The sequence below is a fragment of the Mucilaginibacter sp. P2_D11 genome (genome assembly GCF_056404435.1).
The window spans coordinates 1-53,615 of record NZ_JBFUEA010000027.1 but is presented as its reverse complement, the minus strand read 5'-3'; the positions used below and the strand labels follow the sequence as shown (position 1 = coordinate 53,615).

General features: G+C 47.3%; 45 protein-coding genes and 1 pseudogene. 28 read left to right on the top strand and 18 right to left on the bottom strand.

Annotated features, from left to right (window positions below; genetic code table 11):
- Positions 1-199: pseudogene (locus tag AC1DXC_RS26100) on the bottom strand (hypothetical protein); the annotation flags it as partial.
- Positions 200-407: 208 nt separating this feature from the next.
- Positions 408-2,264 carry a Fe-S protein assembly chaperone HscA gene (gene hscA / locus AC1DXC_RS26095; RefSeq protein ID WP_477462119.1) on the bottom strand — a complete coding sequence of 619 codons (1,857 nt, stop codon included), beginning with the start codon at positions 2,262-2,264 and terminating at the stop codon, positions 408-410.
- Between the two features lie 331 nt (positions 2,265-2,595).
- Here hscA and AC1DXC_RS26090 point away from each other — a divergent pair, with 331 nt between their 5' ends.
- Complete coding sequence (locus AC1DXC_RS26090; protein WP_477462118.1) at positions 2,596-5,415, top strand: TolB family protein; 2,820 nt, start codon at positions 2,596-2,598, stop codon at positions 5,413-5,415.
- Between the two features lie 203 nt (positions 5,416-5,618).
- Here AC1DXC_RS26090 and AC1DXC_RS26085 read toward each other — a convergent pair whose 3' ends face one another.
- The 3 genes from AC1DXC_RS26085 to AC1DXC_RS26075 form a co-directional block, all read right to left on the bottom strand.
- Positions 5,619-6,362: a copper homeostasis protein CutC gene (locus AC1DXC_RS26085; RefSeq protein ID WP_477462117.1), complete on the bottom strand. Its 744-nt coding sequence runs from the start codon at positions 6,360-6,362 to the stop codon at positions 5,619-5,621.
- 114 nt (positions 6,363-6,476) lie between these two features.
- Positions 6,477-7,511, bottom strand: coding sequence for a glycosylasparaginase (locus tag AC1DXC_RS26080; protein WP_477462116.1), 1,035 nt, complete (start codon positions 7,509-7,511; stop codon positions 6,477-6,479).
- 222 nt (positions 7,512-7,733) lie between these two features.
- Positions 7,734-7,976, bottom strand: a complete 243-nt coding sequence (locus AC1DXC_RS26075) for a putative signal transducing protein (RefSeq protein ID WP_477462115.1) — start codon at positions 7,974-7,976, stop codon at positions 7,734-7,736.
- A 53-nt stretch (positions 7,977-8,029) separates the two neighbouring features.
- Here AC1DXC_RS26075 and AC1DXC_RS26070 point away from each other — a divergent pair, with 53 nt between their 5' ends.
- A complete protein-coding gene (locus AC1DXC_RS26070) occupies positions 8,030-8,971 on the top strand; it encodes a helix-turn-helix transcriptional regulator (protein ID WP_477462114.1) in 942 nt (313 codons plus the stop codon).
- Positions 8,972-9,234: 263 nt separating this feature from the next.
- Positions 9,235-9,696, top strand: a complete 462-nt coding sequence (locus AC1DXC_RS26065) for a GyrI-like domain-containing protein (RefSeq protein WP_477462113.1) — start codon at positions 9,235-9,237, stop codon at positions 9,694-9,696.
- A gap of 17 nt (positions 9,697-9,713) precedes the next feature.
- Here the strand turns inward: AC1DXC_RS26065 and AC1DXC_RS26060 are convergent, their stop codons facing one another.
- Positions 9,714-9,839, bottom strand: coding sequence for a hypothetical protein (locus AC1DXC_RS26060; RefSeq protein ID WP_477462112.1), 126 nt, complete (start codon positions 9,837-9,839; stop codon positions 9,714-9,716).
- Between the two features lie 96 nt (positions 9,840-9,935).
- Between AC1DXC_RS26060 and AC1DXC_RS26055 the strand changes: the two genes are divergently transcribed.
- From AC1DXC_RS26055 to AC1DXC_RS26035, 5 genes are all read left to right on the top strand, one after another.
- Positions 9,936-12,254, top strand: a complete 2,319-nt coding sequence (locus AC1DXC_RS26055) for a PSD1 and planctomycete cytochrome C domain-containing protein (RefSeq protein WP_477462111.1) — start codon at positions 9,936-9,938, stop codon at positions 12,252-12,254.
- A gap of 1 nt (position 12,255) precedes the next feature.
- Positions 12,256-13,713 carry a DUF1501 domain-containing protein gene (locus tag AC1DXC_RS26050; RefSeq protein WP_477462110.1) on the top strand — a complete coding sequence of 486 codons (1,458 nt, stop codon included), beginning with the start codon at positions 12,256-12,258 and terminating at the stop codon, positions 13,711-13,713.
- Between the two features lie 174 nt (positions 13,714-13,887).
- Positions 13,888-14,913, top strand: a complete 1,026-nt coding sequence (locus AC1DXC_RS26045; protein WP_477462109.1) for an NHL repeat-containing protein — start codon at positions 13,888-13,890, stop codon at positions 14,911-14,913.
- Positions 14,914-14,938: 25 nt separating this feature from the next.
- The gene (locus AC1DXC_RS26040; RefSeq protein ID WP_477462108.1) at positions 14,939-17,095 is read left to right on the top strand and encodes a c-type cytochrome domain-containing protein; all 2,157 of its coding nucleotides are present in this window, start codon (positions 14,939-14,941) and stop codon (positions 17,093-17,095) included.
- Positions 17,096-17,149: 54 nt separating this feature from the next.
- Positions 17,150-17,344 carry a hypothetical protein gene (locus AC1DXC_RS26035; RefSeq protein WP_477462107.1) on the top strand — a complete coding sequence of 65 codons (195 nt, stop codon included), beginning with the start codon at positions 17,150-17,152 and terminating at the stop codon, positions 17,342-17,344.
- 41 nt (positions 17,345-17,385) lie between these two features.
- On the opposite strand, the gene AC1DXC_RS26030 is transcribed toward AC1DXC_RS26035, so the two are convergent.
- Together AC1DXC_RS26030 and AC1DXC_RS26025 are read right to left on the bottom strand one after the other, a co-directional pair.
- Positions 17,386-18,720 (bottom strand): dihydroorotase, encoded by a 1,335-nt coding sequence (locus tag AC1DXC_RS26030; protein WP_477462106.1) that lies wholly within the window; start codon positions 18,718-18,720, stop codon positions 17,386-17,388.
- Positions 18,721-18,821: 101 nt separating this feature from the next.
- On the bottom strand, positions 18,822-19,463 hold the full coding sequence (locus AC1DXC_RS26025) for a hypothetical protein (RefSeq protein ID WP_477462105.1): 642 nt from the start codon (positions 19,461-19,463) through the stop codon (positions 18,822-18,824).
- Positions 19,464-19,629: 166 nt separating this feature from the next.
- On the opposite strand from AC1DXC_RS26025, the gene AC1DXC_RS26020 reads away from it, so the two are divergent.
- The 8 genes from AC1DXC_RS26020 to AC1DXC_RS25985 all read left to right on the top strand — a co-directional run bounded on the left by AC1DXC_RS26020 (position 19,630) and on the right by AC1DXC_RS25985 (position 28,949).
- Positions 19,630-20,991 (top strand): DEAD/DEAH box helicase, encoded by a 1,362-nt coding sequence (locus tag AC1DXC_RS26020; protein WP_477462104.1) that lies wholly within the window; start codon positions 19,630-19,632, stop codon positions 20,989-20,991.
- Positions 20,957-21,265, top strand: a complete 309-nt coding sequence (locus AC1DXC_RS26015; protein WP_477462103.1) for a hypothetical protein — start codon at positions 20,957-20,959, stop codon at positions 21,263-21,265. Before AC1DXC_RS26020 ends, AC1DXC_RS26015 begins: the two co-directional genes overlap by 35 nt.
- 6 nt (positions 21,266-21,271) lie before the next feature.
- On the top strand, positions 21,272-21,601 hold the full coding sequence (gldC, locus tag AC1DXC_RS26010; RefSeq protein WP_477462102.1) for a gliding motility protein GldC: 330 nt from the start codon (positions 21,272-21,274) through the stop codon (positions 21,599-21,601).
- 8 nt (positions 21,602-21,609) lie between these two features.
- Positions 21,610-22,032, top strand: a complete 423-nt coding sequence (locus AC1DXC_RS26005; protein ID WP_477462101.1) for a hypothetical protein — start codon at positions 21,610-21,612, stop codon at positions 22,030-22,032.
- A gap of 99 nt (positions 22,033-22,131) precedes the next feature.
- Positions 22,132-25,572 (top strand): response regulator, encoded by a 3,441-nt coding sequence (locus tag AC1DXC_RS26000; protein ID WP_477462100.1) that lies wholly within the window; start codon positions 22,132-22,134, stop codon positions 25,570-25,572.
- A gap of 1 nt (position 25,573) precedes the next feature.
- Positions 25,574-26,416 carry a CheR family methyltransferase gene (locus AC1DXC_RS25995; protein ID WP_477462099.1) on the top strand — a complete coding sequence of 281 codons (843 nt, stop codon included), beginning with the start codon at positions 25,574-25,576 and terminating at the stop codon, positions 26,414-26,416.
- Complete coding sequence (locus tag AC1DXC_RS25990) at positions 26,406-26,999, top strand: chemotaxis protein CheB (protein ID WP_477462098.1); 594 nt, start codon at positions 26,406-26,408, stop codon at positions 26,997-26,999. Before AC1DXC_RS25995 ends, AC1DXC_RS25990 begins: the two co-directional genes overlap by 11 nt.
- A 15-nt stretch (positions 27,000-27,014) precedes the next feature.
- Positions 27,015-28,949 (top strand): response regulator, encoded by a 1,935-nt coding sequence (locus AC1DXC_RS25985; RefSeq protein ID WP_477462097.1) that lies wholly within the window; start codon positions 27,015-27,017, stop codon positions 28,947-28,949.
- Here AC1DXC_RS25985 and AC1DXC_RS25980 read toward each other — a convergent pair.
- Complete coding sequence (locus AC1DXC_RS25980) at positions 28,933-29,418, bottom strand: methylated-DNA--[protein]-cysteine S-methyltransferase (protein WP_477462096.1); 486 nt, start codon at positions 29,416-29,418, stop codon at positions 28,933-28,935. The two genes, AC1DXC_RS25985 and AC1DXC_RS25980, sit on opposite strands and share 17 nt — an antisense overlap.
- 4 nt (positions 29,419-29,422) lie before the next feature.
- Positions 29,423-30,232 (bottom strand): SDR family NAD(P)-dependent oxidoreductase, encoded by an 810-nt coding sequence (locus tag AC1DXC_RS25975; RefSeq protein WP_477462095.1) that lies wholly within the window; start codon positions 30,230-30,232, stop codon positions 29,423-29,425.
- 219 nt (positions 30,233-30,451) lie between these two features.
- Here AC1DXC_RS25975 and AC1DXC_RS25970 point away from each other — a divergent pair, with 219 nt between their 5' ends.
- The 5 genes from AC1DXC_RS25970 to AC1DXC_RS25950 all read left to right on the top strand — a co-directional run bounded on the left by AC1DXC_RS25970 (position 30,452) and on the right by AC1DXC_RS25950 (position 34,842).
- The gene (locus AC1DXC_RS25970; protein ID WP_477462094.1) at positions 30,452-31,429 is read left to right on the top strand and encodes a cation diffusion facilitator family transporter; all 978 of its coding nucleotides are present in this window, start codon (positions 30,452-30,454) and stop codon (positions 31,427-31,429) included.
- A complete protein-coding gene (locus tag AC1DXC_RS25965) occupies positions 31,419-31,868 on the top strand; it encodes an NUDIX domain-containing protein (protein ID WP_477462093.1) in 450 nt (149 codons plus the stop codon). The genes AC1DXC_RS25970 and AC1DXC_RS25965 overlap by 11 nt, the downstream gene beginning before the upstream one ends.
- Positions 31,865-33,130: an adenosylmethionine--8-amino-7-oxononanoate transaminase gene (gene bioA / locus AC1DXC_RS25960; RefSeq protein ID WP_477462092.1), complete on the top strand. Its 1,266-nt coding sequence runs from the start codon at positions 31,865-31,867 to the stop codon at positions 33,128-33,130. Before AC1DXC_RS25965 ends, bioA begins: the two co-directional genes overlap by 4 nt.
- Positions 33,131-33,133: 3 nt before the next feature.
- Positions 33,134-33,739, top strand: coding sequence for a hypothetical protein (locus tag AC1DXC_RS25955; RefSeq protein WP_477462091.1), 606 nt, complete (start codon positions 33,134-33,136; stop codon positions 33,737-33,739).
- A gap of 113 nt (positions 33,740-33,852) precedes the next feature.
- The gene (locus AC1DXC_RS25950; protein ID WP_477462090.1) at positions 33,853-34,842 is read left to right on the top strand and encodes a 3-keto-disaccharide hydrolase; all 990 of its coding nucleotides are present in this window, start codon (positions 33,853-33,855) and stop codon (positions 34,840-34,842) included.
- A gap of 399 nt (positions 34,843-35,241) precedes the next feature.
- On the opposite strand, the gene ung is transcribed toward AC1DXC_RS25950, so the two are convergent.
- On the bottom strand, positions 35,242-35,922 hold the full coding sequence (gene ung / locus AC1DXC_RS25945; RefSeq protein WP_477462089.1) for a uracil-DNA glycosylase: 681 nt from the start codon (positions 35,920-35,922) through the stop codon (positions 35,242-35,244).
- A gap of 71 nt (positions 35,923-35,993) precedes the next feature.
- Here ung and AC1DXC_RS25940 point away from each other — a divergent pair, with 71 nt between their 5' ends.
- Positions 35,994-36,551: a DUF2892 domain-containing protein gene (locus AC1DXC_RS25940; RefSeq protein ID WP_477462088.1), complete on the top strand. Its 558-nt coding sequence runs from the start codon at positions 35,994-35,996 to the stop codon at positions 36,549-36,551.
- Between the two features lie 34 nt (positions 36,552-36,585).
- Here AC1DXC_RS25940 and AC1DXC_RS25935 read toward each other — a convergent pair whose 3' ends face one another.
- Positions 36,586-36,801 (bottom strand): hypothetical protein, encoded by a 216-nt coding sequence (locus AC1DXC_RS25935; RefSeq protein ID WP_477462087.1) that lies wholly within the window; start codon positions 36,799-36,801, stop codon positions 36,586-36,588.
- A 215-nt stretch (positions 36,802-37,016) separates the two neighbouring features.
- On the opposite strand from AC1DXC_RS25935, the gene AC1DXC_RS25930 reads away from it, so the two are divergent.
- Together AC1DXC_RS25930 and AC1DXC_RS25925 are read left to right on the top strand one after the other, a co-directional pair.
- Positions 37,017-38,969, top strand: a complete 1,953-nt coding sequence (locus tag AC1DXC_RS25930) for a sialate O-acetylesterase (protein WP_477462086.1) — start codon at positions 37,017-37,019, stop codon at positions 38,967-38,969.
- An 8-nt stretch (positions 38,970-38,977) separates the two neighbouring features.
- A complete protein-coding gene (locus tag AC1DXC_RS25925) occupies positions 38,978-39,574 on the top strand; it encodes a hypothetical protein (protein ID WP_477462085.1) in 597 nt (198 codons plus the stop codon).
- Between the two features lie 5 nt (positions 39,575-39,579).
- On the opposite strand, the gene lysS is transcribed toward AC1DXC_RS25925, so the two are convergent.
- On the bottom strand, positions 39,580-41,301 hold the full coding sequence (gene lysS, locus AC1DXC_RS25920) for a lysine--tRNA ligase (protein WP_477462084.1): 1,722 nt from the start codon (positions 41,299-41,301) through the stop codon (positions 39,580-39,582).
- A gap of 163 nt (positions 41,302-41,464) precedes the next feature.
- Here lysS and AC1DXC_RS25915 point away from each other — a divergent pair, with 163 nt between their 5' ends.
- The 3 genes from AC1DXC_RS25915 (at position 41,465) to AC1DXC_RS25905 (ending at position 43,878) form a co-directional block, all read left to right on the top strand.
- Positions 41,465-42,148: an HAD family hydrolase gene (locus AC1DXC_RS25915; RefSeq protein WP_477462083.1), complete on the top strand. Its 684-nt coding sequence runs from the start codon at positions 41,465-41,467 to the stop codon at positions 42,146-42,148.
- Position 42,149: 1 nt separating this feature from the next.
- Positions 42,150-42,773, top strand: a complete 624-nt coding sequence (locus tag AC1DXC_RS25910) for a CatA-like O-acetyltransferase (protein WP_477462082.1) — start codon at positions 42,150-42,152, stop codon at positions 42,771-42,773.
- 97 nt (positions 42,774-42,870) lie between these two features.
- Positions 42,871-43,878, top strand: a complete 1,008-nt coding sequence (locus AC1DXC_RS25905) for a Kelch repeat-containing protein (RefSeq protein ID WP_477462081.1) — start codon at positions 42,871-42,873, stop codon at positions 43,876-43,878.
- 121 nt (positions 43,879-43,999) lie between these two features.
- On the opposite strand, the gene AC1DXC_RS25900 is transcribed toward AC1DXC_RS25905, so the two are convergent.
- Positions 44,000-44,701, bottom strand: a complete 702-nt coding sequence (locus tag AC1DXC_RS25900; protein ID WP_477462080.1) for a DUF4253 domain-containing protein — start codon at positions 44,699-44,701, stop codon at positions 44,000-44,002.
- A 137-nt stretch (positions 44,702-44,838) separates the two neighbouring features.
- The gene (locus AC1DXC_RS25895) at positions 44,839-46,752 is read right to left on the bottom strand and encodes an AMP-dependent synthetase/ligase (protein WP_477462079.1); all 1,914 of its coding nucleotides are present in this window, start codon (positions 46,750-46,752) and stop codon (positions 44,839-44,841) included.
- A 152-nt stretch (positions 46,753-46,904) separates the two neighbouring features.
- Here AC1DXC_RS25895 and AC1DXC_RS25890 point away from each other — a divergent pair, with 152 nt between their 5' ends.
- Positions 46,905-48,590 carry a GH39 family glycosyl hydrolase gene (locus AC1DXC_RS25890; protein ID WP_477462078.1) on the top strand — a complete coding sequence of 562 codons (1,686 nt, stop codon included), beginning with the start codon at positions 46,905-46,907 and terminating at the stop codon, positions 48,588-48,590.
- Between the two features lie 54 nt (positions 48,591-48,644).
- On the opposite strand, the gene AC1DXC_RS25885 is transcribed toward AC1DXC_RS25890, so the two are convergent.
- From AC1DXC_RS25885 to AC1DXC_RS25875, 3 genes are all read right to left on the bottom strand, one after another.
- Positions 48,645-49,388: a DUF2625 domain-containing protein gene (locus AC1DXC_RS25885; RefSeq protein WP_477462077.1), complete on the bottom strand. Its 744-nt coding sequence runs from the start codon at positions 49,386-49,388 to the stop codon at positions 48,645-48,647.
- 83 nt (positions 49,389-49,471) lie between these two features.
- Positions 49,472-52,741 carry a S41 family peptidase gene (locus AC1DXC_RS25880; RefSeq protein WP_477462076.1) on the bottom strand — a complete coding sequence of 1,090 codons (3,270 nt, stop codon included), beginning with the start codon at positions 52,739-52,741 and terminating at the stop codon, positions 49,472-49,474.
- Between the two features lie 107 nt (positions 52,742-52,848).
- Complete coding sequence (locus tag AC1DXC_RS25875) at positions 52,849-53,277, bottom strand: DUF1579 family protein (protein ID WP_477462075.1); 429 nt, start codon at positions 53,275-53,277, stop codon at positions 52,849-52,851.
- Positions 53,278-53,615: the final 338 nt, after the last annotated feature.

The following is a 53,615-nucleotide window of genomic DNA, read 5'->3' as shown; positions in this document are numbered from 1 at the left end:
ACTTTATGTCGTCTGGTAAGGCTAACTCTTCCACTACCTCCGCTTTGATTACTGCCGGTTTTTTCTGCTTCCTTTGCTTTGACATCACCATCCGGTGGATTTGAGTTCGGGATATTCCATACTTCTTTGCTAAAGTACGATAACTTAAACCCCCTACATTATGGTCTTCAAGAATCAATGAGGCTACTTTCTCTTCCATATTTGTTTACTTAATGTGTAAACCTATTTCAGGACGAGACACACTCATTCTTGTGGTATTTATTAACCGGTTAATAATAAGGCTGTTGCGTGCCTTACCTAAAGTTTAGGGGCGTTCCAATGTGTTCCACAAAAAACTGCAACCATTTGATAATCAGCACTAATTTAAAAATAAGCGTTCCACATTTAAAGTGGAACACCTACGCAATTTACTCCACGCTCTTCCCCCTCATCGCCGTGCCAACGGCTATATCCATCACGCGTTCGGCAAAGGGGCGGGTGAAGTTGTTCAGCTCGTCGATCTTGGCGTGTATCAGGTCTTTATCTTCGGTTCCTAATGCTACCTGCAGGTTAGTAAGGTATTGTTTGGTTTGAGTAATCTCTGCTTCATCCAGCAAGCTGCCGTTCTTTTCTAAGAAGCGCTCCACCTGGTACACCATTTGCTCGCCTTCGGTTTTGGCTTCTATCAGCATGCGGGCAGCAACGTCATCTTTAGCGTTAGTGATGCTGTCTATCAGCATTTTCTCTACCAATTCGTCGTTAATGCCGTAGGCGGGTTTCACTTCTACTTCCTGCTTTACGCCGCTACGCAGTTCGATGGCCTGCACTTTCAATATACCATCGGCATTCAAAATAAAGTTGATATCCACCTTGGGGAAACCTGCCGGCATGGCGGGTATGCCTTTCAGCTCGAATTCGGCCAGTTTGCGGTTCTCTTTTATCAAATCCCGCTCACCCTGATAAACGGCAATCTTCATGTTCACCTGTCCATCTTTGCTGGTGGTGTATTGCCTGCCTGCTTTAGTGGGTATTTTGCTGTTGCGGGGGATGATGGTATCCATCAAACCGCCCATGGTTTCTATACCCAACGACAGCGGGGTAACATCCAGCAGTAAGATATCGCTTCGGTTGCCGGCCAAAACGTCGGCTTGTATCGCGGCGCCAAGTGCGACCACCTCATCCGGGTTCACATCATCGTGCACCGGGCGACCAAAAAACTCGGCGACCATTTTCTTCACCAAAGCGGTACGGGTACTGCCGCCCACCATAATTACCTCATCAATATCAGCAACCGTAAGTTTGGCATCGTTCAATGCATTCTGGCAGGCGGTGATGGTTTGCTGCACTTTCGGTAATATCAATTCCTCGAAGGTATTGCGGTCGATAGTGCACCATATGTCGCCGATTTTCTCATTAAACAAACTTTGGTACGCAAATGCTTTCTTGGCTTCCTCGGCTTTCAGGCGGAGTTGTTGGGTAAGCTCGCGGTTATTGGCAAGTTCGGCTTTATCTATATTGTTCTTTTCAATCCAGTAATCGGCAATGGCCCGGTCAAAATCGTCGCCGCCTAAAAAGGTATCGCCATTGGTAGATAGCACCTCGAAGATGCCGTTCTGTATCTGCAGTATCGATACGTCGAAAGTGCCACCGCCTAAATCGTAAACGGCAACGGTTTTGGTTTCTTCGGGGTTAAGGCCGATGCCGTAGGCAAGGCTGGCTGCGGTTGGTTCGTTCACGATGCGCAAGACATCAAGCCCGGCCAGTTTGCCTGCATCCCTTGTTGCCTGTCGTTGCGAATCGTTAAAGTAGGCTGGCACGGTAATTACAGCGCGGTTTACCGGCGTTTTCAGCGCGTGCTCGGCGCGCGCCTTCAGTTCTTTCAGTATAAGGCCCGATAGTTCGATAGGGGTGTAGAATTTATCGCCCACCTTTATTTTTACCAGGCTTTCAGTATCATCGTCGATAATTTTGTACGAGAAGAAGTTTTGATAATTCTTTACATCCGCGTAGGAGCGGCCTAAAAGGCGCTTTACCGAAAATACGGTGTTCTGCGGGTCGGTTATCAGATATTCTTTGGCTTCGTTGCCTACTGTAATATCGCCTGTTTGGCCAAAATGCACTACCGAGGGCACCAAAACGCCCTTGCCGGTATCGTTGATTACTTTCGGGTTCTTGTCCGGGTCGATAAAGGCTACCAGCGAGTTGGTGGTACCCAGGTCAATCCCTACGATGATATCTTCTTTTTGTATAGAGCCTGTTGCCAGGTTGATAGAAACTTTAGCCATGATGTATCGGTAACAAAGGGCAAATGTACGTGGTTTTGAGGCAGGAAATGTCATTTGGATTTCGGATTTGCATACAACCGCGTCCTTGCGAGCGATAGCGTGGCAATCCTCGGCAAGCAGAGCCACTTTGCTAATCCGACCTGCTTGCCGATGATTATTAATGTGTTTCATCGTTTTTTAAAGGAATTAATGAGCTCCCTTCGGTCGGTTGTCCGCGTCGCCCTACTTCTCAGTGCTGCCCTTCGCTCCTCGCAAGGACGATGTGGCGAGCTTTGTCAAAAAAAGCTTCTCCTAACATCACCATCACACAATTTTTCCTACTTTCACCCCAATGATAAACCGCTTCTGCCAAACCCTGCTACTGCTACTCATCACTGCTACTTCCGCAATGGCCCAGCAGTTCGGGGGCAACCCGCCATCTATCAAATGGAAGCAGGTAAATACCCCGGCAACAAAAGTAATCTTTCCCGAAGGGATGGATTCGGCGGCTATGCAGGTGGCCAATATCATCCAATACATCAACCCGAAGATAAAACCCAGCATCGGTTTCAGGCAGAAGCAAATCAGCATCGTGCTGCAAAATCAAACTACCATATCAAACGCATACGTTGGCTTAGCGCCCTTCCGCAGCGAATTTTACCTGATGCCTTCACAGAACAGCTTCGAGATAGGCAGTTTGTATTGGCCGGGGCAGCTGGCCATCCACGAATTCAGGCATGTGCAGCAATACAATAATTTCAATGTGGGGCTTTCGCATGCGCTGCGCATGGTTTTCGGCGAGGGGGGGCAGGCCCTGGGGAATGATTTGGCTATACCCAACTGGTTTTTTGAGGGCGATGCTGTTTATAACGAAACCCTGGTAAGCCCGCAGGGCAGGGGCCGGCTCCCTTATTTTTACAATGGCTTCCGCGCGCTATGGGCAGCCGGCAAGGATTACAGCTGGATGAAGCTGCGCAACGGATCCTACGTAGATTTCGTGCCCGACCATTACCCCCTTGGCTATATGATGGTGGCCTATGGCCGCGAGACGTACGGCAGCGATTTCTGGGGAAAGGTTACGCATGATGCTGCGGCGTTTAAAACAGGGTTTTATCCTTTTCAGAATGCTATAAAAAAATACTCGGGGAAAAACTATAAGGTCTTCAGAGAAAACGCGTTTGCTCAATTTAAGAAACAATTCGCCAACGAAGTCATAGCCAGCGATCATGGCGAAGACGGGCATTTTATCGCTAACGAAGAATATCCAGCATTTGTGAACGATAGTACGCTTATTTATCTCAAAACTACCTATAATCATATTCCGGAGTTTGTTATCCGTTCAAAATATAACGAGCGGACCATTGCCAAGCAGTCAATTAATACCGACAGCTATTTTACTTATCATGATGGGAAAGTAGTTTACGCTGCCTACCGCCCCGATCTGCGCTGGGGTTACCGTAACTATAATGAGTTGGTGGTGCTGGATATTAATACGGGTAAAGAGCAGCGGATAACCCGCAAAACCAAGTATTTTTCTCCTGCATTTAGTAACGATGGCAAAACCATTGTAGCTGTTGATGTACAGCCATCAGGTAAGAGCGACTTACATTTATTAGATGCATCAACAGGAAAAGTACTTTCGGTAATTCCGAATCCTGATAACCTGTTTTACACCTATCCTGAATTTTTTGCTAATGATAAGATCGTTTCCGCAGTAAGAAATGGAAAAGGGCAGATGGCTCTGGCGTCGATTGATATTAAAAACGGCGCAGTTAGATATCTTACGTCATTTAGCTTTGAGCCCATAGGCTTTATTGCAGTGGCGGACGACCGGATTGTCTTCAGCAAAACGACCGGGTTGTACGACAAATTATTTGTATTGTATCTTAAAAGCGGTAAGGTGTATTTGAAGCATACCAATATGAGGAGTTTGGCCTCTGAAATAGGTGCTTATCAACCGACCGTATTGGGTTCTAAAATGGCTTGGGTTGGCTTTAGACCCAGCGGCTATTATATCCATAAAGCCGACAAGGATCTTAAGGAAACGCTGTTAAGCGAAACTGATTCTTTATCCAACTTTGGCATCAACAAATTAGTCCAGGATTCCGCCGCCAACCTCCTTACGTCCGTCCCCAACACGCCGCTTACCGTCACCAGATACAGCAAGGCGCACGGACTGTTCAATTTCCACAGTATCTTCCCTAATTTGAACGACCCCAACTATTCGCTGGAGCTGGCGGGAGAGAATGTGCTGAATACCTTCCAGTCGCGCCTCTCCTTCAACTATAACCGCGACGAAGGTTACAAACGCATTGGCTACACCGGCATTTACGGTGCGCTGTTCCCATACATCTCGGCGGGTGCCAATTATACCTTCGACAGGCGGGGCTTCTATAAAGGCAATAGCATTTATTTCAACGAAACCGACCTGCACGCCGGACTGGAAGTGCCGCTCGATTTCACGGCCGGCAAAACATCCACTTTCCTGGATTTCGGCAGCGATGTGTACTACAGCCAGCGCCGTTTCCAGGAAGCGTTCCGCAGCCAGTTTGCAGATAGGCACTACACCTATTTGAATAACTACATCAGCTTTAGCAACCAGATACAGCAGGCCAAACAACAAATAAACCCACGCCTGGCGCAAAGCATCAGCCTTAATTATAAAACCGCCATAGCGGGGCTTAGCGCAACGCAGTTTTTGGGTACAGGTTCCTTTTATTTCCCTGGTTTTTCGGTTACCCATAGCCTGGTTATCAGTGGCGCTTATCAGCAAAAGGGAAAAGATAATAGTATCGGTTTCTCTAATGATTTCCCGTTCTCCAAAGGATATACCGCCGAAAGTTTGGATAAAATGCAAAAGTACGGTTTGAGCTACCATTTCCCTATTGCATACCCTGATGCGGGTTTCGGTAACCTCGCTTACCTACTCCGCGTACGCGGATACCTGTTTTACGACCATACCCACGCCACCGACGGCAGTTTCCTGCTCAATGGCAAACCGTTCAACGCCAATTTTCGCTCTGCAGGCGCGGCCTTGTTTTTCGATGGGAAGATATTTAACCAGGCAGCCATATCATTTGGCATCAGGTATAGCTATTTATTGGATGACGACCTGTTTGGTGGAAACGGCAAAAACAGGATAGAGCTGGTGTTGCCGGTGAGTATATTTTAGGGAGTAATCACCACCTCGTCCTTGCGAGCGATAGCGTGGCAATCATCGGCTGGAAGAGCCGTATGCAAATCCGACTTGCCCGCCAGGTATTACTAATGTATTTTTTTGTTTTTCAAAGGAATTAATGAGTTCCCCTCGGTCGGTTGTCCACGTCGCCTCCGTGCGTATGCCAGCGTTGCTCCTAAAGCAATCACGGTTCCTTATCAACTATTCGCCGCAGTAATAATGCTTTTTACTACTTCTACACCGGTCACATCTATACCGTATTCATCTTTCAAGCCGTTGCTTAGCAGGATGTGGTCGTTATGGTATTCCATTTTGCCTGGCACGTGGATACGGGCGGAAGAATGCACTTCGGTAACGTTGGTAAAGTGCACCAAATCGGCAACGTTATTTGGGTTAACCCCGCTTCCGGCCATAATGGCTATACGGCCCGTGGCTTTCTCTACCAGGTGATTGAGCATATTAGCACCCTCCATGGCCGTGCTTTTGCCACCCGAGGTAAGTATGCGGTCGCAGCCCAGTTCTATTATGTCTTCCAGCGACTGATAAAGATCGGCACACATATCGAAAGCCCGGTGGAAGGTTACGCCCAGCCCGAATTGCTTAGCCATGCGCACCAGTTCCAGGCAGCGGGGTTTATCTATGGTGCCATCGGCGTTCAGGATGCCAATCACGATGCCGTCGGCTCCAGCTTCTATGCAGTTGCGCACATCGGCTTTTATCACTTCGTATTCCAGGTCCGAATATAGGAAATCTCCGCTTCGGGGGCGTATCAGCACAAAAAGTTGGATATGCAGGAGTTTGCGGGCCAATAGTAACTGCCCGTACGATGGGGTAGTGCCGCCTTCAGCAAGGTTCTCGCAAAGCTCCACCCGCACTGCGCCGCCTTCCTGCGCCGCCAATGCCGATGTTACCGAATTGGAGCAAACTTCAAGTTGGATCATAGTTAATGGTTCATGGTTCATAGCTACGTTAGTAGGCAATGGCCCGTAGTTCATCGTAGCTTAGCAAAGGTAAAACTTCGGCTATGAACTATCAACTATGATCCATGAACCAAATCACTTCTTCTCGTCTTTATAAAAACTTTTGCCGGGGATGAGCAAATCTTGTTTATCGGCGTTGCATACCGCGAAAGAGAAACCCTCCTGTATAGCATATGCGCCGTACTCGCCTTTTTTATTGATGGCCAAAAAGCCAACCTGTATCTTCTTTGCAGTCTCTGGTTTTTTACGGATGATGCGATTTACTGCCTCCTTACAAGCATCCTCGGGCGATAGGCCCTGGCGCATCAGTTCTACCACCAGAAAGCTGCCCACGTTGCGTATTACTTCCTCGCCAACGCCGGTTGAGGTTGCGCCGCCCACTTCGTTATCTACATATAAGCCCGCGCCAATGATGGGGCTGTCGCCTACGCGGCCGTGCAGTTTAAAGGCCATGCCGCTGGTGGTGCAGGCCCCGCTTATGTTTCCTTTGACATCTAAAGCCAGCATACCGATGGTATCGTGATTGTATTTGCCGCCCGGGCGGTGCGAGCCGTTCTCTATGTTTATCTGGGGTGAATACTCGGCCTTTATCAGCCATTTCTTCCATTCCTTTTCCGACTCCGGGGTGAGCAATTTCTCGCGTTTGAATCCCTGTTCTACCGCAAACTGACTTGCGCCATCGCCAACCAGCATTACGTGCGGAGTTTTTTCCATCACCAAACGCGCTACCGAAATAGGGTGGGCAATATCCTCCATGGCGGCCACCGAGCCGCAGTTGCCGAATTCGTCCATAATGCAGGCATCTAAGGTAACGTACCCGTCGCGGTCGGGGTAGCCGGCGCGACCTACGGTATGGTTCTTCATGTCGGCCTCGGGTATCTTTACGCCGGCTTCTACGGCATCAAGCGCGCGGCCGCCCGCTGCAAGGGTTTTCCAGGCTTCTTTGTTAGCCGCGATACCAAAATCCCAGGTAGAAATTACAACAGGAAAGCCACCGCCTGCGGCTTCGCTTGCCTTATTAATTGCGGGCTTTGCTAAACTGTATTGAGATATAGCTGCTAATGAAGCACTTGCGGCGGTTGCTTTAATGAATTTACGGCGATCGATCATAAGGCTAATATATAATAATCAGGTAAAAATACCTGCTTTTGTATCAGGTTTGATACAATTGGGAGGTGGGGTAGTAAGAAAGTCCGGAAGTCGGAAAGTCCGGAAGAAAGATGCTGAGTAAGCGATAACACAATATTTGCGATCATGTCATAACTTCCTTAAATTTCCAATATTGTCGTTATCCTCCGTCTTTCTGACTTTCGGACTTCCCGACTTCTAACTTTACTCCTCAATCTCATTATCATCAGCCAATATTTGGCGGGCGCGTTCCAAATCGCGCTCGAATATCTTTATCTTGATGCCGCCGGTTGCCTGGTTATAAAATGGCTGGGCTGCGAGGATGTTCTCATCGGCAATAAAACAGGAGATGCCGCTGTCTTCCAGTCGTGTTTGGATGATGTGGGCCAGCATGGGGTCGTAGTAGCTTTCGAAAGTGATGATTTTATCGTTGTCGTTTGCGCTCATAATTATTAAACTCTGTTTGGCGCAAATTAGTTTAATTTTGTTTATTTTGAGGTATGAACCGCATCGACCGCATCTCCGCAATACTCATCCAACTGCAATCGCGCAGGGTGGTGAAGGCCAGCGATATTGCGGAACGGTTCGGCATCAGCCTGCGTACGGTTTACCGTGATGTGCGCTCGCTGGAAGAAGCCGGCATCCCGGTTATCGGCGAGGCCGGGGTGGGGTACTCCCTGGTAGATGGTTACCGCCTGCCGCCCATTATGTTTACCCGCGAGGAGGCCACCGCTTTTCTGACGGCCGAAAAATTTGTGGAGAAGATGACCGATGCTTCTACCGCAGCGCAGCATAAATCGGCCATGTATAAAGTGCGGGCCATCCTCAAAACAGCAGAAAAAGACCTGCTGGAAAGCATGGATGCCAGCATAGAAGTACTTAAAAGCCAAACCCAACGGCGCATTAACAATAACGACCACCTGCAGCCCATCCTTGGCGCTATTGCCAATAAGAAGGTGCTTTACATAGATTACATGGCCGGCTACAGTCAGGAAAAAACCAAGCGCGAGGTGGAGCCGGTAGGCATATTTTACCTGAACGGTTATTGGCACCTCATTGCCTTTTGCCGCATGCGGCAGGATTACCGCGACTTCCGTGCAGACCGTATCCGTTCCCTTGCCGAAACCGAACATACCTTTGAGGGTAAGCATCCCACACTGAAAAGCTATATCGCCCAAACAGCGTCAGAACATAAGCTGGAAACTATCGTAATGCGGGTAGACAATGAAATGGTGCGATACCTGTCTGATCAGAAATACTACAACGGCTTCGTGTCTGAAGTTCAGCTGGAGAACCAGGTGGAGATGACCTTCCTCACCATGTCGGTAGAGGGTTTCGTGCGCTGGTTTATGACCTACGGCGACCAGTCCGAAATCGTGAGCCCGGATTTCGTGAAGGCCAGGATAAAGGCGATAGCAGCTGAAATAGTAGCGCGGAATTGAATTTATTATGCCGTATGCGTTTTTTATGATCTTACGTCCTGGACTATCACCGTATGGGAATCGGATGCGGCAATGAAGATTTTCAGAGGTATTGGGGCGTATAAAAAAGTGATGCGCAACCTCCCAAACTGGTGCTACGAAGCCCGAGTTTAGGAATGTACCTCGGCCTGTTAAATATTTAAATAGATTATTAATATAAATGATATAATAATCTGTTAATTAGTGTAATTATAAATCAATATAACAAATAGTGATATAACCAAATGGACTTTAAAACAATAGAATTACCCTTGTTTTTCGTAGCGGGCATCTCAGTGCGTACTATTAATAAAGCGGGCCGTGCCGATAAAGATATTGGTAGCCTTTGGCAGCGCTTTACCCAGGAGAACCTGGCCGATAAACTGGAAGACAAGGAAGGCAGCGAACTCTATTGTGTATATACCGATTATGAATCGGATCATACCGATTACTATACCGCTATTCTCGGTTGCAAAGTGAGTTCCATCGAATACCTTCCCGAGGGATTTACAGGCAAAGCTATTGCGCCGGGCAAGTACAACGTTTACACGCCCGAAGGAAAATTCCCGGCAAACATTGCCGCCACCTGGCAGCACATTTGGGCCGCTGCGGAAGGCCGCATCTACACTGCCGATTTTGATGTTTACGATGTGGCCGGTAAAAATTTTGAGGACATCCAATCGAAGGTTTACGTGGCGGTAGATTAACAAAAAACGGCACTGCTTTATTTTTCTGAACCATCGTAACCCAAGCGCAGCATTTCCGGGTCGAATTTCTTTAGCTTATCCGGTAGCCTTTCGCCAGCCGGGTAAATTGCCGTGTTATCTATTATCTCCAAATTAAACTTCAATTACGTTGTTTAATGGTTGATTTTTTTAGGTCGAAAATGTTTTGGTTTTCGCTACATTTGATGAACGACCCCGATTGTAAAACCAACATTAAACTGATGTTCCCAAGATTGAATCACGCATGGCTTTTGATAGCCGGTTGCATTTTGTGTGCTTTGCAAGCCTGCAATTCAACAGGTCAAACGGATGATGAGCAGGTACCCGATACGATCAGTTATAATTTCAACATCCGCCCTATACTTTCTGATAAGTGTTTTAAATGCCATGGCCCCGATGCCGGGCATCGCGAAGCTGATTTGCGGCTGGATATTCCGGAGATAGCCTACGCTGCGCTTAAAGATAATCCAACTGCGCATGCATTGGTTCCCGGTGATCCGTCTTTATCTGAAGTTTACCGCCGCATAACTACTAAGGATACAGCGGAACAAATGCCGCCGGCATCTTCTAACCTGAAGAAACTGACGCCGTTTGAAACAGACCTTATAAAAGCCTGGATAAAGCAGGGCGCCAAATATGAAAAGCACTGGGCCTTCGTTGCCCCGCGGGCCCACGCTATACCTGCAGTAAAGAATAACGCCTGGGTGAGAAACCCCATAGATAATTTTGTCCTTCAAAAACTGGAGCAGAAGGGCTTTGAGCCCAATGCCGAAGCCGATAAAGAACGCCTGCTGAAAAGGCTATCGCTTGATTTGACAGGATTGCCGCCTACCCTGAAAATGATGGATGATTTTTTGGCCGACAAAAGCCCCGATGCTTATCAAAAAATGGTTGATCGCTTAATGGCCGCCCCGCAATACGGAGAAAAAATGGCTTTGCACTGGCTGGACGTTTCGCGTTATGCCGATTCACATGGATATCAGGACGATAACTACCGTACCCAGTGGCCATGGCGCGATTGGGTAATACACGCCTTTAACGAGAATTTGCCTTACGATAAATTTATCACATGGCAGTTGGCCGGCGACCAAATACCCAATGCAACTAAAGAACAGTTGCTGGCAACCGGCTTTAACCGAAACCACAAAATTACCGAAGAGGGCGGTGTAATTGACGAAGAATACCGCGTAAGCTACGTAACCGACCGCACCAACACGTTCGGCAAGGCCTTGCTTGGCGTAACCCTGGAGTGCGCCCACTGCCACGACCATAAGTACGACCCCTTTTCTCAAAAAGAATATTACCAGGTGTTCGCCTTTTTCAATAGCGTAAAAGAGGCAGGGCTGCAATCTACGGTAGGTGGCCCCGAAACCTATGCCAAGCGCCCGATGATGCAAATAAGCAATCAGGACGTAAAAGATGTGTTGAAATTCATCAACAAGCAGGATACTGATAAACTCATCGTATCCATTATGGCCGACAGCGAATACGTGCGCCCTACGTACATCCTGAAACGGGGGAATTACGATGCACATGGCGACCAGGTTGCGGCCGGCACGCCCAAATCGATACTGCCATTTACCGCGAATTATCCAAAAAACAGGCTGGGCTTATCTGAATGGCTTTTCAACAAAAACAACCCGCTTACGGCAAGAGTGTTTGTAAACCAGGTTTGGCAGGAGTTTTTTGGCAAGGGGATTGTAAAAAGTTCGGGCGATTTTGGCATGCAGGGCGATTTGCCTACCCATCCTGAGTTGTTGGACTGGCTTGCTGTAGACTTTATGAACCACGGCTGGGATATGAAACGGTTGGTGAAACAAGTGGTAATGTCGGCCACGTACCGGCAATCGGCAGTGGTTAGCCCCGATAAACTCAAAGCAGACCCCGATAATATTTACCTCGCGCGTGGCCCGCGTAACCGTTTACCTGCCGAGTTTGTGCGCGATTTGGTTTTAGCAAGCAGTGGGTTGCTAAAACCTAAAATAGGAGGCCCAAGCGTAAATCCCTATCAGCCACCCGGCCTTTGGGAAAATGCCACATCGGGCAGGGGGCAATTGGCCACTTATAAGCAAGTACACGGCCCCGACTTGTACCGCAGGGGAATGTACACGCTTATCAAACGTACGGTGCCGCCGGCATCGCTGGCGATATTTGACGCCAGCAACCGCGATCAGTGCGAGGTGAAACGCCTGCGTACCAATACGCCGCTGCAGGCGCTGGTGATGCTGAACGACCCCACGGTGCTGGAAAGTGCAAGGGTATTGGCAGCCAAATTATTGCAGGATAATAGTCAATCAAAGGATAAGATCATCAAAGCATTCCGGCTCATTATGTGCCGGCATCCTCAGTATAAAGAACTGGCGATATTGACGGCGTACTACAATGAGGAACTAAAGAGCATGACCAAAGCCGATGCCGACAAACTATTGAAAGTAGGCGAGTACCCCGTACCGGCCAATGCAGACAAGTTGAAACTGGCCGCGATGATGAAAGTGGTTGACGCAATGTATAATTTAGAAGAGGCGATAACAAAAACCTGATATGGAAAAAGACTTTTTAGAAAGCAGGCTAAATATCAACCGGCGCAGGTTCCTTTCGAGGTTGAGCCTGGGTATCGGCAGCGCTGCGTTGGGTTCGTTGCTGATACCCGATCTGTTTAGCGGTAAGGGCGACGAGGCCGAGGCGGACTTTATTGCGGGCATCCCCAACTTTGCGCCAAAGGCCAAAAGGGTCATCTACCTGTTTCAGGATGGTGCGCCATCGCAACTGGAATCTTTCGATTACAAACCCAAGCTGCGCCAGATGATGGGGCAGGAGCTGCCACCGTCCGTCCGCGGTAACCAAATATTGACGGGGATGACCGCCAAGCAGGCATCATTTCCGCTGGTGGGTTCTTTTTACGATTTTAAGCAATACGGCGAATCACGGGCGTGGATAAGCGACCTGTTTCCGCATATTGGTAAAATAGCCGACGATATTTGCATCATACGCTCGATGAACACAGATGCCATTAATCACGACCCTGCGCTTACTTTTTTCCAAACGGGGGCACAGCAGGGTAACCGCCCCAGCATGGGCTCCTGGGTGAGCTATGGGCTCGGCAGCGAGAATAAAAACCTGCCGGCCTTTACGGTGCTGCTATCAAAAGGCAAAGGCAACGGGCAGGGCGTTTACTCCAAGCTTTGGAGCAATGGCTTTTTAGATTCGATACACCAGGGAGTGCAGTTTAGCAGCGGCGAGGACCCAATCCTTTACCTCAACGATCCCGAAGGTTTGAGCCGCCACGAACGCCGTAAAATGCTGGATAATTTGGCTGCGTTGAACGATATTAACTACAAAGAATTTGGTGACCCTGAGATAAATACCAAGATACAGCAATACGAAATGGCCTACCGGATGCAAACTGCGGTGCCGGAGATAATGGATGTATCGAAAGAATCGGACGATATTGTAAAAATGTACGGCCCGGAGTGTTTGGTCCCCGGCACCTACGCGGCCAATTGTTTATTAGCAAGGAAGCTGTCTGAAAACGGCGTTCGCTTCGTGCAGCTTTACCACCAGGGATGGGATCAACACAATAACCTGCCGCAGGAAATGGCGGGGCAGGCCAAGGATGTTGACCAGGCCTCTGCAGCATTGGTTACCGATTTGAAACAACGTGGCCTGCTTGACGAAACACTGGTGATTTGGGGCGGCGAGTTTGGGCGAACCAATTATAGCCAGGGCAAGCTGGATGTGGCTAATTACGGCCGCGACCATCACCCGCGCTGCTTCAGTGTTTGGATGGCCGGCGGCGGCATTAAGCCGGGGATGGTTTACGGCGAATCGGACGAGTTTGGGTACAACATTGTGAAGGACCCCGTACATGTACACGATTTCCACGCAACCATCCTAAATCAGTTAGGCATCGACCATAAAAAATTAACCTTTAAAAGCCAGGGTCGCCGCTACCGTTTAACTGATGTGGCGGGTAACGTGGTGAAGGGGATAATAACGTAGTAGCACACTCGCCACTGCGTCATTGCGAGGCACGAAGCAATCTCTACGCGGGCAGGGCCGCTATGCAAGTCTGCTCTGCTTACCGACGGTTGCCGCGCTTCGCTCGCAATGACGCGGTGGAGCGTACATCGGTGAAATCAAAAAAATCAGTGTAATCGGCGAAAACCAAATAATATGGAAAGAAAAGAATTTATAAAGCGTACCGCAGTCCTCTCGGCAGGGCTTATCATCACTAAAAACCTGTTTGCTAAAAGTGATGGGCCAATCTACGGTCACGGCAACATGCGCTACCGCATGGATAAAGATTGGAGCAAGGCCGATTCGCAGAAGAACCCGGTGAACGATTGCCACGAGATGGTGCAGGATAGCAAAGGCCGCATTTTGTTGCTCACCAACGAGACAAAAAACAACGTGCTTATCTACAATAAATCGGGCAAGCTGCTGACTACCTGGGGGCACGATTTTCCCGGAGCGCACGGGCTTACTTTGTTCAATGAGAACGGTACTGAATTTTTGTTTATCACCGATACCGCAAAACACCAGGTTTATAAAACCACGCTGGATGGCAAATTACTGCTGACCATGGATGTGCCGCTGGAAACCGGCGTTTACAAAAAAGCCGAAGAGTTTGTACCGACAGAAACCGCCATAGATACCAACGGCGATATTTATATTGCCGACGGCTATGGAGCGCAGTACATTACGCATTATGACAAGGATGGCAAACTGAAAGGCTTTTTCGGCGGCAAAGGTGAGGGCGACGAGCATTTGGATAATGCCCACGGTATCGTTATCGACAGACGTAAGGGGGCGCCAACATTGCTCATCACCGATCGTACGCGCAACTGCTTCAAGCGGTTTAGTATGGATGGCAAACTGCTGGAAATTACCAAACTTCCCGGTGCCTGTGTATGCCGCCCGGTTATTAAAGGCGATCATTTGTATGCCGCCGTACTTCGCTCGCCCGATTTGGGTAAGGAGAACTCCGGCTTTACCACCATCCTCGATAAAAATAATAAAGTAGTGTCTAACCTTGGTGGTACCGAACCGGTTTACGTAGATGGCGTATTACAGCCCATGGCTCAAGCTGAAAAAATCTTTCTGAACCCACATGATGTATGCGTGGATAACGACGAGAACCTGTATGTAGCGCAATGGGCATCTGGTAAGGTTTACCCTTATAAATTTACACGCGTTTAAATCCTTGCAGCACCACTTTTGATATATGAAGAGCAGCCATAAAGGTTTTGCGGATGCGGCGCTTTTTGCGCTGAATGTTTTTATTTTGGTTTTACTGGTGGCAGGGAATAGCCTGGTGGTGCCCCAATGGGTGCAACCTGCGGGCAGGATGCACCCGCTTATTCTCCATTTCCCTATCGTGATATTGATGCTGGCCATGCTGCTGGAGTATTTTCGCTTTCGGCCGGAGTTTGTTGGCGAAAAATTGTACCAGTCTTTTACTAATTATTTGTTGGTGCTGGGCGCTCTGTTTGCTTCGGTAACCGTAGTTATGGGGTTGTTGCTATCGCACGAACCGGGTTACGAGGGTAGCAATTTGCAATGGCATAAATGGTTTGGGGTAGGCGTAGCATTTGTGGGCTATGGTGTTTACCTCATCCGCAACCGCGAGCGGTACACCGCAACTATAGCCAAAACAGGTGCAATAGTTACCGTTTTTTGTTTGATAATGGCGGGACACTTCGGCGGTAATATTACCCATGGTGATGATTTTGTTTTTGGCCCGGTGATGGATAACAGCAAAAAACTGGTGCCGATAAACGAGGCGCTGGTTTACCGGGATGTGATAGCGCCCATCTTCGAGGCCAAATGCCAGAGCTGCCATAATGCCGATAAAATTAAGGGTGGCCTGAATCTTACCGAGGAGCAATCTATACTAAAAGGCGGCAAAAAAGGCAAGTTGTTTATAGCTGGCAACCCGCAAATGAGCCTGCTGTTGCAGCGTGTCCATCTCCCCGAAACCGAAAAGAAACACATGCCGCCTATTGGCAAGCCACAACTAACCGAAGAAGAGCAATTGCTGCTTTATTTTTGGGTAAAGAACAACGCCGATTTTAAAAAGAAAGTTATCGACCTGCCCGCTACCGATTCTCTGCGCATAATTGCCTCCTCGTTTTTAAAACCTGCGGAGAGTGCCGAAGAAACCTATGATTTTTCTGCAGCTAGCGAAGATGATATCAAAAAACTCAACAATAACTACCGGGTGGTTTACCCCTTGGCTGCCGAGTCGCCGGCTTTGGCGGTGAATATTTATAATAAAAGCACTTTTAATGTAAAGGCATTAGAGGAATTAAGCCCCATCAGCAAGCAGGTGGTTTCGCTCGACCTGAATAAAATGCCCGTAAAGGATGCCGACCTGAAAGCCATCGCCAAACTGCCAAACTTGCGCCGCCTGGTGCTCAATTTTAGCGATGTGACTGGGAAGGGGCTACAAGAGCTAAGCGCTTTGAAAAGACTGCACAGCCTTTCATTGGCAGGGGTGAAGCTAACTGTAGCCGATATCAAACAATTAGCGGCCATAAAAAGCCTTACCGAATTGGCTGTATGGGATACCGGCCTTAATCCTGCCGATTTTATATCCCTGCAGGCAAGCAACAAACAGTTGAAGGTATTAACCGGCTATAAAGATGATGGTAAGCCGGTTAAGCTTACCAACCCGCAGTTGAAAAATACTGCTGTGATATTTAGCGAGAGCTACGCGCTGCAGTTGGTTAACCCTATCAAAGGGGTTGATATACGTTACACCACAGACGGCACCGCACCGGATAGTAACCGCTCCCTGCTGTATAAACCGGGTACTGTTCTCACCCAAAGTACAGTAATAAAAGCCCGTGCTTTTAAACAGGGTTGGATTGGCAGCGATACGGTTCAGTTTAATGTTTACAAATGCCGGTACACACCCGATAGTGTAACGTTCATTACCCGCCCCGATGATAAGTATAAAGGCGACGGTGCCAAAACTATTGTTGATAAAGACCTTGGCGGTACAGGTTTCGGCAATGGGAAGTGGTTAGGGTCGCAAAAGGACCTGGAGATGATGATGTGGTTTAATAAACCTATCGAAATGCATTCCTTAGAACTCAATACCATGCGCAATATTGGTTCCCAGATATTTTTAGCAGCCGGGGTAGAAGTATGGGGTGGGCCGGATAAGAATCACTTGAAATTATTAAGCACTATAAAAACCGCCGCACCGCAGAAGGATGATCCTTTTGGACTAGTGCCTTTAACCTGTAAGCTCAAAACGGCGCAAATGGTATCGTGTATTAAGCTTGTTGCCAAACCTATCAAATCGGTACCCGATTGGCACCCCGCAAAAGGTAAATCAGGTTGGGTATTTATGGATGAGGTGTTTATAAATTAATATTAAAATGGTAATATTGTTTAAAACTTAGTCGTTTTCAGATGGATATCCGATATGAAAAAGATTGCTAAAATTGGATTTGTTATTGTCTTTGCGATAACCTGTATATTTGAACCGTCTGCATTGGAAATTATTGGTAGCGACAACGCAAAGCTTTCAGCAATAGCCAGGCGATTTTTTATATTAATAGGAATTGTATTGGTTATAGCGCTATTAGCTTGGTATTTAGGTGCCGGGACCAAGAAATAACATTAATGAGCCATCTGCGTAGGCGAGTAGTTTAAAGGATATTACCTCACAAAACTCATCCTTTGCCCGTAAATATCATCTATCACCTTACCACCTTCATAAGCCAGGTTCCCGCTCACAATGGTATGCGTAACACTTGATGCAAACTGCTGCCCCTCAAAAGGTGACCAGCCGCATTTGTATAAAATATTGCTTTTCTCAACTTCCCATTGTTTGTTCAAATCAACTAATACCAGATCTGCCCAGTAGCCTTGGCGTATGTAGCCGCGTTTCTCAATTTGGAAGCAGCGGGCCACGTTGTGTGCCATTTTTTCTGCAATTTGCACAAGCGTGATTTTGCCTTGTTTGTACAACTCCAGCATGGCGACTAATGCGTGCTGCACCAAGGGTCCGCCGCTTGGGGCCTGCAGGTATGCTTGGGCCTTTTCTTCGATGGTATGGGGTGCGTGGTCGGTCGCTATTACGTCTATGCGGCCATCAAGCACGGCGGCTAAAATGCCGTCGCGGTCAGTAGCGGTTTTAACCGCGGGGTTCCATTTAATGAGGTTGCCTTTGGTTTCGTAATCGGCATCGCTAAACCATAAATGGTGGATGCAGGCCTCGGCGGTTATGCGCTTGTCTTCCAGTTGGATATCATTGCTGAATAGATGCGTTTCTTTCTCTGTAGAGATATGCAGGATGTGCAGGCGGGTGTTGTGCTTTTTTGCCAGCTCTACTGCCATGCTGGATGACAGGTAACATGCTTCCGCGCTCCTTATTTTAGGGTGGAGTTGTATCGGAATGTTCTCGCCCAGTAACTGTTTGAAATGTTCGAGGTTGCTTTTAATGGTTGCCTCATCCTCGCAATGCGTAGCGATAAGCATAGGGGAGTTGGCGAACAAATTCTCCAGCGTGGTAGGGTTATCTACCAGCATATTGCCCGTCGAGGAGCCCATAAAAACTTTTATGCCGCATACATTTTTGGTATCGGTGCGTAGCACCTCATCCAAATTATCATTGCTGGCACCCATGTAAAAGGAATAGTTGGCCGGCGAGTTTTGCGCCGCTATGGCATATTTATCTTCGAGCAATTCGCGGGTGAGCGTATTGGGTACAGTATTGGGCATCTCCATAAAAGAGGTTATGCCCCCCGCCACAGCAGCGCGCGATTCGGTATAGATATTGCCCTTATGCGTAAGCCCCGGCTCGCGGAAATGCACCTGGTCGTCTATACAACCCGGCAAGAGGTAAAGCCCTTCGGCGTTGATTTCCCTATCGGCTTGTGCTTTGATGGAGCTATCGATACGTTCGATATAGCCGTCTTTAATGAATACATCGGCAACGAATTGTTTGCCTTCGTTTACTATGGTGGCGGCTTTAATGAGGATGGTTGGCATAGGGCAAAGATAGTTTTTAGAGTCAAGAATTAAGATACAAGAATCAAGATAGGAGGGTTAGTACGTCGCTGGTCGTGTCTCTTGATTCTAATCTCTTGAATCTAATTCTTGCCACCCCAATAATAATTCAACCCAAAGCTAAAGTTGTTGTTTAAGGCCAGGTTTACCGTGCTACCGTTAGTTTGGTAATTGTAATTATAGTTGAAATTGCCGAAACCCATGTTGATGCCCAGCTTTTGGGTGGGGAAGAAGACCACATTCGGTCCCCCGCCTACGTTTAATGAGCCGACTAAAAAGTTATTCAGCACATGGTTACTGCTGATACCCATCTGGGGGTAAATGCCGAATTTGTCGCTCAGCATCCAGTAATAACGCATGTTAATGGCCAGCCCGATGATATCGGTATGGTATTTACGCGTATAACTGTAGTTATCCGCAGCGTTGGTGGCAGAGTAATAGTTATTGGTTTCGGTGCCCGAAGTACGCGCATAGCCGGGTTGTATGCCAATCGTCCAATGTTTGTTCAGGAAGAAACCAAACTCGGGGCTGATGTTTAAGTTTAATATGCCCGTATTGAAATATTGCGTATTGCCCTGCGGATAGCTTACATAGCTGGAATATCCGGCTTCATCGTAATTAAGGTTGAAACTGCCGCCTATGTATTTGGCACCCTTGCCAATTTGGGCCGTAGACGCACCTGCGAAAAGTAGTATCGTAAAGGCGGTAAGTAGGTGTTTTTTCATGTGTGTGAATATAGCTGCGAAGATAATTGTTTAGATGCAATGACGGCTAAACAACCTGGTATGTTACAGGATGGTTAATGATTGCTATTAACTTAATATTCTGTCTCAAATCTCTAATCTCACATCTCAAATCTAGCAACCGCACAAAAAGCCTATCTTTGCGGCTATGGGCATACCCTTTGAAGATTTTAAATTTAACCGGCAGATATTGAATGCAATTGCCGATGCCGGTTATACCGAGGCTACGCCGATACAGGAGAAAGCAATCCCGCCGATAATGAACGGGCAGGATGTAATGGGTATTGCCCAAACGGGTACGGGCAAAACCGCGGCCTACGTGCTACCGATATTGATGAAGCTGAAATACGCCCAAGGTGATAGCCCGCGTGCGCTCATCGTATCGCCAACGCGCGAGTTGGCCATGCAGATAGAAGAAAACATCAAAGCCTTCGCCGCCAACACCGACTTAAGAGTTGTAGTACTTTACGGCGGCCTCGGCCCAAAAACACAGATAGAGCAAATCAATAAAGGTGTCGATATCATTGTGGCTACTCCCGGCCGCTTGCTGGATATTTATCTTGCGGGGCATATCGTTACCAAAACCCTGCAGGTGCTGGTGCTTGATGAGGCCGACAAGATGATGGATATGGGCTTTATGCCGCAGATAAACCGAATATTAGAGATAGTACCGGTTAAGCGGCAGAATCTGCTGTTCTCGGCCACTATGTCTGATAAGATACAGGAGCTATCATACAACTTCCTGGAGTTCCCCACCATAATAGAGGTAACCCCGCAGGCTACCACTGCCGAAACGGTTAGCCAGCAACTATACCATGTGCCTAATAATAAGACCAAGATAAACCTATTGAAAGCCCTGATGGATAAAGAGGGCGACATTAAAAAGCTCATGGTGTTCTGCAAAACCCGTGTGGCGGCAGAAGATGTTTACAAATTCCTGTTACGCAAATATGGCGAAACAGGCGTAAAGGTGCTGCACGCCAACAAAGGGCAAAATACCCGTATCAACTCCATCAACTCCTTTAAAAACGATTTGGTGAAGATACTGGTGGCTACGGATGTAGCTTCGCGAGGCATCGATGTAAGCGATGTTAGCCACGTGATAAATTACGATGTGCCGGTGGTAATAGAAGATTACGTACACCGCATAGGCCGTACCGGCAGGGCGTATAACTCGGGTGTGGCCATAACTTTCGCGGTACCTTCAGAAGAGTATTACGTAAACAAAATACAGAAACTTATCAGGCAAACTATACCGGTATTCGATATCCCGGAAGGGGTGTTCATCGAAGAAACGCCTTACGAAGAACGCCAGGAGCAAGCCAAAGAGATAGACCTGCAAAAGCGCAAGGAAGATCCTGACTTTAAAGGAGCCTTTCACGAGAAGAAATCGCTGGCGCAGATAAAGAAATTTGAAGCCGCCAAAGCCAAAAAGAACCCTAATCACCCAAGCAATAAGAAACCCGATAAAAAATATGGAAGCCAAAAGCGATCTGGCAAAAAACGCTGATCAGCCACGTAAATTCAGGATAAGCCCCTTAAACTTCGCAACTGCCGGCTTTTTTATACTGGCTGGTTATATTTGGATCAACGGTGCCAAAATCACAGGCAACCCTTACGAGCACTGGAGCGGTACCATTACCTGGATATTCGTGCTGTTTGGGGTGGTTGTGTCATTACTGGATATAATTTTCCGTAATTTCTTCGCCGAAACTAAAAAACTATGGATTGTAGAGCTAAGCTTTATAACTTTGGTGGCTATTATATTTTTAATTGTTAAATAGAACTTGATGAAGACCGCTGAAATAAAGCTGACTGTACAACTCGACGATAATAACATCCCCGAAAGAATACTGTGGGAATCTACCGATTCGCAAAATAAAGAAGCTTTGCCTGTACAGGCGTTCATGCTGTCGTTATGGGATCAGAGCTACAAAAATACGCTGAAGATAGACCTGTGGACCAAAGATATGCCGGTTGATGAGATGAAACGCTTCTTCTACGAAACCCTGCAAACCATGGGCGATACCTTTTTGCGCGCCACCGGCGAAAAGAACATCGTTGAGGACCTGCGCGACTATTGCGCCCACTTTGCCGATAAAATGGATATCCGAAAATAAATAACTTTATGCGCCTGCCTTCACTATTATCACTTATCGGCTTTATAGTACTTATAGCCGCTACCTATTGCCCCATGCTTAGTGCATTCGGCATGGTTACTATGAACGTGTATAAAATGAATCAGCCTTTTGGCCTGTTGTTGCTACTCGTGGGCATCATTGGTATATTGTGCACGTTTTTTAACCAAACCAAGGTTACGCGCTTTACGGCCTATATTTCCCTGTGCCTGGTAGCACTGCTGCTGGTGGCAGCCGTGTTGAAAGTGAACACCACCTTTAGTTTCATCCCTTTCAAAAGCATCAATGCATTTCTCACCAGGCAACTCAAATTTAAATGGGGCTGGTATGTTTTGTTTGCCGGGCCGGCATTAGCTGTTTTGGGTGCGTTTTTCTCAAAAAACAAGCTACAGGTGCCTCCGCAGCAGGCATAGGTACTTCCTGCGTGTTTAACACTTAGTTTCGTTGTAATTTATTTAGTTAACAAGCGTTTTTTTGAACATATTTGTAGCTAATTAAACCACATTTTACCAATGTTAAAGCTTTCTTTCCGTAGCCAGGTATTAGCAGGTTTTGCTACTTCTATCGTATTGGTGCTTTTTGTTGGCATACTTTCGTTTAAAAGCATCAAGCAGTTAGAAGACGATACCGTATTGGTAGACCATACCCAAAAAGTAATAAAAACCACCAATAATTTACTACAGTTATTAATTGACGGCGAAACCGGCATGCGCGGTTATGGCGCAACCAACAATAAGATTTTTTTAGACCCCTACAATGTTGCAGTTCCGCGCATCAACGAAAGTTTAAAGCAGCTAAGCGTCCTTATAGCCGATAACCCTTTACAGGTAAAACGGGTAGATTCCCTTAAAGAACTTGTTGCCCACCAAATGGCCATTTTAAAAACTAATATCGATGCACGCGATGCCAAGGGGCTTGATTACATGGTGGCCAACCAAATGTTTTTGGCTGGTAAAGGCGATATGGACAGTATCCGTAGTTTAAGGGAACGCGTGATCGAAACCGAAAATCGACTGTTGGCACAGCGCAAGGCGGCATCAGACGATGCATCCAACAAAGCAATTAAGGTTATCATTTTTGGGTCATTGGCCTTCCTTGGGATTGTTATTATCATGTTCTTCTACATACAGGCAACATTCGCCAGGCAGAAGAAGATAGAGGAAGAAGTAAAAATAGCCAATATACAACTGGAGAAAGTACTCGCTGAAAACGAGGCCAAAAACTGGCTGCTTACCGGTACCGGTACCCTGAATGATAAAATGCAGGGCCAGCAAAGTGAGAAAGAACTGGCGGAAAATATATTGGCCGAAGTAAGCCATTACGCAGGCGCACTTACCGGTACGTTTTATCTGTTTAACGAGGCCGAAGAACGCCTTGATCTTTATGCATCCTACGCCTACAATGATCCGGCATCGCTCAAAAAACACATCCGCATATCCGAAGGCTGGATTGGGCAGGCCGCTAAAGACGAGCGCGCCGCCGTGGTAAAAGGCAAGCTGAACGATAAGATAGAGCTTGGTTCATCTATCATTAGCGAGGAAATCATAGAAAGCTTTGTAGTGCCCTTCTTCTTTGATAAAAAACTGAAAGGCGTAATGGAAATCGGTTTCCGCGGCGAACTTCTGGAGCATATTAAAGATTATATACTAATGGTTGCCAATGATATTGGTATTGCTGTAAATACTGCCCAGGCCCGTACCATTATGCACGACCTTTTTGAGGAAACGCAGCAACAAGCCGAAGAACTGGGAGCTCAGCAGGAAGAAATGCGCGTTACCAACGAAGAACTGCTGAACAAAACCGAAATGTTGCAGGCATCGGAAGAGGAATTACGTGTGCAGCAGGAAGAGCTACGCACCATAAACGCCGAGTTGGAAGAAAAAGCCAGCCTGCTGGAAGAAAAGAACCAGGCCATTGAGGAAGCCCGCCAAAACATCACCCAAAAAGCAAACGAGCTGGAGGTGACCGGTAAATACAAATCGGAGTTTTTGGCCAATATGAGCCACGAGTTGCGCACGCCACTGAACAGTATTTTGGTGCTTGCGCGGATTTTGAAGGATAATAAGCCCCTCAACCTTTCTGAGGATCAGATAAAATACGCCAGCGTAATATTTAATGCCGGCAACGATCTGCTCACGCTGATAAACGATATCCTCGACCTCTCGAAGATAGAATCGGGCAAGCTGGATATGCAGAACGATGATGTGCGCATCTCCGAGATACTGAGCGATGTGCAATCGTTGTTTGCAGAAATGGCGATGAACAAAAACATCACCTTCAAAACAACCTCCCTGGGTGTACCTGCAACCCTGTACACCGATAAGCAAAGGACCGAGCAGGTAATCAAGAACCTGCTATCCAACGCGTTTAAGTTTACGCCGGAGGGTGGCTCTATCACGGTTACGGCAAAACCGGGCAGGTTGCCAAAAACAATCAGCTTCAGCATAAAAGACACCGGTATAGGCATACCTGCAGATAAACAGAAGGTAATCTTCGAGGCGTTCCAGCAGGCCGATGGTTCTACCAGCCGCAGGTATGGCGGCACAGGTTTGGGCCTCTCTATCAGCCGCGAACTGGCAAGCTTGCTCGGCGGCCACATCAGTCTTACCAGCGAACCCGGCGAAGGCAGCGATTTTGTGCTAACCTTGCCTCTTGAAGCTCGACAGACCTTACAGCAAGAGCCGCAGGCGCCAACTATAGAATCGTTTAAACCGGCAGAGAATTTCCTGAGCACCGTACCACATAAAGCCGACCCAAACAGCGAGCCTACGGTGGTGATTGTAGAGGACGATAAGAACTTCGCTTCTATTTTACAGGATTACGCCCGCGATCATGGCTACCGCGCCATTATGGTACACGAAGGCACGCATGCCTTTGAAACCATTAAAGAGAAGCATCCGGATGCTGTTATACTGGATATTATGCTGCCTGGCAAAGATGGCTGGCAGATATTGAAAGAGCTAAAGAACGACCCTGAAACATTAGGCATACCGGTGCACCTGATGTCGGCAGGCGAGGCGGCGGCAAACCGCGTGCGCAAGGAGGGTGCCATAAGCTTCCTTAAAAAGCCGGTGAATACCGAAACGCTAGATAAGTTGTTTACCGATATTATGACCAACAGCGGCATGCGCTTTAAGCAGATATTGCTGGTAGAAGATCATAAAGCCCAAAGCCAGGCCCTGCGCGATCTGATGCAAAGCCAGGGTATAACAGTAGATCAGGCTTACGACGGCGAATCGGCCTTCCGCATGCTGCACGAGAATGAATACCAGTGCGTGATTCTGGACCTGAACCTGCCGGATATATCGGGCCTGGATTTGTTGGATAAGATAAAAGAAATAGACCGTTTTGCGGCCCTTCCGGTCATCATCAACACGGCTATGGAACTGGATAAATCATCGGTAAACAGGTTGATGCATTATGCCAACGCTATGGTGGTGAAAACCAGCAAATCGAGCGACCGGCTTATTGATGAGGTGAACCTGTTCCTGAACAAAATAAGCGAATCTGCAGGCTCTGCACCGCAGGCATCTTCGCCAATATCTCCTAAGAGGCCTATCACTGCCAATAAAGACAGCCTGAAAGGCAAGAAAGTGTTGGTGGTAGATGACGATATGCGCAACATCTTCGCGCTGAGCAGCGCGCTGGAAAGCTATGACCTTAACGTGGTAATAGCTAACGATGGCGAGGAAGCCATAGCCAGGCTTGAGGAAATGGCTGATATTGATATTGTGCTGATGGATATCATGATGCCTAAAATGGATGGTTACGAGGCTACGCGCCATATACGCAAGCAAAACAAATGGGCCAAGTTGCCCGTTATTGCCCTGACCGCCAAAGCCATGAAGGATGATCGCGAAAAATGTATAGCCGCAGGCGCAAACGATTACATTACTAAGCCGGTTGATATAGACAGGCTTATTGCCCTGATGCAACTCTGGTTGGATAGCTAATATGATAGACGACACGACAGGTAAGGACAATAACATAACAAATCCGCAGCTTACGGAGTTGATAGACCTTGTAAAAAAGATACATGGCTTCGATTTCGGCGATTATACCAAGGCATCCTTAAAGCGGAGGCTGGCGCGTATAATGATGCTGAAAAAGCTGAGCTTTTACGATCTGAAGCATATATTGGTGAACGACCCCGATTTTTTCCAGGAGTTTTTGGAAGAAATAACCGTGAACGTTACCGAGATGTTTCGCGATCCTGCGTTTTATAAAGCCCTCAATAGCCAGGTGCTGCCTTATCTTTCTACCTACCAGCACGTAAAGGTATGGTGTGCGGGCTGTTCATCGGGCGAGGAAGCCTATTCGCTGGCTATCCTGATGAAAGAGGAGGGGCTGGCCAAAAAATCGTTCATCTACGGTACCGATATCAATACCGAAGTATTGAAAGAGGCCCGTAAAGGCATATATAGCCTGCGCAAGATTAAAAGCTACGCCGAGAATTACCTGTTTACCGGGCTGCCCGGATCCATAACCGACCATTTTACCGTGATGTACGATGCCGCGGCGGTACATAGCGAACTTAAGCAGAATACGCTTTTCTCGGTGCACAACCTTATATCCGATACCGTTTTCAACGAGTTCCAGATGATCAGTTGCCGCAACGTTTTCATCTATTTCGAAACGGAATTGCAGGAGCGCATCCTGGATTTGTTTTATAAAAGCCTTTGTCCGTTAGGGTATCTTTGCTTAGGTAATAAAGAAACCATCCGCAGCGATAATTTCCGCAAGAAGTTTAAGGCCATCAATCAAAAAGAAAACATATACCAAAAAATTGGCGCTTGATAGCACATTAGTACAGCGGTTCAAAGAATCGAAGCTGCTGCTTTTAGGCGGTTCGGCGGGCTCGTTTAAATTGTTGTTTGCGCTGGTTAAAGCATTCCCGCACGATTTCAATAAAACGGTCATCATCGTTATCCATCGTAAAAAGAACTTTTATAGCGAAATAGAAAAACTGTTTGCCGAAAACAGCCGTATGTTGCTGCGGGAAATTAGCGATAAAGAGCCGCTTGATAGTAATACAATATATATAGCGCCTGCGAATTACCATACATTGATAGAGAAAAAAGGCTATTTTTGCCTTGATGTTTCAGAAGCGGTTTGGTACTCAAAGCCTTCTATAGACGTTACCTTTGAAAGTGCCGCATACGCATATGATAAAAATTGCACAGCCGTACTGTTCTCAGGGGCAAACCAGGATGGGGCGGAAGGCCTGCTAAAACTCCGTAACAGCGGGGCTTTAACTATAGCTCAACACCCTGAGGATGCCGAAATGGCGGAAATGCCCAACGCTGCTATTCAAATTGGTGCCGCTGAGTACATATTACATACAGCAGAAATATTCAAGCTTTTACAGAACGATACTTAATACCCCCATTATTGTATGACCCCCATTAACATCCTTATCGTAGACGACAGGGAAGAAAACATAATTGCACTTGAAGCATTGCTGCAACGGAAAGATATAAAGCTGTTTACCACTACTTCGCCGAACGAAGCCCTTAAGATTGCCTGGGAAAACCAGATAGCTATAGCCTTGGTAGATGTGCAGATGCCTGAGATGGACGGCTTTGAATTGGTGGATATGCTTAAATCGAACCCGCGCACCAAAGATATCATGGTGATTTTCGTTACTGCTATCTCTAAGGAAAGTAAGTACGCTGTAAAGGGCTTTGGTGCGGGCGCAATAGATTACCTGTACAAACCGCTAGATCCATACATCACTTCGGCCAAAGTAGATTCGTTTGTACAGCTGGCCCGATATCAGGATCAAATAAAAGCAAAAAATGCAGAGCTGGAAGATTACGCTACCGTGGTGAGGAACAGTGCCGATATGATTTGCTCTGTTGATGCTACCACCCTGAGGGTAAAAACCATAAACCCTGCTGTAGAAAAAATTTTAGGCTACAAGCCTGCCGAAGTACTGGGCCGACACATCATAGACCTGGCGATAGCAGACGACCGCGACGAGTTTAAGAAGAAACTAGGCGAAATCATCAGGGATAACCTGCAGTTCGCTACATTTGAGTTCCAGTTTGCCACTTTCGACAAAAGTTCTATCTGGGCAGATTGCCGCGTATCGTACCGTAACCGGGTGTTGTTTATGAACATCAGCGATTGCACGCCCCAGAAGAGTTACCAACAGCAATTAATAAAATCAAAGGAAGCGGCAGAGTACGGCAAAAAGGTAAAGGAAAACTTTTTGGCCAACATGAGCCACGAACTGCGTACGCCTGTAAACGGCATCATAGGTCTGAGCAATCTGTTGCGCAAAACCGGCGTTACCGATAAGCAAGGCAACCTGCTGGATATGCTGGAAACCTCCTCGCGTTCGCTTTTGGGTGTTATAAACGATGTGCTGGACATCTCTAAGATAGAGGCCGGCAAATTCAACATCGTGCGTGCTTCGGGCAATATCCGCAACGTTATCGAATCGGTACATGGGCTGCTGAAGTTCAGTGCCGACGAGAAGGATGTAGAGTTTGCGCTGGAGATAGATAACGACGTGCCGGACGACCTGATGATGGATTCGTTACGCATTAACCAGATTCTGATGAACCTGATAAGCAATGCCATCAAGTTTACGGATAGGGGCATGGTAAAAGTAAAAGTATCGGTACTGCAAAAGAGCCAGGGCAAAATAAAACTGAAGTTCAGCGTAGAAGACAGCGGCATAGGTATCCCTGCGGACAAACTCACGCGGATATTCGAATCCTTCGAACAGGCTGATGAGGATACAGCCAGCAAATATGGCGGCACGGGCCTGGGCCTGGCCATCGTAAAGAAACTGGTAGAATTGAAGGGCGGCGAGCTCACCGTGAGCAGCCAAGTGGGTAAAGGCAGCGTATTCAATTTTATCAATTGGTTCGATATATCGCAGGTGCCGCAGCAAAGGCCGGTAAAGGCAAAAGAACTGGAACCCTTTGCAGGCCTTAACGTTTTGGTAGCCGAGGATAATATGATAAACCAGTTTATGCTGGTAAAGATGTTAAAAGATTGGAACGTAAACGTATCAGTGGCTGATAATGGCAATACGGCCCTGGAACGCCTTAAAGAGGAAGACTTTGATTTGGTATTAATGGATACCCACATGCCTGGTCTAAACGGCTACCAGACTGCACGTTCCATCCGTATGGATTTTGACGAGCCTAAACGCAGTGTGCATATCATATCCCTTTCGGCTGCTGCTTATGAGCATGAGCATAAGGAGGCCTTAGCGTCTGGCATGAATGATGTATTGTCCAAGCCGTTCGAGCCGCACGAACTGCATAGCAAAATAGTGAAATTGCTTAACGGCAAAGCTAAAAAGGCAACTTAGTTTGGCCTATGCCCATTACGCGGGCCTCATGTTCTAAAAGCCACTGCTTGCGCCATAGGCCGCCCGCGTAGCCGGTTAGGCTGCCGTTGCTGCCTATTACACGATGGCAGGGCACAACTATCCAAAGCATGTTTTTGCCGTTCGATGCAGCTATAGCCCGTATTGCCAGCGGATTATTCATTTGGTTAGCCAACTGCAGGTAACTCATGGTGCTGCCATATTTTACGGTAAGCAGGTTCTTCCACACTTCTTTTTGGAAATCGGTACCCGGTTGGTTTATCGGCAGATCGAACTCTTTGCGCGTGCCGGCAAAATACTCGTCTAATTGTTTTATTGCAAGGATTATAGCAGGGGATGGCGACGGCGTTTCCACGTATTCCTCATCCCTGATGCTGATGGAAGTAATAAACTCCTCGTCGGCTCTTATGCGCACGAAGCCCACAGGTGTTTTATGGAATGCCTCGTACATACAGCTATGAGTTTTCGGCTTTTAGCAGAGCTTTGTAATATACTTTGCCCATGTTTTTAGTGATGAATTTGCGCGGCATAAAACTCATGAACACGTTGCCAACCCGGTTCAGGAAGCCAGGTATATGCACATGTCTGCGTTTGATGAATGCATCAAGCCCTTCGGCAGCGGCCTGACCAACAGGCATCAGCCAGCTTTTAAGGTCGTTGAAGTTTTTGCCTTCGGTCATTTCTGTAGCTATGCCGCCGGGGGCGTACACGGTTAGGGAGAGTGCCGGGTTCCTTATTTCTACCGATAAAGCGTTGGCAAACGCCATAATGAACGCCTTGGTTGCCGAGTACACCGCCTGGTAAGGCACCGGGAAAAACGCCGCCATGCTGGATACGATCATCACGCCGCCTTCAATACCTGCTTTCTCGAAATGGCCGATAAGCCTGCTGGTCATGTAAACCACGCTGTTTACATTGGTCTTCATGATGTTTTCGGTTTGTTCCCAGGGCAAATCGCTGTGGCGGCCAAAGTAGGTAACGCCTGCATTAAGTATCGCCCCGTAAAGCTCATCTCCGGCAAGGCTTTGGTCTATCATACGCACTACATCATCGTGCACGGATAAGTCGGCAACGATTACTTTTACCTGCACGCCTGCGGCGGCTTCCAGCTCGGTTTTTAACTGGTCAAGCTTGTCTTTCCGGCGGGCGGCTATGATGAGGTTTGCGCGGTGCTTAATGGCTAACTGCCGGGCCATTTCCTGCCCCAGGCCCGATGACGCGCCGGTAACCAGCACCCATTTATCAGCTAATTCGAGTTTCTTCATAATCACAAGCAGTAAAACTAAGGAAATATCGGGAAACAATAGCCGCCTTATCTGCGCTTACGGAATAGCTGCCCAATTGCGCACGCGGGAGGCCGCGTGTAAAGCATTTTTTGCTCAGATCATCATTATTAAACCATATTCCCGCTCAATCGTTACCATTAAAAAAAATGACGAGGCGAAATTTTCCTTAAGTTTGCCCTCTCCAAAAAAGTACGCGTTTTGAAAGAGCACAAACAGATTATCCTACTATCGCTTATTACCGGTGTTGTGCTTATGGTAATGAAGTTTGCCGCATACTTTTTAACCAACTCCAACTTTGTACTTACCGATGCTGCCGAAAGCATCGTAAACGTAGTGGCCAGCGGCTTTGCATTCTACAGCATTTACCTGGCCTCGCTGCCGCGCGACGAGAACCACCCCTACGGGCATGGCAAGGTGGAGTACTTCTCGGTGTTTTTAGAGGGTGCCCTTATAGGCATAGCGGGCGTTATCATTATTCTCAAATCGGTTTATAGCCTCTTCAATCCCGAAGAGATACGCGACCTCATTCGTGGCGCAGCTATTATAGGCTTTACCGGCGGGGTGAACGGATTGCTAGGCTATTATATGGTGCGCAAAGGGAGAGCACTACCCTCTATTACTATTGAGGCTGACGGTAGGCACCTTCTTACTGATACTGTTACCAGCACCGGGTTGGTGCTTGGTTTACTACTCATTTATTTTACCAAAATATTATGGCTGGATAGTGCTTTATCCATCCTTGTAGGCTTTTATATAACTTTTACGGCGTATAAACTCATCCGGAAATCGGTAGCGGGGCTGATGGACGAAACGGACTTCATCGTAGTAAGTGACGTAGTGAAATTGCTGGGCGAAAAGCGCCGCTACGAATGGATAGATATACACAACTTGCGGGCGCAAAAGTATGGCAACGATTTGCATATCGACTGCCACCTTACGCTGCCCAACTACTTCGACCTGAACAAGGTGCACGAGGAAGTGAAGGAAGTGGAATGGCTGATAAACCGTGAGGCGGGCATCAAAACCGAATTATTCATACATACCGACCCGTGCCTGCCCTTTTGCTGTCACTATTGCGGCATGCCCAATTGCCCCATACGCTCGGAGGCAAAAACGGAGGAAATTGAATGGACGATGGAGAAAGTAATGCGTAACAAAAAACACTATGAGCAATAAGGAGTTTTTCAACGTCCGTGTGTACGGGCTGCTTATCAACAGCGACAACGAAGTGTTGTTGAGCGATGAGCAAGAATACGGCATGCGTTTTACCAAGTTCCCGGGCGGGGGCTTAGAGTATGGCGAGGGGCTTATTGATGGCCTTAAACGCGAGTTTATGGAAGAGTGCAGCCTGGAGGTAGAGGTAACGAGCCATTTTTACACGACGGATTTCTTCGTAAAATCGGCTTTTAACGATAGCCAGCTTATCAGCGTTTACTACATGGTGAAAGCTATTTCTGATATTACTTTCACGGCAAAAACCATCGCTTTCGATTTTGAAGGCGAGGGCGAAGTGCTGCAAGCCTTCCGCTGGGTAAGGCTTGCTGATGTGGTACCCGCCAACTTTACTTTCCCGGTTGATGACCACGTAGCGAAACTCCTGATAAAATCCTTATGAGTTTAGTTGAACGCGACCTTGCCGTTATCTGGCATCCCTATACCCAAATGATGACGGCGCAGCCGCCTATCCCAATAGTTAGGGGTGATGGCGCCAGTTTGTATGCAGAAGACGGGAAAGAATATATCGATGCGGTATCATCCTGGTGGGTAAATATCCATGGGCATGCGCATCCCTACATCGCAAAAAAAGTTGCAGAACAGATTCAAAAACTGGAGCACGTTATTTTTGCAGGTTTCACCCACGAGGGGGCCGTGCAACTTGCCGAGCGGCTTTTGCAATTGCTGCCATCCAATCAAAAAAAGGCCTTTTATACCGATGACGGTTCTACCGCGGTAGAAGCCGCCATAAAGATGTGCCTGCAATATTGGCTAAACAAAGGGCAGCAACGTACGAAAATATTGGCTTTTAAGAATGCTTATCATGGCGATACCTTCGGTGCCATGTCGGTAAGTGGGCGCAGTGCTTTTACTGCTGCTTTCGATAGCCTGCTGTTCGAGGTGGAGTTTTTAGATTTGCCCGATGCTGATAACATCGAGGAATTAAAATCTCAAATCTCAAACCTCAAATCTCAAATCTCTTGCTTCATTTTCGAACCCCTGGTGCAAGGTTCTGCGGGTATGATTATGTATGAAGCAGAATACCTTAACCAACTGATGGCACATTGCCAGAGGGAGGGCATACTGCTGATAGCCGATGAGGTGTTCACCGGCTTTGGTCGCACTGGCAAGAACTTCGCCTGCGAATATGTGCAGATACAGCCCGATATCATGTGTTTTTCCAAAGGGCTGACCGGCGGCACCATGGCGCTGGGGCTTACTACCTGCACGCAGGCAATTTATGATGCCTTCCTTTCAGAAGACCGGACGAAGACCCTGTTCCACGGGCACTCTTACACGGCAAACCCGGTGGCTTGTGCAGCAGCGCTGGCAAGCCTCGATTTGTTCGTTGAGCCGGCTACCCAACAAAACATTGATAGGATAGCGGCCAAACATGCAGCCTTTGCCGAACGCATCAAAAGCCATAGTTCTATCCGAAGCACCCGCCAAACAGGTACCATACTGGCTATGGAATGGGAAACAGGCAACGATACCTCGTATTTCAGCGGGCTGCGCGATAAGCTTTACCATTATTTCCTGGACAAAGGCATCATCCTGCGCCCCCTTGGCAACGTTATTTATATTTTACCCCCGTATTGCATTAGCGATACCCAACTCGATTATATTTACCAAAGCATCGGGCAAGCGCTCGATGAGATCTGATTTATGCAACTGAACATTATCTTAACCAAAATTATTGCCAAAAACCGCTTGCACGCCCGCTGGCTAAACACGCTATCGCTGATGGAGAACACCGGAGCGCGCAAAATATCGGCCAGCGAAGACCCTGCCACGGTTACTTATATTATTTTGAAACACGCTGCCGAAGAGCACCGCCATGCTTTCTACCTTAAAAAACAGATAGAAAAAACAGGGGTGGACTGCCCAACCTATGCGGGCGAATACCTGCTTGCCCCGGAATTTAGTAAGCGTTACCTCCATCAATTGGATATAGATGTTTGCCGATACCTTAAGTATGGTTTAAGCCTGTCGGGTGCAGAGCTGCGTTTTGCGGCGTACTTGTTGGTTACCTACGCAATTGAAGTTCGTGCCGATGAACTTTACCCCATCTACCAGGATGCGCTTGACCAGGCCGCCAGCAAGGTGAACGTAAAATCCATCATCCTGGAGGAAGAAGGGCACCTGGAAGAAATGATTAAACAACTACAGCTTTTCTCGCCCGACTGGCAGTTGCATGCCAACAAAGCCGTAGAGATGGAAACCGTATTGTTTGCCAAATGGGTAGAGAATTTGGCGGTGGAGATAGGGTAGGAACACAGTTAAGATTCAATCATTGGTTGCAGGCTAAACCGATATTGCACGTTTTGGGCTATATTTTAAAATCCCAATTAACTTCGTAGCTTTAAAAAATATAACCAACAATTATGAAAATTTTACCGGGAACATTTTGCAGGGGCATCGCCCGCTTTATCGGCGTACAACTTGTTTTGCTAATTATCTTAACGGCATCCTTCAGAGCATCCGCCCAGGATCATCAATTGCTTAAAGACCCCGACGTTATAGGCAGATGGGACCTGACGATGGAAAAGGACGGTAAAACCCAGCCATCCTGGCTGGAGGTGCAAAAATCTGGCACGCATACGCTTATCGGCCGTTTTACGTATGCTTTTGGCAGCGCGAGGCCTATCTCGGAAGTTAAGCCTCACGATGGCAAATTTAGTTTCTCCATCCCGCCACAATGGGAACAGGGCGACCGCAACATGGATTTTGAATTTGAAGTTGCCGGCGATGTAATAAAAGGCAGCATGGTTTATACCGATGGCAAAACCTACAACTTTACCGGCGTGCGTGCGCCACGCATGTTGCCAGCCAAGGCACCGGTTTGGGGTAAGCCAATCGTACTGTTCAACGGCAAGAACACCAAAGGCTGGCACACCGATGGCAGGCCCAACCAATGGATAGTGGAAAAAGGCGTATTACGCAGCCTGCAATCGGGCGCTAACCTGCTAACCGATAGAACCTTCGGCGATTTCAAATTGCATATCGAATTCCGCTACAAGCAGGGCAGCAACAGCGGCGTGTACCTGCGTGGCCGTTACGAAGTGCAGGTAATTGATACCAAAAGCGGCGAGCCTGAGCCAATAAACAACCAATTCAGCTCTATCTATGGCTTTTTGCCGCCAAATAAAATGATGGCCAAAAACCCCGGCGAATGGCAAAGCTACGATATTACGCTGGTTGGTCGCCTGGTTACCATAGTAGCCAACGGTACCGAAGTAATCTGCAGGGCAGAAATCCCCGGTATTACAGGAGGCGCCATTGACAGCCGGGAAGGCGAGCCCGGCCCACTAATGATACAAGGCGACCATGGGCCCATCGATTACCGCAATATTGTGATAACACCAGCTAAATAAAAGCCTGATAGCTCAATAAGCAAAACGAGCCCTGCAATTCAGTTTGCAAGGCTCGTTTTGTTTGTTAGACATTCCTCATCGCCAGGCCTCAATAACGCGGCGTCCTAAATTTTACGTTAGAATAGCCGCACACCTGAGGTTTGCGCATCTATTTTTCCCCATCTGCATATTTGCACATCAATGCCGTTTACTTAAGCAATCCTGAAATGCGCCATCGGCGCAACATGTCGGTAGCTAATCAATATTCAGGTATTCGCATACCGTAGGTATGCTACATCGCGCGTATTGTACCTACGGCACAATGGTCGTTTTTGCTGTTTTGCTACCGACATTTGGCCCCGATGGGGCCAGCCTTTGAGTAAACGACATTGATTTGCCTATCTGAAGTCTGCACATCAATTAGATTTGCCAATCAATCTCATCTTTTCCCTCTTTCCGCAAAAACTCATTCGTTTTAGAGAACGGCTTTGATCCGAAGAACCCACCATGGCTTACTGCAAGCGGCGAGGGATGGGTAGATTTGATGATGAGATGGTTGTTATTGGGGTTTATTAGCACGCTTTTCGATTGTGCATAAGCTCCCCAAAGGATAAATACCAATCCCGCTTTTTCATCGGATAGTTTTTTGATGGCAGCATCGGTAAAGATTTCCCAGCCTTTCTTTTGGTGCGAGCCTGCGGTGGCGGCCCGCACGGTTAGTGTGGCGTTTAGCAATAATACGCCTTGCTTTGCCCATTTGGTTAAATCGCCGCTTTGGGGGATACTGAAAGCGGGAATATCGGTAGCTAACTCTTTATAAATGTTTTTTAAGGAGGGCGGTGCGGGGACACCCTCGCGTACCGAAAATGATAGTCCATGCGCCTGCCCCGGCCCATGGTAAGGGTCCTGACCTATGATAACTACTTTCACGTCATCGAGCGGGGTGGTGTTGAAGGCATTAAATATTTCGGCATTTTTAGGGTAGATAGTATGCCCAGCATCCCGCTCCTGTTTCAGGAAGCTTTTCAGTTGCAGCATGTAGGGCTTCTCCAGTTCTTCGCCCAAAATATTTTTCCACGATGGTTCTAATTCTCCGGCCATAAATCTTGATACAGATGTTTTATTATGCTTACAAATAACGATATTCGCACTTTGATTATACAATACAAATGATGTCGAATTTAGTAAGATTGATTATAGCCTGCGTTACCATGGGCGGCGGTGTTGCCCTTTGTGTTTTTGGCTTTTGGGGTTGGGGCATCCCTGTTGTTTTGATTGGCGGTTTAATATTGCTAACCTTCTTTTTTAACGAAAATATGCTGATTGCCCAGTACTACCTGCGCAAGGAAAATAGCGAGGAGTCTGAAAAATGGTTGTTGAAAATTACCGATTACGAAAAACAGCTATACAAAGGTCAGCACGGTTACTACAACCTGCTTATCGGTTTGATAGAATCGCGCAAGGCGCCGCTAAAATCTGAGAAATACTTTAAGAAAGCCCTGAGTCTTGGCATGGGCATGAGCCACAATACGGCACTGGCCAAGTTAAGCCTGGCAGGTATATCAATGGCGAAACGCGATAAGCGCAACGCCGAGATCTATTTGAAGGAAGCCGCCAAAGACGATAAGAACAAGCTACTTGCCGATCAAATCAAAATGATGAAAGGACAAATGGCCCAAATGGATAAACAGCAGGTAGTACGCGGCGGTTTCCGCCAGCAGAAGTTCTAAAGCCGGTAAATCGATAGACGAAAGATAGCAAAAGCTATTTTTCGTCTATCGAACTGTAATATTCAGGCTCCGAAGAGTCGCTTTGTTTAGCGGATAGATAGCTGTCTATATAGTTGAATTCCTTCTGTTCGCTTGGCTTAGAAACCTCCACCATTTTCAACAGGCTACGGATAAACGACAGGTCGAAAGTGCTCCTGTTTAGTTTTATCAGGTACTCGTTTTCGGTTATTTCCAGGATAGAGTTAGTCATGAGTATTCGTATTAATATGATTTTTATAAAGTTAAAGATGTTGTTTAATGCGAAAGTCCTTTTTACTTTATGCTTTTGTTAAGAAATTGTGAATAAAGTTTGGCCGGTTTTTCACAACTGTGGAAAGCCTGCGTTGATAACCACTCCTCATTCGGCGTAAATACCTATATTTACCTTGCCAACCAGCTAAAAAAATCTTACAGGTAATACCGCACATGAAAGCCTTACTCTTCATCATCTCTGCATGCTTTGTAACCAACGCGGGCTACGCGCAGCTTGCGCCGGCCAAATTATTCAACAACCATATGGTTTTGCAGCGCAACCAACCCATACCGGTTTGGGGTACGGCTGCTAAAAACGCAAAGGTTACCGTTAGCCTTAATAACAACTCAAAAACAGCCACTACCGATGCTGCCGGGTATTGGAAAGTTATGCTCGCGCCGATGAAGGCCGGCGGCCCGTATAAAATGCTTATATCATCGGGCAAGCAATCGCTTACTTATACTGATGTGATGTTAGGCGAGGTGTGGGTATGTTCGGGGCAATCTAACATGGAGTTCCACCTTAGGGATGCTTACGGCTACAAAGCCGAGCGGAAGTTGGCCGCCAGCGTTGCCGTGCGGCAATTCGATGTGCCACGCAAGGTAAGCCTCATGCCCTTGGCCGAATTAAGCGGAGGCGAATGGCGGTTAGCCACGAATGCTACCGTAGGCGATTTTTCTGCCGTTGGTTATTTCTTCGCCAAGCGCCTTGCCGAAAACCTGCATGTGACGGTGGGCCTTGTAAACAGCAGTTGGGGCGGTACGGAGGCGGAGGATTGGATAAGCAAAGATGCCATGCTGGCCTCGGCGGAATTGGGCACAGTTGTACCCGGTTTGCCTGTTGACGATAAGCAGTTGGCCGCCCGCGCCGACAATAAATTAAAACGCTGGGCTTTCCGAAACGGGGAAACCGTAAATTATAACCTGGCGGACCTCGCCGCAAAACCCGCCACCTTTTTCGATGCCTGGCAGCAGGGTTATATGCCCAGCTCCTGGGAGTGGGTGGGCAGGCTATATTCGTACCGTGGGCAGGGGTTTATGCAACGCAGCATTGTTTTGGATAGTACTTACATTACCGAGGGTTCATCTATATCCCTTGGGAATTCCGCTGCGAATACCACGGTGTACCTCAACGGCGTGCGTTTAGATAAAGGCGATAATGCCACCACGTTTAAGCTGCCCGCCGGTAGCTGGGCGGGCGGTGCCAACAGCCTACTGATTTACCTGGGCGCGCAAAAGGATACCTCGCGGTTCGATATGGGCCTTAGCGGCCCGGCGCAGGATATGTACGTGCGCTTTGCCGATACTACGATTACGTTGGCCGACAGCAAATGGCGCGTAATGCCCGATTTGAGCAAGCCCTACCATTTTGCTTTCCTGCCCAATAACAACGCATCATCGCTTTATAACAGCATGATAAACCCCATAGTGCCCTACGGCATGGCGGGCGTTATCTGGTACCAGGGCGAGGCCAATGCCGATAGGGGTTACCAATACCGCAGTGTTTTCCCGCTGCTGATCAGCAACTGGCGCGATAAGTGGAAATCAGCATTTCCGTTTTTGTTTGTGCAGTTAGCCTCATTCGGCGGTACGCAAAACAGCAATGCAGGCAGTAATTGGGCAGAACTCCGCGAAGCGCAAAACTTAACCTTAAAATTACCTAATACTGGCACGGCTATAACCATAGATGTGGGCGAAGCATTTAACATCCATCCAAAAGATAAAGCAACCGTTGGCTATCGACTGGCGGCATCGGCTTTCAACCTGGTTTACCATGTACCGGGCTTTGCCGAAAGCCCGCAGTTTGTATCTGCGGATTTTAGCAATGGATATGCGCTCATTAACCTGAGCCACGCCGAACAAGGTTTGATGGTAAAAGACAAGTATGGGTACATAAAAGGTTTCGAGCTTGCAGGTGCCGATCATAAATTTTACTACGCACAAGCGGTAATCACAGGTAATCAGGTAAAGGTTTGGTGCCCGGCAGTACCTAACCCCGTAGCTGCCCGCTACGCCTGGACGGATGCGCCGCTGGATGCCAACCTGTTCAATACGCAAGGCATGCCGGTAAGTCCCTTCCGTACGGATAGCTGGCCGGGTGTTTCGGCGGGAAAGAAATTTGAATAGCTTTGTATATGGACGAACAGCTTAAATCAAATCTTGTCACGTTTGCTTGTACTGCGCTGATTACTTGGATAGTTAAAAGCTTTTATGATAATTTATTTAAAATACGTCCTCGCGTCTACATCACGTTAGAAAATATTCTCTTTTCTCAAATGAATATTAACTATATGCGTTTTGATTTAAAGTGGTATCCGAAATTCGTGATTAAAAATAATTCAAAATATACTGCAGAAAATATTCAGTTAATTTCGACAATTGGAAAGGAATTAAGTGACGTTTCAGCATCTAAATTACTTGCTCCTAATAATCATCTTGACAGCTATCAGCAAATAAATTTAGAAACAACGCTTAGTTTGAGTATTCCTTACGAAGAGATGGTAGAAACATTTATTGAAGAAGATGGTACCAGAGTAAGTCTTCCTGGAACTAAAGTGCCTGAACCAAAAGAGTTTTTTAAACCCGAAGGCTTAAAAAACATCTTCTTTATTCTTAAATATAAAAGCGAGTCGGATAAATCGTTTTATACTTTGTATAGACGTAAAAATGGAATCGAAACAAATAAAATGTTTAAATTCAATCCCATGTATATCAAAAGGCTTTATCTATAAATATTTCACGAACACCAGGCTATCACCTCTTCTTTGGTAGGCATGGGGATTTCCAGTTTCAGTTTCTTGCGCATACCGCCAAGGTCGTTAAATAACTTGTTGGCGTTGGTTGCTTTCAGTTGCTCTACGGTATTGATGCTCATTTTGTTAAGCACAGGCACCCATTCGGCGGGTACGCCTGCGGCAATAAAATCATCAGAGGTGGCAACCTGTGCCTTTTTCTCAGGGCGCATCTGCGGGAAGAACAAAACTTCCTGTATAGTGCTTTGGTTAGTCATCAGCATCACCAAACGGTCGATACCGATACCCAGGCCCGATGTTGGTGGCATACCGTATTCCAGCGCACGCAGGAAGTCATCGTCCATAGCCATTGCCTCATCATCGCCGCGTCCGGCTAATATTAGTTGCTCTTCAAGTCGCTCGCGCTGGTCTATCGGGTCGTTCAGTTCAGAGTAAGCGTTGGCTATTTCCTTGCCGTTTACGAACAGCTCAAATCGTTCAACCAAACCATCTTTCGTGCGGTGCTTTTTGGCCAGCGGCGTCATTTCGATAGGGTAGTCGGTAATGTAAGTAGGCTGTATCAGGTTCGCTTCTACCTTTTCGCTGAAAATCTCATCTACCAGCTTGCCTTTACCCATAGTGGCATTGGTTTCTATACCCAAATCGGCACAAACCTTTAATAAGCCAGCCTCATCCATTGCCGATACATCGATGCCGGTGTACTTCAGGATAGAATCGTACATACTCAGTTTCTCGTATGGGCCAGCAAAGTTTATCTCGTGCTTGCCCACCTGCACCACGGGGATACCGTGAACGGCTTTGGCAACGGTCTCTAAACACTCCTCCACCATGGCCATCATCCAGATATAATCTTTGTAGGCCACATAAATTTCCATTGCGGTAAATTCCGGGTTGTGGGTACGGTCCATGCCCTCATTGCGGAACATCTTGCCAAATTCATACACGCCGTCGAAACCGGCAACAATCAGCCTTTTCAGGTAAAGCTCATTGGCAATCCGCAAAAAGAGCGGCATATCCAGCGTGTTGTGGTGCGTATTGAACGGACGAGCCGCTGCGCCGCCATGCACGGCCTGCAGTATTGGGGTTTCCACCTCCATCCAGCCCTGCGCGTTAAAGTAATTGCGCATGGCGCTGATTACCTTAGAGCGGTTGATGAAAATGTTTTTATAATCGGGGTTAACGGTTAAATCTACATAACGCTGGCGGTAACGCATTTCCGGGTCGGTAAAGCCATCGTGTATGGTGCCGTCTTCCTCGCGTTTTACCACAGGCAGCGGTTTCAGGGATTTTGCCAGGATGGTCAGTTCTTCGGTATGCACCGATATTTCGCCCGTTTGGGTAATAAACACGAAGCCTTTTACGCCTACGTAATCGCCTATATCCAGTAACTTCTTGAATACGGTATTGTAAAGCGTTTTATCCTCGTCGGGGCAAATATCATCGCGTTTGAGGTACACCTGCACGCGGCCTGTACTATCCTGCAGTTCAAAAAAAGAGGCGCTACCCATAATACGGCGCGTCATGATACGGCCGGCTATGGTAACCTGTTTATACTTATCCGGGGAGGCTTCAAAATTGTCATTAATATCCTGCGCCCATGCATTTACATCATAGGCTTCGGCTGGGTAAGGGTTAATGCCTAAGGCACGTAACTCTTGCAACGATTTGCGGCGGAAAACTTCCTGTTCGGATAGCGCGATACTCATATCAGTACGGTGTATTTTAAGGCTGCAAAAATAGGGTTTTTATTTAGATGTGAGATGTTAGATTTGAGATAGGAGACAAGGGATTGGCTTCTCCTAAGATAATAAAGCCCCGATGTTGCATCGGCAGGCTTTTTATTTACCCGCAGTTAAATACCTTTGCTATATGGACATCAAAGTTATCGCGTTCGACGCGGATGATACCCTTTGGGTAAACGAACCCTACTTCAGACAAACGGAAGAGCGTTTTTGCGAACTATTAAGCGGTTACCTTTCGCGGCACGACCTGGAGCGCGAATTGCTGCGCATAGAAATAGAGAATCTTTCTCTCTACGGTTATGGCATCAAGGGTTTCATCCTATCCATGATAGAAGCCGCCATGAAGATAACCGATGATACGCTTAGCATAGAAGTAGTGAAGCAGATTATGGACCTGGGTAAGCAGATGCTGAACCAACCGATAGAACTGCTGGATGGGGTAGAAGACGTGTTGGAGGCCCTTAAAGGCAAATACCGCCTGGTAGTAGCCACTAAAGGCGATTTGCTGGATCAGGAACGTAAACTGAAGAAATCGGGCCTGAACCCCTATTTCCACCATATCGAAATTATGAGTGAGAAGGACGATGCGAACTATCTTAAACTAATCAAGCATCTGGATATCCAGCCTTCGGAACTATTGATGGTAGGTAATTCGCTGAAGAGCGATATATTGCCGGTATTGAACGTGGGCGGCTATGGCGTGCATGTGCCATACCATATCACCTGGGCGCACGAACAAATAGAAGAAAGTATCCATAACGAACGCTTTAAAAGCGTGGAAAGCATAAAAGATATACTGGAGCTGTTATAACATGAGGACGAAGATAGAGGTAGCCGGCTGGCTGCGCGAAGATCATTTTAAGCTTTTCAACAGCTTCGAAGAGCCGTATTTCAGCATCAATGTAGATATCGATGTTACGACGGCCTATGCCAGGGCGAAGGAGTTGGGTGTATCCTTTTACCTGTACTACCTGTATTGCGCCATCACAGCCATCAACAAACATGAGAGCTTCAGGTACCGGGCCATCAATGATGAGGTGTTTTTGTACGACCAAATCGATGTTACCCACGTGGTGCTTCGTCCAAACGGTACTTTCGGTTTCGGTTTTGTGCCTTATGTGCCTACGCTGGAGGGATTTATTACGCTGGCCAAAGCAGATGCCGGGCGCATATTGGCCACTTCCGGGCTCGATTTAAGCGTCTCCTATGAAAATATCATCCACTTTTCGGCTATGCCCGGGATAAAGTTCACGGGCTTAACCCATGCCCGCAGTTTTTCTTTTAAGGATAGCTCCACCAAGTTATCGGTTGGCAAGGTTACCGAGGTGAATGGCAAAAAGATGATGCCTTTATCCATCACCGTTCACCACGGGCTTACCGATGGCCTGCATGTTGGCCAGTTCATCGATTTGTATCAGCAGTTGCTGAACGCCTAAAAGCAACTGCTAAGGGCCCAATTGCGTATTTAGAGTGTACTTATATCCATGCATTCTGAAATGTATTGATATATTTACTTTTATCTCGCCAATTATTATGCCCATTAAAAGACTCATCCTGTTGTTTATCGCTTTGGCTACGCTGGCTTCCTGTAAAAAGGAGAAACCATTCGTGCCTAATTATGCCAACGCGCTGCCCGGCCTGTGGAAACAGTTGGGCAATTTCGAGGGGGTGGGGAGGGTACGCTCTTACGGTTTTACCATCGGTCGTAAGGGCTATATCGTAGGTGGCAACGCAGGCTCGGGTTTTAACCTGGTGCCACTTTATGACCTTTGGGAGTATGACCCCGATACCGACAAATGGACCCGCAAGGCCGATTATCCCGGTCAGGCTGCCGAGTACTTGCGGGGCTTTACCATCGGCAACAAAGCTTATATGGGCACGGGCTTCGGCCAGAAAATTTTCCGGCCCGATGACCCGGCACAGAACAAGGATTTTTGGGAGTATAACCCCGCAACCGATACCTGGACCCGCAAAGCCGACTTGCCCGCACTTGAACGCGAAAACGTAATAGCGTTCGAGATAAATGGCTTTGGTTACCTTGGCCTTGGCACAAACAACAATTACGATGTTAACTATAAGGACTTCTGGAAATATGACTCAACCGCGGATAAGTGGACCCGTATGGCCGATTACCCCGGCAATGGCAGCTTTGGCGTGGCAGCATTCTCGGTAAACGGGAAGGGCTACGCTGGCTTAGGCGGCTCCTCGCCTGATATAGTAATGAAGGATTTTTGGGAATATGACCCCTCCACCAATAAATGGACCGCTAAAGCCGATTTTACCGGCAAGGAGCGTGTATTCAGCAGCCAGTTTGCTATCGGTACCGATGGATATGTTGGCTTAGGCACTACCGCAACCGCCTCCGCGGATGATTGGTACAAATATGATACCCTGGCCAATAGCTGGATAAAAATCACCACCTATGGCGGCGCGGCACGTTATGATGCCATAAGCTTTGTTATAGATGGCGTAGGCTATGCAGGCACCGGCAACCCCGGCCTGAAACAGGATATTTGGAAATACACGCCGACGAAAAAATAGTAAGCGGAAGATTTATTAAACCAAACCAAATATAAAACGGTTGAAAGGAAGTGGGTTTGGAATTGTCATGTACCCAGGTATTTAGGAAATAAATATCCATTTTTTGTTTTGGCGGATTTTGCTAATCCCACCAGAAATAAAGCCTTTTGGTCTTTTTCATTTCGTCGGCAAGGGCTTCAACTGTTTCTGTACCCTGATCAACCACATCAGGGCATACTTTATATACTTCTTTAGCAAACGTCAGCCAGTTTTTTGGTTCTTTATGAATTAAAAACTCGCACCAGTCACCGGAGGCTCCAATAAGCTCGAGTGAGTATTGTTTATCAAATTGCTTGATGATAGTTATTAAACTGTCGGTAGTTATGCTGTAGTTGATACCATCCGTACCTATTTGTTTCAAAACGGAATATTTGTCGGTTGTTTTAAGGACACCCACACGATCGGGTTTCTTACCAATATTGAAATTACTCTCTAATAGAAATATGGTATAACCTTTCTTTTTAAAACCATCTTTAAGGTTAAAGACTAGGTTATACGACCGCGAATTCTGCTCATCAAAAACAAGCCCTGTCAAATAAACAGGGTCTAACTCTGTTTCTTTTCCTTTCTCATACATTTTAGAAAGCGAATAATGGAAAGGCTCAATTTTGCTATTAGTTTCTGTCCTAATATCCATCATGATGCTTGAATCTATTTGCAAATTGTTGCAAATTTTTCTTTCGCTGGCAGTGAGACTGTAGCTATTTCTAAAACCATTTGGGTTACACCCACAGATTGAAGTAGTAATAGCAAGGCTAAGTATCAGTCGGGTTTTATCTTGCACTCTTTCTTAAATTTCGGTTGTAATAATAAGATAAGAATTCTGCGCTGTAACTGCTTTTCGTCAGCTTTGCCTTAGTATTCTCAATCGCGTAAGGTTTTATAGAATTTAAAGAACTCTGAAAAAAGCGCAATCAGTTCCTATTCCGCCTCCGCTTCCTGCAAATACAAATCGTCTATCGCTTCGGCGTATTTCTTTTCTATTACTTTGCGCTTGGCTTTCAGGGTGGGGGTTATCTCGCCTTCTTCCATGCTGAACGGCAAACGTTTCAGCTTGAAATTCTTTATTCGCTCGAATTTGGCCAGCTCGTTGGAGTATTTCTTTACGTCCTGGTTTATCCATTCTATGATTTCGGCATCCTCTATGAACAGGTCGGGTTTTTCGAAGAAGTCATTACCCAGCTTGAAGGTTTCCTGCAACAGTTCGCGGCCAGGTACCAGTATGGCGGTAATATACTCGCGCTTGTCGCCTATCAAAAATACGTGTTCTATTTTAGGGCTTTTGAGGTAGGTGTTCTCCACCGGCGTAGGGTAGATATTTTTGCCGTAGGCGTTTACCAGCATGTTCTTTAGCCTGTCGGTAATTTGCAGGTTGCCTTTGTAAAAACGGCCGATGTCGCCAGTATGGAACCAGCCCTCTTTATCGATAACTGCCGCCGTCTCCTCGGGTTTGCGCCAGTAGCCTTTCATTACGCAATGCCCGCGCACGATAATTTCACCTTCTTCTGAAGTGAAATCGGGCTTGAAGTTGTCGTGGGTTTGTATGGTGAATATCTTTTTGGTGTCTACATTTTGGATAGCCACTTCGATGCCCGGTATGATGCGGCCAACCGTGCCAATGATAATACGGGTTTCCTCTGTTACGGCCATTACCGGTGAGGTTTCGGTAAGCCCGAAGCCCTCTAAAACCGTAATACCGATATTGCCGAAAAATTCGCCGATATTCTTTGGCAAAGCTCCGCCGCCTGATACCAGTACCTTTAGGTTGCCGCCTGTTTTTTCTTTTATCTTGCTGAATACCAGTTTATCGGCCAGTTTATGCTGCGTAGCCAATATCAAGCCTGGTTTCTTGCCGGCTTCGTGGGTTTTGCGTACTTCTTCGCCAATTTTTAAGGCCCAGGTGAATATTTTGGTCTTCATGCCGCCTGCCGATAGTCCGTTCTTCATGGCTTTGTCGTGAATGCGTTCCAGCAGGCGCGGCACGCAGCACAATACGGTAGGCTTTACCTCCATCATGTTCTTGGCCAGTAGTTCCAGGCTTTGGGCAAAGGCAATGGTGCAGCCTTTGTTCATGGAGATGTAGTAGGTAGCCGTGCGCTCGAACACGTGCGACAATGGCAAGAACGACAGGAACAGATCGCTGCTCTCGATAATGGGTATTTGCGTTAGGCTCCAGCGCACGTTTTGCGTAAGGTTGCTATGCGTAAGCATTACGCCTTTTGGGGTACCGGTAGTGCCCGAAGTATAGATGAGGCAGGAAATATCGCTGGGCAGGATGGCTTCGCGGGCTGCGTTGATTGCATGCGTATACTCAGCTACGCATTGCAAGCCTTCTTCAATCACGCGCTTAAAGCCTACTGCTCCGGCGTTAAGGCTTACTTTATCGCTGAATTTCTCGAAATCGTCGAAAGCAGGGATAATGCGGATGAGCGATGAGCAATTATTGGCAATCTTGAGCACCTTGCGGAAAAGGAAAGGGTTTCCGCAAAGGATGGTGCGCGCTTCAGAATCGTTGAGGATATATTCTATTTCCGCTTCGGAAAGGGTGGGGTAGATGGATGTATTTACCGCGCCTATCTGCTGCAGGGCCTGGTCGTAATAAACGTAATCGGGGCCGTTCTCCATAATGAGGGCCAGCCTGTCGCCTTTTTGAACGCCTATGTTGAGGAACCAGGCCGATATCGCATCGATTTTGATGAGGGCTTCTTTATAGCTTATCTCTACCCAGGTATCCTTTACTTTGTGCAACATAAAGGTGTGTGTATCTGGATGGATGTTCGCAACAATATTACGGATAAGGCCCGGTATGGTTGATTGCTCAGCAACGATGTTCATGAAGTTTAAATCAGTGGTTTATACTAAAACAAAGCTAAATTAATTTTAATAATAAAACCAATCTCTTGTTGGGCAAGAAAATGGCAGGTATGAAAGTATCCCTATTTAATTTTTATATCTTGTAGTCCCTTTAACCAATGCTCGCCTGGCTTATGAAACAACTTGCAACGCTGCTATTAATAACGCTTACTGTTTTTTGCGGCAAGCTTTACGCACAAAAAACACCCGCAACAATCAACGTGAACCTGCAACAAGAGCTGGGAGAGATGCGGTCGTTGTGGGCGTGGTTTGGCTACGACGAGCCGAATTATACTTATATGAAGGATGGGCGCAAACTGCTCTCTGAAATTGCGAAGCTAAGCCCCGTTCCGGTATATGTGCGTACGCACAACCTGCTCACCACCGGCGATGGCACCCCTGCCCTTAAATGGGGATCGACTAATATTTATACTGAAGATGCCGATGGGAAACCTGTTTACGACTACCGCATAGTAGACAGCATTTTTGATACCTACATTAAACGCGGTATGAAGCCTCTGGCGCAGATTGGTTTTATGCCGAAAGCATTATCTGTAATGCCTGAACCATACCAGCATAGTTGGAAACCGGGTAAGAACTCCGGGAAAATTGAAACCGGCTGGGCCTACCCCCCTAAAGATTATAAAAAGTGGGGCGAACTGGTTTACCAGTGGGTGAACCATTGCATAGCCCGTTATGGTAAAAAGGAAGTAGAAAGCTGGTACTGGGAGGTATGGAACGAACCAAACATTGTTTACTGGAAAGGCACCCCGGCCGAATTTTATAAATTATACGATTATGCTGCTGATGGCCTGAAACGCGCATTGCCCACCGCACGCATTGGGGGCCCTGACGTTACAGGCGGAGGCGAAAAGTGGCTCGACGGGTTTTTGCGGCACTGCCTGGTTGACACCAATTACGTAACCGGCCGTATTGGTTCGCCGCTTGATTTGGTTTTGTTTCATGCAAAGGGAGCGCCAAAACTGGATAAAGACACCGTTGTGATGAGCATTAAGCGGCAGCTTAATGATATTGCCGGGCATTTTAAAGAGATCAACTCATTCGCCGCACTTAAAAACATCCCCATAGTAATTGGTGAATCTGACCCTGAAGGTTGCGCAGCATGCGGGATGGCTACCAACCCCGAGAACGCATATCGCAACGGAACGATGTACTCCAGTTATACAGCTGCTTCTTTTGCCCGGGTTTATGAATTGATGGATACCTACAAAACTAATTTGATCGGTGCGGTTAGCTGGTCATTCGAGTTTGAAAATCAGCCGTGGTTTGCAGGCTTCCGCGACCTGGCGACTAACGGCGTAGATAAGCCGGTGCTGAATGTTTTCAGGATGTTTGGTATGATGAAAGGAGCAAGGGTGCAAGTTACAGGTAACCGCATGTACGATTTAAAAACCATACTCGATTCCAGCATACGTGGCTCACAAACAGATATAGGTGCGTTGGCAGCCAAAAATAATCAGCAGGTAACCGTGATGGTTTGGAACTACGCAGATAAAGACAAACAAAGCAATGCCGAGCCGGTTACCTTGAACATTACCGGCTTGCGTAGCAGCGCGAGAAAGGTAAAAATAATCGAGTATCGCATTGATGACGAGCACAGCAATTCCTATACAGTATGGAAAAAGATGGGGTCGCCGGCGGCACCAACAGCAGCGCAGGTTGCGCAGTTGGAGCAGGCAGGGCAGTTAAAGACTATCGGCAAACCTATAACTTTATCGGTTACCCATGCAAGTATCAGCAAAGTAATAAACCTGCCGCGGCAGGGTGTGTCGTTATTGCGCGTAACCTATTTACCCTAGGCGACGATGCTAATGAAGTTGAACAATGGTTATTTGAAAAAATCAATTCGGATTTTAGTGCTGTAATTGCTTTAGGGCATCCATATTGAAATCGTATTGCTCTTGCACAGGCACAATTTTACGGCTAGCTTTTTTAATGTCTTGCCCTTCTTTTGTCCAGGGGAAAGGATAGAAGTTATAAACTTGTGCGCCATTTAAGTTCGCCGCATCTTTTTGCCAATTTGCCCATCTGTTGCCCTCATAAAATTTATTGAGGTCGCCGTTAAGACAGAAATCAACGAAATCCGAATAGCTTTTACCAAGCGATTCCCATTTTAATGTTTCCGGCGCGAGGTAATACACCATGCCCATGTCGGTGCCCAAAGCACCGCCGTTTATGGCAAAAAAACCGCCGATGGCGTCATCGCCAATCAACAGGTACGCAGGGCGCTGGCCGTATTCTGCAAACGTTTTGCCCTTGTTCCATGCTGGTAAGCTTCTTGGCAGCTTTGTGCTTCCCGACCCTAACAAACGTATCCAGCCGTTATCTATTAAAACACCTCCGGTGAAATAAATTATGGCACCCATGATAGAATGGGTGGTTACCTGTGTTTGATATAACGCTTCGACAGCTTTAGCGCGGTTTGCCGATAGCAGCTCTGCCTTATTTTTTGCTGTCGAGATGCTTTGTTTCACGATATCCCAACCAGAGGTATCAGCCGCGAGGACTTCTATCGGGCGCATTGTTTGAGCAAAGCCGCACTGCGCGAATAATTGAAATAAAATGATTGCGGCTGCGGCTTTGAAAAGATGTTTCATTATAAGGTTATAGTATAAATATACAGAGATGACCTGAAAAGCAAAAGGCTCCGATTGTCGGAGCCTTTTGCAATGACAATATTTTATTGCTGCGGATATTTAAATGATTTATCCGGATGTGCAGGCACTACTACCTTGTCTACCGGGTGCTCTTTTATTTGTTGTTTAAGGTAGTTCAGAGCCGCCTCCAGTTGGGCATCTTTGCCCTGGTATGTTGCGTAGGGCAGGTTATCCACTTCTATATCCGGTTCTACGCCACGGCCTTCTATCAGCCATTTGCCCTCCGGGCCAAATACGCCCATCTCAGCTGCGCTGGCAATTCCGTTATCAACCATCCGGTTGTCGCTCGATAGCCATATCTCGCCGCCCCATGTACGCATGCCAATCACCTTGCCCAGGCCAAGCCTGCGGAAGCCCTCGGTAACGGCTTCCCCGTCTGACGCTGTCTGCTGGTCGCAGAGGATAACCATATGGCCCCTGAAGGCGTACTGCATGTTCCAGGTAGGCCCGCCGGTGCGGCCCTGCCAATACATCCAGGCTTTGCGCAGCAGCTTCTCCAGTACCCAGCTATCAATGTTGCCGCCAAAGTTTTCGCGCACATCTATAATGAGGCCCTTACGATTGAAGATGGGGTAAAACTGCTTCATAAAATCGTCCATATCGTCGCCGCCCATAGCTTTGAGGTGTACGTAGCCGATGTCGTTATTGCCGGCGCTATCCACCTGCAGCCTGCGCGAATATTCCCACTCGCCGTAGCGCAGGTTGTACTCGTCCCTTGCCGAAAATGGCTTCACCACCTGCTCGTAGCGCTTCCTGGCCCTATCGGTAAGCGTAAGTTTCACCGGGATGTTTACCTTGTTAGCCAGCAGTTCGCCCACATCGGCAATTTCCTTAAGCGGCACGTTGTTTATCTCGGTAATGATGTCACCTTCTTTGATGCGCAGCTCAGGTTTGTCTAACGGCGAGGAGAAGCTGTAATCCGGGTCCGACTGGTAGATGTGCTCTATTTTAAATCCTGCAGCAGTTTTGCTCAGCTTTGCGCCCAGCACGCCGGTTTGCGTTCTGTCTTGTGACGTGCGTTTGTCGCCGCCATAAACAAAAGTATGCAAGGCAGAAAGTTCGCCCACCATCTGGCTTAGCAGGTCGTCCAGCTCGTAGCGGTCGGTTATGCGGGGTAGCAGCGGTTCGTATTGTTTCTTAACAGCTTCCCAATCTACCTTGTGCAGGTCGCGGTCGTAAAAGTAATCGCGCATCATGCGCCAGGCGTCGTTGAACATCTCCTGCCAGTCCTGCTGCGGGTTTATGGCGAAGCTCCAGTTGTTCAGCTCCACTTTCGCCTTATCGGCATCAACCTTGCTGCCGTCTGCATCGGCAACTGCCAAAGTCCGGTTGGCGTAGTTTATCAGGATTTTTTTGCCATTGGCCGATACGTTAAAGCCGTTCACACCCGATGCTACCTCGGTAGGCGTCGGTTTTTTGCTTTCGGTAATTTTCAGCGCGAATATCTTACCGCCGTCTTCATTGCCGTCATCGCCCATGTCTATCCAATACAGATAGCCGTTGGCAACCGCAAGGCCCGCGATGTTGGCGCTTTTCACCGGTACCTGGTAAAGCGATTTTTGCGCCCTTGCCCAATCGTAAACCTTTGCAGGCTCTACGGCCGGCTTCTTTTTATCTATTTTTTTAGTTTGGGTTACGCCCTGCTTGTCTACCGAGGTAAATACCGAATCGGTAAGCCATGAATCTGTTTGCAGGAAGGGGAACTTGGCGGCGGTATCCAATGCCATTGCGTAAATATTGGTGGTTTTGGTGTAATAAGGTTCCGGCTGCCTTGGGCCCCATGGCGAGCGCGTTACCGAGTGGAAGTTGCGGTCGCTTAAAAAGTAGAGCCATTTGCCATCTGCCGCCCAGGCCGGGCTGTAACTGCTTAGCCTGTTGGTGCTAACGGGTATCATGGCCATGCTGCGGGTGTCGATTACGTTTATCTGCGCACTCAAATTCTCGATGTTCTGCGAAATATTGAGGAAAGTGCTATTGGGCGACCACGACATCTCGTTGATGCCGGCATACGCATCCTTATACTCGAATTTTACCGCACCGGTAGCTGCTTCGGCTATCCGCAGTACGTCGTTTTTATCTGTATAGGCGATGTATTTGCCATTTGGCGACACCGCGAATGCCGAGATAATAACCTTGCTGCCCTTGGTTAATTGCGTGGCCTCGCCACTGCCATCGGCGTTTACTTTCCATATTTCGTACTCGCCGCCTTCGTCAGACAGTACCGCAATGCTTTTATCATCAATAAAGTGCACATCCTTTACGCGGATGCCGCTTTTGCGGGTTATCTCTACCCAGCGGTCGCTTTTGGCGGGCGACACGAACAACCTGCCGCGGCTAACGATAGCCACATAAGTACCCTTCGGCGAGATATCCGAATAACTGATACTATTTACCGGGCTTTTGATCCATTTAAGCTTGCGCTGCCCGAAATCTGAAACGAGGTTGATATTCAGTAACTTTTCGGTATTGCTGCTGATATCATAGAGCCAAATGTCGGCCCCTTTTTGGTACACGATGCGGGAGCCTTCTATTGATGGTGTTTGCAGGTCCCAGCCCTTTGAAAAAGTTTGCTGTTTGGGGTTTTTGCCATCCTTATCTATCGACCATAAGTTCATGGTGCCATCCCTGTCCGACAGAAAATACACCCTGCCGTTATAGTACATAGGGTTGGTGCTGGTCCCCTCGAAATCGCCGGTGAGCGATTTTGCTTCGCTCTTCCCGTCGAATTTCCATATCTGTTCAATCAAGCCGCCTTTGTAGCGCTTGGTTTTGCTACCCTGATTGGGGAAACGGGTGAAATACAGGATGCCGTCTTCATCATAGGTGCCTATGGAGGCTTGCCACAGCGGCAGGTTTTCTTTTTTGAGGGTGGCCGGGTCCAACTTAAATAATTGCGGCAAAGGCAGCAGGGTGTGGCCCGAACTACGGTAAAGTATCTTGCTGTCTTTCGTCCAGCTGGAAATGAGGAGCGAGTTGCTTAGGTCATAGGTGAGCCTGCGTGGTACGCCGCCGTCTATATCCATCAGGTAAATTTCTGATACGCCCTCGTACTGCCCCGAAAAGGCCAGTTGCTTGCCATCGGGCGAGATGGCCGGGTTTAGCTCTACGCCATCGTTGGTGGTAAGGCGTGCGGAGAGACCGGTGCCAATGTCATATTTCCAAAGGTCGCCCTCGGCAGTGAACACTACGGTGTTGTTGTGCAGGGTAGGGGTACGGTAATAACCTTTTTGCTGGCCATAGGATAATGAAGCGCACAAGACGGCGCAGAATGTTAATAAGGACTTAATAGGCATGATGTTGATATTGATGCCCTAAGATAAAAAATAATCGGTAACAGTAATAAAAATAGCGATGTGTTTAATTGCAACGGTGTCTTCATCACCAGCTATTAAAGCCCGTGCTAATGAGAAAGCTCAAGCCTCATCCAGTGTTCCCAGTTTTTACCATCTGCGCTCTTTTCCCATACGGCGGCCATTTTTTTGGAAGGTTCGGTAACCGTTAACCGCGCCCTCATGTTTTCATCCGATATATGCAAAACACCATTAAGCAATAAAGCGGTCATTTTACCCGTACCACCGCCATTGTCAAATGCATTTAACGCAAACTGCTGCTGCTTTTTATTAATGCCAATAAATTCCAGTGTTTTTACGTGTTGCCCACCCATTATTACGTCTACCGTATGCAAAATGAATTGATCGTCCAATACGTATTCGTATGTATCTGTACCTTCGAATGTAACCACCGGCGCAGTTTCCGTTGCTGCAACGGTGCCCTTGGTGTTCCATTTCCCTATCAGGAAATCGAGTTTTTTAATGATGAGTTCTTCCATCGCAAAATATTTCTCATTGATATGCCACCTAAATTGTGCCAAACTTAATGGCCACAAAAAAAGCCCCGTAAAACGCACGAATGGTCGGAAGATTAATCTTCCGACTTTTTTGTTTAGAGATGTGTTGTTTTTTTTATTTAACTATCTGATTGTCAATTATTTATTTGTTTTTATCGTTGATTTTAAGTATATTAATGCTGTAAATCAAAGAGATATGGCCATTTTCAAAGATCATAGTATCACCGTAAAACAGCTCTTAGGCTTCATTCCCGAGGCCTTAATAGCAAATTTGTCGCTTACAACTAAGATCGATCATTACGCAAGATCGATCATTACGC

Bases quoted from the DNA above. Each gene is read 5' to 3' on its own strand.
- hscA (WP_477462119.1), bottom strand. From the start codon at position 2,264: ATGGCTAAAGTTTCTATCAACCTGGCAACAGGCTCTATACAAAAAGAA.
- AC1DXC_RS26090 (WP_477462118.1), top strand. From the start codon at position 2,596: ATGATAAACCGCTTCTGCCAAACCCTGCTACTGCTACTCATCACTGCT.
- AC1DXC_RS26085 (WP_477462117.1), bottom strand. From the start codon at position 6,362: ATGATCCAACTTGAAGTTTGCTCCAATTCGGTAACATCGGCATTGGCG.
- AC1DXC_RS26080 (WP_477462116.1), bottom strand. From the start codon at position 7,511: ATGATCGATCGCCGTAAATTCATTAAAGCAACCGCCGCAAGTGCTTCA.
- AC1DXC_RS26075 (WP_477462115.1), bottom strand. From the start codon at position 7,976: ATGAGCGCAAACGACAACGATAAAATCATCACTTTCGAAAGCTACTAC.
- AC1DXC_RS26070 (WP_477462114.1), top strand. From the start codon at position 8,030: ATGAACCGCATCGACCGCATCTCCGCAATACTCATCCAACTGCAATCG.
- AC1DXC_RS26065 (WP_477462113.1), top strand. From the start codon at position 9,235: ATGGACTTTAAAACAATAGAATTACCCTTGTTTTTCGTAGCGGGCATC.
- AC1DXC_RS26055 (WP_477462111.1), top strand. From the start codon at position 9,936: ATGTTCCCAAGATTGAATCACGCATGGCTTTTGATAGCCGGTTGCATT.
- AC1DXC_RS26050 (WP_477462110.1), top strand. From the start codon at position 12,256: ATGGAAAAAGACTTTTTAGAAAGCAGGCTAAATATCAACCGGCGCAGG.
- AC1DXC_RS26045 (WP_477462109.1), top strand. From the start codon at position 13,888: ATGGAAAGAAAAGAATTTATAAAGCGTACCGCAGTCCTCTCGGCAGGG.
- AC1DXC_RS26040 (WP_477462108.1), top strand. From the start codon at position 14,939: ATGAAGAGCAGCCATAAAGGTTTTGCGGATGCGGCGCTTTTTGCGCTG.
- AC1DXC_RS26035 (WP_477462107.1), top strand. From the start codon at position 17,150: ATGAAAAAGATTGCTAAAATTGGATTTGTTATTGTCTTTGCGATAACC.
- AC1DXC_RS26030 (WP_477462106.1), bottom strand. From the start codon at position 18,720: ATGCCAACCATCCTCATTAAAGCCGCCACCATAGTAAACGAAGGCAAA.
- AC1DXC_RS26025 (WP_477462105.1), bottom strand. From the start codon at position 19,463: ATGAAAAAACACCTACTTACCGCCTTTACGATACTACTTTTCGCAGGT.
- AC1DXC_RS26020 (WP_477462104.1), top strand. From the start codon at position 19,630: ATGGGCATACCCTTTGAAGATTTTAAATTTAACCGGCAGATATTGAAT.
- AC1DXC_RS26015 (WP_477462103.1), top strand. From the start codon at position 20,957: ATGGAAGCCAAAAGCGATCTGGCAAAAAACGCTGATCAGCCACGTAAA.
- gldC (WP_477462102.1), top strand. From the start codon at position 21,272: ATGAAGACCGCTGAAATAAAGCTGACTGTACAACTCGACGATAATAAC.
- AC1DXC_RS26005 (WP_477462101.1), top strand. From the start codon at position 21,610: ATGCGCCTGCCTTCACTATTATCACTTATCGGCTTTATAGTACTTATA.
- AC1DXC_RS26000 (WP_477462100.1), top strand. From the start codon at position 22,132: ATGTTAAAGCTTTCTTTCCGTAGCCAGGTATTAGCAGGTTTTGCTACT.
- AC1DXC_RS25995 (WP_477462099.1), top strand. From the start codon at position 25,574: ATGATAGACGACACGACAGGTAAGGACAATAACATAACAAATCCGCAG.
- AC1DXC_RS25985 (WP_477462097.1), top strand. From the start codon at position 27,015: ATGACCCCCATTAACATCCTTATCGTAGACGACAGGGAAGAAAACATA.
- AC1DXC_RS25980 (WP_477462096.1), bottom strand. From the start codon at position 29,418: ATGTACGAGGCATTCCATAAAACACCTGTGGGCTTCGTGCGCATAAGA.
- AC1DXC_RS25975 (WP_477462095.1), bottom strand. From the start codon at position 30,232: ATGAAGAAACTCGAATTAGCTGATAAATGGGTGCTGGTTACCGGCGCG.
- AC1DXC_RS25965 (WP_477462093.1), top strand. From the start codon at position 31,419: ATGAGCAATAAGGAGTTTTTCAACGTCCGTGTGTACGGGCTGCTTATC.
- bioA (WP_477462092.1), top strand. From the start codon at position 31,865: ATGAGTTTAGTTGAACGCGACCTTGCCGTTATCTGGCATCCCTATACC.
- AC1DXC_RS25955 (WP_477462091.1), top strand. From the start codon at position 33,134: ATGCAACTGAACATTATCTTAACCAAAATTATTGCCAAAAACCGCTTG.
- AC1DXC_RS25950 (WP_477462090.1), top strand. From the start codon at position 33,853: ATGAAAATTTTACCGGGAACATTTTGCAGGGGCATCGCCCGCTTTATC.
- ung (WP_477462089.1), bottom strand. From the start codon at position 35,922: ATGGCCGGAGAATTAGAACCATCGTGGAAAAATATTTTGGGCGAAGAA.
- AC1DXC_RS25940 (WP_477462088.1), top strand. From the start codon at position 35,994: ATGTCGAATTTAGTAAGATTGATTATAGCCTGCGTTACCATGGGCGGC.
- AC1DXC_RS25935 (WP_477462087.1), bottom strand. From the start codon at position 36,801: ATGACTAACTCTATCCTGGAAATAACCGAAAACGAGTACCTGATAAAA.
- AC1DXC_RS25930 (WP_477462086.1), top strand. From the start codon at position 37,017: ATGAAAGCCTTACTCTTCATCATCTCTGCATGCTTTGTAACCAACGCG.
- AC1DXC_RS25925 (WP_477462085.1), top strand. From the start codon at position 38,978: ATGGACGAACAGCTTAAATCAAATCTTGTCACGTTTGCTTGTACTGCG.
- lysS (WP_477462084.1), bottom strand. From the start codon at position 41,301: ATGAGTATCGCGCTATCCGAACAGGAAGTTTTCCGCCGCAAATCGTTG.
- AC1DXC_RS25915 (WP_477462083.1), top strand. From the start codon at position 41,465: ATGGACATCAAAGTTATCGCGTTCGACGCGGATGATACCCTTTGGGTA.
- AC1DXC_RS25910 (WP_477462082.1), top strand. From the start codon at position 42,150: ATGAGGACGAAGATAGAGGTAGCCGGCTGGCTGCGCGAAGATCATTTT.
- AC1DXC_RS25905 (WP_477462081.1), top strand. From the start codon at position 42,871: ATGCCCATTAAAAGACTCATCCTGTTGTTTATCGCTTTGGCTACGCTG.
- AC1DXC_RS25895 (WP_477462079.1), bottom strand. From the start codon at position 46,752: ATGAACATCGTTGCTGAGCAATCAACCATACCGGGCCTTATCCGTAAT.
- AC1DXC_RS25890 (WP_477462078.1), top strand. From the start codon at position 46,905: ATGAAACAACTTGCAACGCTGCTATTAATAACGCTTACTGTTTTTTGC.
- AC1DXC_RS25885 (WP_477462077.1), bottom strand. From the start codon at position 49,388: ATGAAACATCTTTTCAAAGCCGCAGCCGCAATCATTTTATTTCAATTA.
- AC1DXC_RS25880 (WP_477462076.1), bottom strand. From the start codon at position 52,741: ATGCCTATTAAGTCCTTATTAACATTCTGCGCCGTCTTGTGCGCTTCA.
- AC1DXC_RS25875 (WP_477462075.1), bottom strand. From the start codon at position 53,277: ATGGAAGAACTCATCATTAAAAAACTCGATTTCCTGATAGGGAAATGG.